The organism is Flavobacterium sp. ACN6 (assembly GCF_002304005.1).
In the GTDB taxonomy this organism is placed as follows: Bacteria; Bacteroidota; Bacteroidia; order Flavobacteriales; family Flavobacteriaceae; genus Flavobacterium.
The window spans coordinates 173,015-230,685 of the sequence record NZ_MRCQ01000008.1 but is presented as its reverse complement, the minus strand read 5'-3'; the positions used below and the strand labels follow the sequence as shown (position 1 = coordinate 230,685).

Below are 57,671 nucleotides of genomic sequence, written 5' to 3'. Positions count from 1 at the left end.
GAAAAGATTTAAAAGTGAGACTTTGGTTGCGAAGTAGATTAAAAATTTTCTTTAAATTATACTTGGAATTAAAATATTTAAATAATTTGGTATATGTGTTATGTGTAAAACCTTTCCTGACTCAATTGACAAAATATGAGATGGTTTTTCTGAATATCTAGAAGTGTCATATAAATCGACGTAATCAAAGTAGTTAAAAAAAGAATTTAAATTATTATATCCATCAAAATAACGTTTTTGTATTTCACTATCTGGAACAAAATGTCCTCCATTTTCTACGCGAATAGCAACTCTTTTTTTAGCTTCTTCAACTGAATCAAGGCATAAGAAAATCAAATGTAAATCATATCCATTTTTTTTAAATAATTCTGGCCAATGAAGAGGAGTGGAGTTGAAATTAGTTTCGTAACAAAAACTGCGCTTGTTGTCAATTGCTTTTTTAATCTGATTTTCCAGTTCATTAAAAGCCATTGAGTGAGCCATTCTGTCTCTTATATCTGAATCTATTAAAGAATTGTAAAATCTTAAAAATTCAATATCATAATCAAAAGGAATAAAGCTTTCAGGAGATAGGAGTTTGGAAAAGGTTGACTTTCCAGATCCATTACATCCTGCGATAACAACTAAAAGAGGTTTAGGCATTCTTAAACTGTGGGGCTATCGGCGGTTTTTTTTGATCTTTTCCTAAAGAAACATTTTTTTCATAGACAGCTATTTGTTTTTTAACAACAGGCATAGCTTTTTCCATTTGCTTTAAAGCAAACTGAATTCTTTCGGCAGTGTTTGAAATGTCTATCATAATGAAGCAAATTTACAAAAAATATAAACTCAAAATATAAACCAGTATTAAAACAAAATAAATACCACTCGAATTTGTATTTTCTCAGAAGTTTATCGATTATTTCTAGATCTTGTTTGTAATCTCGAGGGGCGAGAGATCACAATTGTTTGTCAGCAAAGATTGGTGATTTAGATTTTGGAGTTTTTTGTGTGATTTCTCCCTTCGGTCGAAATGACAAGAATACAGATGTTTTATGTGTATTTTTTAAATCCTGATAACATTTATCTAATTTGTACGCAAATATATTCGTAAACCAATTTCCCGTGGTTGAAACCACGGGCTATATTTGAATTTGAAATTTAAAAGATAACGTTTTACAGAAAGATATAAAATGAAGTTCCATTTTTCTAGATCTTGTTTATCATCTCGAGGGACGAGAGATCACAATTGTTTGTCAGCAAAGATTGGTGATTTAGATTTTGGAGTTTCTTGTGTGATTTCTCCCTTCGGTCGAAATGACAAGATTGGAGGCTTTTGCGGTTAAATAATATTGGAATTTGGAATTTTTTAAACTTTGAAATTTTTCCAAAAAAAAAAAGACGATCAATTTGATCGTCTTTTTTTTAAGCTCCCCCTCTTGGGCTCGAACCAACCCCGAAAGCTTTCGGGGCTCTGATTAACATTCGACTTTATATTTTATCAGAAGTTTATCGATTATTTCCGGATACTTAATTAAATTTTCAATATATGTTTTGCTCTTCATGTTTTTAATATGTTTCTCTATTGAAAGCGCCTGAGTTTTATTATCACATTTAAAGCTAAGGAACAAAGTCCAGTCCTTTGCATTTGCTGTAAATTTGTTTGAAGGCGAATTCTTGTGGAATTCTAACCTTACGTCAAAATCACTCGTATAGCCAATATAATAACGATTAAGTTTTTTGGAATGCAGAATATAAACAATATTATTCATGGTATTGAGACAAAAAAAATACCACTTACATCTGTAAGTGGTATTTATTAAGCTCCCCCTCTTGGGCTCGAACCAAGGACCCTCTGATTAACAGTCAGATGCTCTAACCAACTGAGCTAAGGAGGAATCACCTTAAAGGTAAATATGTTTGCTAAAAAAAGTTGCTCCCCCTCTTGGGCTCGAACCAAGGACCCTCTGATTAACAGTCAGATGCTCTAACCAACTGAGCTAAGGAGGAAGTTGTTGCTCTTTTTAGCGAGTGCAAATATAAAACTATTTTTAGTTTCTCAAAAACATTTTCACTCTTTTTTTGACTTTTTTTTACTTGCCTACAATGGCTTTGTAAATGTCGTTACCATTAGCAAATAGTAGTAGTGAAATAAGTAAAACAAAACCAACCATTTGCGCATTCTCTAGGAATTTATCGCTCGGTTTTTTACCGCTAATCATTTCGTACAATAAAAACATTACGTGTCCACCATCAAGTGCTGGTATTGGCAATAAATTCATAACTCCAAGCATAATTGACAACAAAGCAGTGATTGACCAGAATACTTCCCAGCTCCAAGAAGTAGGGAAAATATTGAAAATTGCTGCAAAACCACCAACTTGTTTGTATGCTTTAGTTTCTGGATTAAAAATCATTTTCAATTGTTTTCCGTAACCTACTAACTGATCTTTACCTTTTTCAAGACCAACCGGAATAGATTCGAAGAAACCATATTTTTTCGTACTGATCTTATAATATCCTAATTTCTCCAATGATTTCATATCTAAACCACCAGAAACAACACCTAATTTTCCATCGTTAGTAACTTTTAAAGTAATTGGAGTTTCTTTCAAATCACGTAAAACAACAGCAGGAATTTGTTTTCCTTTGTTAGTTTCTAAAACCGCTTTTGCTTCATCAAAATATTTAATTTTTTGTCCGTTAAGAGAAAGAATTAAATCTTTTGGTTTTAAATTTTGGTTTGGAGAATCTTCAGCCACTTGACTAATTGCAAAAGGTCTGCGAATATCAATAAGTAGCCCTTTTTCTGTTTTAGAAAGTTGGTCAACAAAATCTGTTGGCATAGTAATTGTTTGTCGTTGCCCATTTCTTTCTATCAAGACGTGTTTTGCCATGATCACATTCATGTTCATGTCGCTGTTGTAGTTTTCGACTAATTTTTCATCAATAGAAATAATTTTATCACCGGTTTTAAAACCAGCTTTAATCATTGCAGGATTTTCAATCAGAACACCATCTTTTAAGTCAGCATTTGCAATATATTTATCTCCATAAGCGAAAGCCATCCCTATATATATAATAAAAGCCAATATAAAATTTACGGTAACACCACCAAGCATAATAATTAAACGCTGCCAAGCTGGTTTAGTGCGAAATTCCCAAGGCTGAGGAGCTTGAGCCATTTGCTCTTTGTCCATACTTTCGTCAATCATTCCAGAAATTTTTACATAACCTCCAAGCGGCAACCACCCGATACCATATTCTGTTTCTCCGATTTTCTTTTTGAAAAGTGAATATTTAACATCAAAAAATAAGTAAAACTTTTCGACTCTTGTTTTAAACAATTTTGCAGGGATAAAATGCCCTAATTCATGAAGAATAATAAGTAAAGATAAACTCAATAGAAATTGAGAGAGTTTGATAACTATATCCATTTTTTGTTTTTAATTCGTATTTAACGCACAAAAGTAGCGTTTTCTATTTTAATATAAGAGTGCAAGATAGTGTTTAAGGTTTTAAATGTTTGTTAATAATTACATTAGTTTTTATTAAACAAAAAGTAAATCTCACTTATTGTATTAGTGCTTCATTGTGTGAAAATGTTACAAAATGTCCTATTCTGATATTTTTAAAACTTATTGAGGAGGTCTTTTTAAGATTTCAATTCTAATTTCATTTTTCAAGCTTAAAAGATTATTCTTAAATAGTTAACAAAACTATTTTGAATTTCTTAAAGACTTTTTTGTTTTATTAATTTTTTACAGTGAGAATATGAATTTTATTAGACAAATTGAAAGAATCAAAAAAATGCATAAGTTAATTTGCGGAGAAAAAACAGGCTCTCCTTTAACATTTGCCAAAAGGTTATGTTTGAGCCGAAGCCAGTTTTATAACGAGCTAGATCTTATAAAAGAACTCGATGCGCCAGTAAAATATTGTAAAAAGAGGGAGACCTTTTATTATGAAACTTCATTTGAATTAATATTAAATTTCTCTTTAAAAACTATTAAAGATGATGAATCTAAAGAAATTTTTGGAGGTTCTCACTTCCGTCCAATTTTATTAGACGGAACTCTGATAAGTTTGCTATAACGAAAACGTTCTCCAGAAAATGATTTTGTTGAATTTTATTAACCTTTAATATTTAAAATTATGGAATTAGAATTAATTAAATTAGAAGATTTAAATTTGGTAGAGCTTAATGTTCAGGAAACACAGGAAATTGAGGGTGGAATTATTCCATTAATAATTGCAGTTTCTTTATTATGGGGAACGCATAATGCGTATTAATTTATTAAAAACTTTAAGGAGCGAATTTACTATATAAGTAACTCGCTCCTTTTATAATAAAATATGATACAACTAATTCAAACTTTGGTGTTAATTCGTCTAAGAAAATTTCTTCCTCCCATGGACAAATTAACTTTGATATTATTTCTTTGCGGTTATTTATTATTTTTTTTCTGTTTGAATAAAAAATTTAATGTCTTAAGAAATTATTCACTTCTCTTTTCCTTAGATATTTTTTTTTATCATGTTAACAGGAAAGATATTGAACTATTAAAACTAAATAAGAAATGGAAGTTAGTATTATATGGAGAATATTTTGTTTATAGTTTTCCTTATTTGGTTTTGTTTTTTATGAATAAAGAATATTTATTTATTATAATATATCTTTTTTTAATAGCGGCTTACATTATTGCTGTTCCGGAATTTTACGGAAAAACAATCAAATATCCGTTTAAACTGTTTGATCCTTTTTGGAATATTTGTTGGCGCAAAAACAAATTAATTTTGTTTCTTCCTCTAACTATTTTTCTTGTGGTTGTTGGAGATTTATACAATAACGAAAATCTTATTATAGCTTCATTTTTTGTTGCTTCATTTTTGAGTGCATTACCTTCTTTTCAAAGAGAAGCTTACGAAAACATAAAGATGAGTTATTATTCAGGGAAGGGTTATCTTAATAAGCAATTCAAAACGGCAATCACAAATTCCCTAATAACAACTGTACCCTTAATTATTGCACTGATGGTATTTCAAAAATGGGAATTTCTCTGTTTTATACCTTTAATTTTTGCTATTCCAATACTCAATATCATATTCAAATATTCCTATTTCAACAATCAATTTTTACATCAAATTATGCTTGCCGTTTTTTTGGTTATGCTTCCGTTGGGAATATCTGTTGTTATTATTCCATTTTTGTATCTAAAATCAGTTAAAACTATTAAAGCGATTCAGAATGTTTCAAATTGACATAAAAAATAAATCTTATAGAAATAAAACAGTTTTAGAAAACATTTCGATTTCTATATCCGAAAACGGTATTTATGGAGTTGTAGGAAAAAATGGAGAAGGAAAAACTACAATATTTAGGTGCATAATGGGTTTAACTTCTTTTATTGGTTCTATTGCTCATGAAGCAGAAAATTCTTTTCATGGAAAAATAGCATGGTGTCCTACTGAACCCGTAATTTATGATGAATTGACGGCAAAAGAATTTGCCTTTTTTTACCAGGAATTATTAAATATTAAGAATAGTGATTTTCAAATGTTTGATGTTCCTCAGGATAAACTCATCAAAACTTTTTCGACAGGAATGAAAAAGAAAGCTTACATGAATGCTGTTTTTCAGAAAGAGTATAGCATCTATATTTTTGACGAACCTTTTAATGGACTTGATTTAGAGTCTAATTATGTACTGATGAATTATATCAGACAATTATCAAAAAAAAGTATTGTTTTTATTTCGTCTCATATTCTGGAAACTCTTTATAAAGATTGTGATAGTATATTTTTAATAAAAAATTCTAAAATACAGGAGTTTGGAAAATTTCAATATTCTATGATCGAAGAGGAGCTGTTCTTAAAATAATTTTCAAAAAAAAGATGATTTATACTTCCGTCCAATTTTATTAGACGGAACTCTGATAAGTTTGCTACAACGAAAACGTTCTCGAGAAAATGATTTTGTTGAATTTTATTAACCTTTAATATTTAAAATTATGCAATTAGAATTAGTGAATTTAGACGATTTAAATTTGGCAGAGCTTAATGCTCAAGAAATTAAAGAAGTAGAAGGGGGTTGGATTGTTCCTGTTTTAAGAGGATTGGCATATTTAGGTCTCATGGCAGTAGCTTATCATGATGCGAATTGTGAACAATGTAATAAATAATAATAAAGTTATCCTTGCCACAACTCTAATTGTGACAAGGATATAATCTTGTTCAGTAAGTCAACTAATCTAAATTTATATAATGAAACAAATTAGAATTATACTTTATGTGATTACCCTATTATATGTCGTAGCTGTATTTTTTTTTCATGTCAATTTTGAGCAAAAGAAAATAATTCTATTTATCCTGATCGCAGGCTTAATCATTTTTGATTTGATTATTCCAAATGTTAAAAAATATTTTAACAAAGTGAAGTAGATCTTTTAATTTAAGTATTGAATGAATAATAGAATCAAACGAATTAAGGGTGTCTGTAGATATGAAGAGCTGGTGTGCTCGGTTTCCTTTGCAAAAAAAAGTTTATAATTGTTTTTATAGTCCAAAGTATGAATTTAGATAATATTTTTGAATCTTATTTATACCACTATTCAATGAAGATAATAGCTTTAATTGTAAAATGAAGACTATTTGTGATATTAATTTTATTAATACAGCCTATGAAAAATCAATTAATGAGTGTTTCATTTGATAAAAATGAAATTTTGGCATATAATAAAAATGAAATAAATTTTAATCAAATCAATCAGACTGTTGAAACAGAATTAGTATCAATTGAAAAAATTAAAATTTCACAGGAGTTGTTAGAAATTAGAAATTGTAAAATAATAGAAAATGAAAGAAATCTCTATTGATTCTAAAAAAGTTCAAATTTTGGGAATGCTAATAAGTGTTCCGATTGTTTTGCTTTTCCTATTTGTTTTTTATTTAACATGGAATGAGATTTTTGCAGCGAATATGAAAGTAGTAAAGCAAACATTACAGTTTTTTGATAATAAAAAACTAAATGTACTTTTAATTTTATTGGTTCCTAATTTAATTATTTGCGTAGGTATACTTGTGCATGAAATTATACATGGGATTTTTATGGCGCTTTTTTCAAAAAAAGGATGGCAATCGGTAAAATTTGGTTTCATTAAGAAATATGTAATGCCTTTTGCAAATTGTATAGAACCGTTAGAATCCAAGAAGATGTTAGTTGTTGCACTTGCGCCATTTTTATTCTGGGATTATTGCCTTCAATCTATGGATTTCTTTATAATAATTTGACTTTTTTATTTATAGGCTTTTCCATGACTTTAGGTGCGGTTGGAGATTTTATCTATACTTATTTAATATTCAAAGTAGGTTTAAATCATAAATTATTAGATCATAACAGCAAAGTTGGTTTTATGATCATAGATTAAAATGAAATAAAGTGATCGAGCAAGAAAGAAGAATATCTATTCACCAAGGAAGTAAAGAAGAAGCAATTGTTTTGAAAATGTTATTGGAAAGTTTTTCAATTCAAGTTTTTGAAGATGCATCACTAATGTCTGTTTTTAATCCATGGTGAGTTTTAGTTGGAGATATAAATGCTATAAAACTAAAAGTAGCCGAAGAAGATTATGAAAAAGCAAAGGCAATAATTGATAACTACAATTCTGGAAAATACCATATTTAATTTATTGACAAGCACCTCAAATTAATTGATATGCAGTTTAGCTCAGACCCTATAAACACTCTCGAAAATCTTATTGCAAAAAACAAAACAAAAAGCTTTTCAATTTATTTGATAATTCTTCTTGCTGTTATCAATATTTTGGGATTATTGCCAGTAATTAAATTAGATATAAGCAGTCAGAGCCGTGGTATAATTCGTAGTAAAACAGATAATGTCCCAGTTTCAACAATTGTAAGTGGAAGAATAAATGAGATAGTTCTAAAAAATAATGCGTTTGTAAAAAAAGGAGATACACTTTTAAAAATTTCCAAAGAAAATCTGGAAAGCGATAAAAGAACACATGATACTTTGTCGAACTCTGTTTCTTTATTAATGAATGATATTTCAAATCTTTTACAAAATAAAACATCGCATTTGAGGACGAGTACAGCAAGAGAAGATTTTTTGAGATTTCAATCTGGAAGAAATGAACTGCAAAGTAAAATAGCACAAGCTCAAATAAATTATGACCGAAATAAGATTTTGTACGATAAAGATATTATTGCCAAGGCAGATTTCGAAAAAATTGATTATGAACTACGTTTGGCAAGGCACGAATTGCAAACTTTTGTAAGCCAGCAAAAATCAAATTGGGAAAATCAAAGGAGAGATTTAGATGATCGTTTAAAAGACTTAAATGGTACCGTTGCTAAAATAAACGTGGAATCAAATAATTATGTGGTCTTAGCACCCATTTCAGGTACAATAGAAAACTATTCGGGTATTCAAAAAGGTTCATTTATAAATGCTTCGCAGTCTCTTGCAACCATTTCTTCGGCAGACCATCTTATTATAGAAAGTAATGTTTCGCCAAACGATATTGGTCTGATAAAGAAAAACCAAAAAGTAAAATTTCAGTTAGACGCTTTCAATTACAATCAGTGGGGTTTATTAGAAGGAAGAGTAATTGATATTGACCACAATATAACCATGCAGGGCGAACAGGCTTTTTTTAAAGTACGATGTTCTTTAGATTCACAGACCTTACAATTAAAATCGGGTTATAAAACAAAAGTTTCAAAAGGCATGACCTTAACCACAAGATATATAATTACCCGCAGAAGTTTATTCGAATTGTTATTTGATAAAATTGATGATTGGCTAAACCCAAAACAAATATCAAATTAGAGAATAAATGGCATCAATTAAAATAAAACAACATGATATTAAAGATTGTGGTGTTGCTTGTCTGGCGTCTATTGGAAACCATTTTAAAGTTAATCTGCCTATAGCGAGAATACGTCAGTATGCCAACACAGACAAGCGAGGAACGAATGTTCTTGGAATAATTGAAGCTGCTGACAAAATGGGATTTACTGCTAAAGGGGTGAAAGGAGGTTTAGATTCTTTAGATAAAATTCCTCTTCCTGCTATTGCACATATTATTACAAAAGAACAACTGCTTCATTATGTCGTTATTTACAAAGTTGAAAAATCAACGATTACAGTTATGGATCCAGGCTTTGGTAAGATGGAAAAGTATGCTATTGAGGAGTTTCAAAAAACATGGTCAGGTGTTCTCATTCTTTTTGCACCAAATGATGATTTTAAAACATTAAATGAAAAAACGTCACCTATAAAACGGTTTTGGAATTTAATTAAACCTCACAAAACTATTTTACTTCAGGCTTTAGTTGGAGCTGTTTTATTTACAGTTTTAGGATTGGCAATGTCTATTTATATCCAAAAAATAACAGATTATGTTTTGGTCGATGGGAATAGAAATCTGCTTAATTTATTAAGTGTTTCTATGATCGCAATTATTCTTCTTCAAGTGTATATTGGGGCGAAGAAGAGTGTTTTTGTGATGAAAACAGGCCAGTTAATTGATGCTAAATTAATCTTAGGTTATTATAAACATTTGCTTCATCTGCCTCAACGATTTTTTGATACCATGCAGATTGGAGAAATCACATCAAGAATAAATGACGCTGTAAAGATTCGATCTTTTATAAATGAAACCGCAATCGAAATGATTGTAAATGTTTTTATTGTTGTCTTTTCATTTTCATTAATGTTTACTTATTATTGGAAATTGGCTTTGGTCATTATTCTGGTTATTCCGTTTTATGTTTTTGTTTATTTTCTGCTAAATAAATTCAACAAAAAGGTTGAAAGAAACATAATGGAGAATGCAGCAGAATTACAAACACAATTAGTTGAAAGCATTACGCATGTTAGAACTGTTAAAGAATTTGGGATTGAAGAGTTTTCAAATTTAAAAACCGAAAACAAATTTGTAAAACTATTATTCATAACATATAAATCTGGTCTAAATGGCATTTTTGCCACAACATCGACACAGTTTTTGGCATCTGTATTTACTGTAATCTTAATGTGGATTGGTTCAGGTTATGTAATCGACAGATCAATTACTCCTGGAGAATTGTTTTCCTTTTATGCCTTGATCGGTTATTTTACTTCGCCTGTTGCATCCTTGATTAATATGAATAAAACAGCGCAAAATGCTTTAATTGCAGCAGACAGGCTTTTTGAAATCATGGATTTAGAAAGAGAGGAAACAGAAAACAAGATTGAATTGACAAAAGAAAATATGGGAGATATAAAATTTGAAAATGTTTCTTTTCGGTATGGGTCTCGAGTGGAAGTTTTTAAAAATTTTAATGCCATATTCAAGAAAAACCAAACCACAGCTATTGTTGGTGAAAGCGGTAGCGGAAAAACAACTTTAATTTCGCTTTTGCAAAATCTTTACCCAATAAAAGAAGGTAAAATTAATATTGGAGATTTTGATCTTCGACATGTCCATTATAAGAGTTTAAGGAAAATTGTTGGTGTTATTCCCCAACAGCTTAATTTGTTTTCTGGAAACATTATAGAAAATATTGCTTTAGGAGATTCATTTCCCAATATCCAAAGAGTTTTGGATTTGTCCAAACAATTAGGAATTACAGATTTTGTAGAAAAACTGCCAAATGGTTTTGAAACACAAATTGGTGAAAATGGAGCAATGCTTTCTGGAGGGCAAAAGCAAAGAATAGCAATTGCTAGGGCGTTGTATAAAAATCCTGAAATTTTATTAATGGATGAAGCAACGGCGTCATTAGATACAAACTCAGAAAAAATTGTGAAAGATGTAATTGATAATTTTAAATTACAAGGAAAAACAATAATTGTCATTGCACATCGCTTAAGCACAATAGCCAACGCTGATACTATATTGGTAATGAAAAATGGTTCTATTGTGGAGTCAGGTAATCATTTTGATTTGTTGGATCAAAAATCGGAGTATTATAATTTATGGAATAAGCAGAATTTGATTTGAAGTAGTTCTTGAATAAGAGATTATTAAAATAAAATTCAGCTTAAAACTTCCGTCCAAGTTTATTGGACGGAAGTCTAATAAGTTTGCTATAACAAAATACTTCTCGAGAAATGATTTTTTGTTGGAATTTATTAATTAACCATTTAAATTTTAAAGTTATGAATTTAGAAGAATTGAATTTGGTTGAGTTAAAAGCTCATGAAATGGAAGAAATTGAAGCGGGTTTTTTATTAGAACTTATCGCGGGAATTCTTGTAGGAGCAATTGCGTATTTACTAACAACTTAAAAAAAGTGTTATGATAGACTTTGATAAAATAGGTGTTGTGGAAATGTCAAAAAAGCAACAAAAGGAAGTTTCAGGAGGATTTATGTGGGGATTATTCTTTTTAATAGCCTTAGGAACAAGGATGCTTTTAGATGCCTTAGATTAATCTTTTGAATGTTCAAATTTAAAAAAAAACTATCCAGCTTTAATTTATAGATAGATTTTATTAATGTGGGATAGTTTTAAATTTTTTATTTAAGAATCATCATGAAATATACTTTTAGTATCATTATTTTTTTTATAGCGACTGTAAATAAGGCTCAATCCAAATATTATAATTATAATCTTTATGATGGAAAGGACTATTTTTTCACAATGTCTCAAAGTGATGATCTTATGTTAAATTCTATTCGATATATTGGTGACGAGATTACCAATTCATCGTTAACAAAAAAAGATGAGAAAATATATTCAACCAGTTTGCTGATATTTACTTCTTTAATCGGACAAGCGATTACCCATGAAGCTGGGCATCAGTCAGTACTTTCAGAACTTGGAATAGGAAGTGTTAACAAACCCTTTTTAGACAAAAATTTCGTTGCTAAAGTGACAGGAGTTAGTAATGAAACGTTAATTAACCTGAGAGATAATTCCTTACCAAATTATATTAGATTGCATACGGCAGGGTTGGAGTCGGATTATGCTTATTTAAGAAAATCTGATATGTATTTTAATTTTAGTGAAGAAAGTTACAAAGTTCTTTATCCAGATTATTTAATGAGAAAATTAGGGACTCAATTGTATTATTTTACTTCTTTTTATAATTCAACTTCAAGAATTAAAGAAGCAGATTGTAAAGAACTTGATCTAGATGTTGTTGGAAATGATATCTATGGAATGATACGTCATTTACATAGGCCTGCAATGGAGTTTTACCGCTATACTGAAAGAAAGGATTTAACTTTTGAAGAAAAATCGTACGCGAAGAGAATCGGATATATTTCATTCATTAATTTTTTAAATCCTAATATTTGGAAGCTAGGAAATTATAGATTGTCAAAAGATGTAATTGGAAACTTTTCGATTAATTATTCTTTAGCTCCATTTGGATATTTTACAGAACAAAATGCATATTTACAAATTAAGGATAAATTCAAATTCAATCCTTATTTCCGCCAATATTTCAACAAAAGCCATACTTTTTTTGCAGGAGGACTTGCCTTACATAATTATACTTTTTATGATGAAAGGTATATATTGAATTCTTCTCTAGATTTTTGGCAACAACCGAAAAATTTGGAATTTAGAACAAAAGAAAGAGAATTTGGAGTTGGTTTAAAATCTGAATTTGCTATGAGATTTTCAAAAGCTAAAGATGAAAAGAAACCAACAGCTTATTTTAATATGGGAATGTCATATAAAACAAATGGTTTTATTCCTGAAGCACCTTCACTTTTAGAAGATTTTCAAATTCATTTGGGAATTATTCTATCTATAAAAAACCGAAATTAAATGTTTGTTAATTAATAAACATTTCGATTTCTCGTTTTAACAAGATACTGTAACTTTACTTTTTGAACACTGCCTTATTCAATGGGCAGTAAAAAATCACTAAAAGTTACACGTATATGGCAACGAAATTATTTTCTCCGCTTACTATAAAAAATATCACTCTAAAAAATAGAATTGTCATTTCTCCAATGTGCCAGTATTCTTCCGAAGATGGTTTTGCAAACGATTGGCATCTCGTTCATCTAGGAAGTAGAGCAACAGGCGGCGCGGGATTAATTATTCAGGAAGCAACAGCTGTTTCTCCGGAAGCCAGAATTTCTCCTTCTGATCTTGGGATTTGGAAAGATGAACATATCGAAAAGCTAAAACAAATCACTAAATTTATTGTTTCTCAAAATTCAATTCCCGGAATTCAACTGGCGCATGCTGGACGAAAAGCAAGTGTTTCGGCTCCCTGGCTCGGAAATAAAAAGTTAGATTTCGCTCAAGGCGGATGGCAGACAGTTTCTGCAAGTGCGATTCCGTATCACGATAACGAACCATTTCTTCCAGAAGCATTGGATAAAAACGGAATCCAAAAAGTGATTGCGGATTTTAAAGCAGCAACAAAAAGAGTGGTTGAGGCAGGATATCAGGTTCTAGAAATTCATGGAGCACACGGATATTTGCTGCATCAGTTTTTATCTCCATTAACAAATGTAAGAACAGATGAATACGGAGGAAGTTTTGAAAACCGAATTCGTTTTACACTTGAAATTGTAGAAGCAGTTCAAACCGAGTGGCCGTCAGATCTGCCTTTGTTCGTTAGAATCTCAGCAACTGACTGGGCAGAAAACGGATGGAATCCAGAAGAATCTGTAGAGCTTTCGAAAATCCTAAAAGAAAAAGGAGTAGATTTAATAGATGTCTCTTCAGGCGGATTGGTTTCACATCAAAAAATTACACTTGGTCCAGGATATCAAGTTCCTTTTGCAGAAAAAGTAAAAAAAGAAGCCAATATTTCAACTGGCGCCGTAGGTTTAATTACAGAAGCTAAACAAGCAGAAGAAATTTTAAGTAAAGGTCAAGCCGATTTAATTTTATTCGCCAGAGAATCATTAAGAAACCCGAATTTACCTTTGGATTTCGCTAAACTATTAGACAGCGATATTCAATGGCCAAAACAATACGAAAGAGCTAAGATTTAAAAATTTAGCCACAGATTACAAAGTTAAAATGATTTTCTATTGCCGCTAATTGCACAAATTTTCATAAATCGATGCGTTTAAAAACTTAAATAAATTAGTGGAAATTAGTGCAATTCGTGGCAAACAAAAAAAAACCTTTTAATCTGTGACAAAAAAAAAACAGAGCAACATGCAAAAAATAAAAACAGCATTATTATCATACGGAATGTCGGGAAAAGTTTTTCACGCTCCGTTTTTAGATATTCACCAAGGATTTGAATTATTGGGTTCTTGGGAAAGAAGCAAAAAATTAATTCAGGAAGACTATCCATACGTTAAAAGTTATGCGTCTATAGACGAATTATTAAGCGATGATGTTGATCTCGTAATCGTAAACACACCAGTTGGAACGCATTACGAATATGCTAAAAAAGTACTTTTGGCAGGTAAACATGCTGTTGTCGAAAAAGCTTTTACTACAACAGTTGCCGAGGCAAAAGAATTGGCAGCAATCGCAAAAGAAAAAGGATTAAAATTAGCCGTTTTTCAAAATAGAAGATGGGACAGCGATTTTAAAACCATTAAGAAAGTTATTGACGATGGTCTTTTGGGCGATTTGATTGAAGCAGAATTTCATTTTGACCGATATAATCCGTTGTTGAGTCCAAAAGCACATAAAGAAACGGCAAATGACGGCGCGGGAGTTCTAAAAGATTTGGGACCGCATTTAATAGATCAGGCAGTAAGTTTGTTTGGTTGTCCAAAATCTGTATTTGGCGATATTCGAGTAACCAGAGAAAATTCTGTTGTAGACGACTGGATCGATTTGACCTTGTTTTATTCTAATTTCAGAGTAAGATTAAAAGCAGGTTTTTTTGTGCGAGAAGCCAATCCAGCGTATACGATTCACGGAAAAAAAGGCTCTTTTTTAAAACCGCGAGGCGATGTTCAGGAAGACGATTTGAAAATTGGTAAAAAGCCAAATCTGGAAACTTGGGGAACTGAAGATGAAAACCTACAGGGACTATTACATACCGAAATTGACGGTAAAATAGTAAGAGAAAAAATCCCGACACTTCAAGGTAATTATTTCAGTTTTTTTGATGGCGTTTACGATTCGATTGCCAACAATCAAAAAGAGCCAGTTACAGCAGATGATGGTGTAAAAGTAATGCAGGTTATAGAAGCCGCCATTGCGAGTAATGCACAGCAAAAGGTGATAAGTATAGGATAAGATATTTGGTAAGAATGTTTCATTGGCAGATAATAATTTCCAGACACATTTACCTTCTGTAGGAACATAAAATAATAAAACATCGATAATTTTCTACCGATGAAAAATATTAATACTGACAAGAAACAAAAAAAAGGCTGGCTCAAAAAGTTAGAGGCAGCCTTTTCTTTTCAATTTAAAATTAGAGCTCCAGAGGAGTGAAATATTTATAGCCAATAAAATTCTCCGACGTAAAAAAGCTCTAGAAGAGCGATATGTTTTTTGTATTTCGTAGCATTTATATTTCGCCTCGCTGAGGTTTTTTTTATATCCGAAGATGGAATAGTCTATAAACATTTTGCCCCTATGGAATCATTTATATAAAAAATGGGAATTATATTTTTACTAAAGCTGAAAAGTTGTAATTTTAATAAGAAGATTTCAACTGAAAACTTTCGAATTTATAAACAATAACGTTGTAAATTGTGTGTAACACTAGGTTATATGCACATTAACACGCGTTTTTAGTATTTTTGAAAGATCTCATTCATTAAAAATTAAATATGCTGATAAATTTTAATCCATTAGCTCTTTTTCAGACCAAAGGTAAAATCAAGAAAGTATTTAGAGAAGCAAAAGCGTCTTATTTAAATCGAATTCGTTTTGCCGTTGGAATGTTTTATTTCGGAATGGGTTTAAGTTTTGCCACATGGGCGAGCAGGATTCCAGATATTAAAACGGCCTTACATTTAACCGAAGGCGATTTAGGTTCTATACTTTTTGCGCTTCCAGTTGGGCAGTTAATTATTATGCCCTTTTCGGGGAAAATGGTAACCAAATTCGGGAGCCATCGTATTTTAATTTTCTCTTTAATAATGTACGTTTTCTGCTTAGTTAATTTAGGCTTAGCAACAACAGCATTGCAATTATCCCTCGGTTTATTTTTGTTTGGATTATTTGGAAATCTAGCCAATATTGCAGTAAATACACAAGGCGTTTACACGGAAGTTTTGTTCAAAAAAACAATTATGTCTGCATTTCACGGAATGTGGAGTTTTGCTGGATTTACAGGAGCATTAGTTGGTTTAGGAATGCTTGCCTTAAAATTAAATCCGTTGCATCATTTTTTAATTGTGGGCGGAATCGTTTTACTTATGGTCGCTTTTAATTTTAAATTTTTGGTCAGAGCCAAAGAAAAAGTAAAAGCAAAACCAGAAGGTAAAAAAATGTTTGTAAAACCAGATACAGCATTACTTTGGCTGGGTGTAATCGGATTTTGCAGTATGGCCAGCGAAGGAGTTATGTTCGATTGGAGCGGTGTTTATTTTAAAGATATTGTAAAAGCGCCTGGAGCATTGGTGGTTTTAGGCTACACTTCGTTTATGATTATGATGGCCGGCGGACGATTTCTTGGCGATGGATTAATCAATAAATTTGGTCGCGAGCGTGTTATGCAGATTAGCGGAGTAATGATCTCGGCGGGACTTTTCACAGCAGTTTTTCTTCCTTATATAATTCCGTGCACCATTGCTTTTATGTTTGTTGGTTTGGGCGTTGCCACTATCGTTCCAACCGTTTATAGTATTGCAGGGAAAAATCCAACTGTACCAGCTGGAGAAGCCTTAACGATTGTTTCGAGTGTGAGTTTCTTAGGTTTCTTAATGGGGCCTCCGGTAATTGGACACATTGCACAGAGTTTTGGACTTCAATTTTCTTTTGCCTTCATCGGAATTTTTGGTGTTTTAATTGCCTTCATGGTTTCTAAAATTAGAACAACAATTTAATTCAACTGCCTTTTAGAAATAATTACTTTACGTCTGCTTTTCATTAAATCAAAATAAATTTGAGAGAATTTACTTATATTTAAATATTTTGTCTATTTTTGAATTTAAAGACTAACCGCTTAAAATTTAATTGTCTTTTTCCAAAAACCAATTTTATCTTTTGAATAAAGGATTGATTTCCGAAATAATTTTAAAAGTAAATTGGATTTGAATGGTAAAGAAGTACTTAACGTTTTTTATTTTAATGTCTTTTGGTTTTGCGTTTCCACAGCAGCAAGAAATAACGGTTTCAGGAATTGTTATTGATGCTCGAACGCAAAATCCGTTGGAAAATGTTGTTGCGACCATACAGAATACAGCTGTAATGCAGCTCACATCAAAAGCAGGGAAATTTGAACTTCATATATTTCCGCAAAAAGAGCAGTTACTTTTACTGAGAAGCCAAGGATACAAAGATTACCTTTTAAAAATCCAATCTTCATTAAAAGAAAACATTAATCTAGGAGTACTCCAACTAGAAGATACTTATTCAGATGAGGCTCCTGCGGCGTTAATCACATTGTCAGACAATGATTTTTCAGATGATAATAGTTCATCTGAAATGACTTCTGGCCTTTTGCAATCTTCTAGAGATGCTTTTATGCAGGCGGCCGCATTTAATTGGGGTCAGGCCCGATTTAGGATTCGCGGTTTAGACAGTGAAAACGGAACGATGATGCTTAACGGAATGACGATGAACAAAATCTACGACGGAAGACCGCAGTGGAACAATTGGGGCGGATTAAATAATGTACTTCGTAATCAGGAATTTTCAGTTGGAACGGCTGCTTCAAATTATACTTTTGGAGGCGTTTTAGGAACACAGCAGATTTTTACACGAGCTTCTTTATACAGAAAAGGAACTTCACTCACATTTTCAGGAAGTAATACAACCTATACTTGGCGCGCCATCGGGACTTATGCATCTGGAATGAATGCTTCTGGCTGGGCTTATGTGGTTTCAGCAGGAAAAAGGTGGGCAGATCAAGGTTATTTTGAAGGAACAAATTTTAACGCAGATTCTTTTTTTATTAGTGTTGAAAAGAAATTAAACAATAAAAATTCGCTCAATTTTACTGGATTTTACACGCCAAATTCTCGTGGGAAAAACTCTCCAAATACAAATGAAGTAACCAGTTTAATGGGCGAAAAATACAATTCGTACTGGGGATTTCAGAATGGAAAAAAGCGAAATGCAAGAATAAAAAATGTAGAAGAGCCATTGTTGATGTTGAATCATTATTTTAAAATTGATGACAAAACAAGTCTGAATTCGAGTGTAATGTATCAATTTGGAAAAGTGGGTAACAGTACGATCGATTATCAAAATGCAGACAGCCCAGATCCTGTTTATTACAAAAAAATGCCAAGTTATTTTAGTTCACTGTATGCGAAAGATCATGGTGAATTTTCAGGTGAATTTACTCCAGATTATGAAAATGCAGAAAACAGCAGGATAAATCTACTGGAGAATCCGCAATTAGATTGGAACGCGATGTATATGGCCAATCAAAAAATAAGTCAAAATGGATATGAACCAGCGCAAAGCCATTATATAGTATATGAAGACAGAACAGATGACAAAACTTTTGCTGTAAATTCAAATTTAAATAAACAGATTACTGCGAACATTTTTTTTGACGGAGGAGTGACATATCGGAATTTGAAATCACATAATTTTCAATATTTGCTAGATCTTTTAGGAGGGAAATATTTCGAAGATATTGATCCGTTTTACAAAGGAAATCTCGCTCAGTCTGACTTGCAGCATCCGAATCGACAAGTAAAAGAAGGAGATATTTATGGTTATAATTATAATTTTCTAGCCAATACAATTGATGCTTTTACGCAGTTTAGATTCTCTTATAATAAAACCGAATTTTATTTGGCACAATCGTACTCAATGTCCAATTATCAACGCGAAGGATTGTATCAAAACGGAATTTACGCCACGACTTCTTTAGGAAAAAGTGAAAAAGTAAGTTTTGAAAATTTCGGTTTCAAAGGCGGATTTACCTATAAAATATCGGGTAAACAATCGTTGTTTTTTAATGGTGCCCATTTAACAAGAGCACCCTCGCTTCGGAACACATTTTCAAATTCACGCTTAAATAATGCTGTAGTAAATGGAATTGAAAGTGAAAACATAAGCAGTGCCGAAGCCAGCTACGTTTTTCGTTCGCCTAAACTAAAACTGCGATTAACAGCTTATTATACTTTGATTAAAAATAGTTCTAAAACGTCCTTTTTTTATGCCGAAGGAATTTTTGATAATGGCGCTGGTTATGATGCGACAGACGCTTTTGTGAGTCAGACTTTAACGCAGTTAGACAAGAAAAATACAGGAGCAGAATTAAGTTTTGAATATCAAATTTCTCAAACATTAAAAACCACTTTCTCTGCCGCTTACGGCAATTACACCTACAACAGCAATCCAAATGTATTAATTACAAATGATGCAAACGCAGCAAAAGATGGTGCGCAGACTACATTTGATTTTGGTTCGGCTTATCTTAAAAATTACAAACAAGCTGGAATGCCTCAAAATGCTTTTTCATTAGGATTAGAATATAGAGATCCGAAATTTTGGTGGATTGGCGCTAATATCAATTATTTGACTGATAATTATATTGATGTTTCGCCTATTTCAAGAACATCACAATTCTACATCAATCCTGCAAATGGATTTCCTTTTCCTGAAGCAACATCTGAAAGAGGAAATGAATTATTAAAACAAGAAAAATTTGATCCTGCTGCCTTATTGAATATTAGTGGCGGAAAATCTTGGCGAATTAAAAAGAAATATGTCGGACTTTTTGCCAGCGTGAATAATGCCTTGGGGCTTTTATATAAAACAGGCGGTTTTGAACAAGCTCGAAATGCCAATTTTAGAGCTTTAAATCAAGATATTTCCAGCGGAACACCATCATTTGGACCAAAATATTATTACGGTTACGGAAGAACTTATTTTTTAAACCTCACAATTGGTTTGTAAATCAAAATTTATTTGTCATGAAAAACATTTTTTTAAATTCAATTTTTGGAATTTCACTATTATGTGTAAGCAGTTGCAGTACGGAAGCTGAAACTCCAAAATTAGAATGTACTCAGCCAGATTTTACTGTAAATAAAACGGTCGAAAAAGTATATGAATTATCTGGAAATGTCGCCAAACAATATGTTTACGATGACATTATAGAAGCTTATGTGGTTTCAAGTGATGAAGGCGGTAACTTTTTTAAAACGATTTCTTTACAGACCAAAGCTTCTGAAAAGATTCCTGCAATAGGTTTTAGTGTGCCAATCGACGCTTCAAATACTTACATCGATTACCGAGTAGGAAACAAAGTGTATGTAAAACTTAAAAATCAATTTACAGATTTGTATTATGGCGGTTTACGAATAGGAAGTCTGTATGTTAGTAATGCTGGAGATCCTACAATTGGGAGAATTTCTCAAAATGAATATAAAAATGTTCTAAATGCATCGTGTACCATTGTTGACGAAAATCAATTGGTGCAGTCACTTTCAGTAGAAGAAGCACTTGCTGAAAATAAGTTAAATACACTAATCGAACTTCGTGACGTTGAATTTACAGAAGCCGCTCTTGGAAGACATTATTTTGAAGAATCAAATAATGTGGGAGGGTCAACCAATTGGAATCTGCGTGATAAAACAGGCAATCAAATTATTTTCAGAACGAGCAGTTATGCAAAATTTGCAGATCATTTTGTTCCAGAAGGAAGTGGAACAGTTCGAGGAATTTTAACCAAATTTGGTACAGATTATCAATTGATGGTTCGATCTGAAAGTGATATTGTCATGAATGGAAAAAGGAATGTTCCGTTTTTTGCAGAAGATTTTCAAACGGTTAAAAATAACGTCAATTTTGCCTTGCCGGGCTGGAGCAATATTGTTGAAAAAGCAGCCAAATTATGGAAAAGTATGGTGTATGCTGGAAATGGCTATGCAGAATTTAATACAACAAGTACAACGGCAGCAGAAAATATTGCATGGCTGGTTTCTCCTAAAATAAATTTAACGGGTTATAAAAATGCAGTGCTTTCTTTTAGAAGCGCGCAGCATGATTTAAAAATGGATTCGCCATTAAATACTTTGGAAGTATATGTTTCAACTAATTTTGACGGTTCTAGTATTACTAAAGCAAAATGGACAAAATTGGAAGCTAAAGTTCCTTCGCTTTCAACACCTTCACGCGAGTTTATAAGTTCTGGAGGAATCGATCTTTCGGCGTATTCTGGAAATATTCATATTGCATTTAAGTACATAGGATCAGGAAAAGATAAAACTTTAAACGGTGCTTTTATGGTCGATGATATTAAGATATTTGGAGAAAAGTAAGACGAAATTTTTAAAACCGAAATTAAAGTGTTGGTTTTTAAGAGTTTGTTTAAAAGTTTGTAGTTTTTGTATTTCAAATTCTTAAAGTTTAATTGAATTTTGTATTTTGGTCATCCCAAATCAATACAAATACCTCATGAAAACCTACTTTATTGCCATCTTAATGATGGTTTTTCCATGTTTAATGCATAGTCAGGACGCTCCTGTAAAGTTAAAGCAGATTAATATTGTAAAGACAAATTACCAAAACTCTAAAGACGGTGAAATTGTAAATAAAACATTCGTTTTTAAAGATGGTAAAATCCAGAGTATAACAACTTCAGATGTTGTACAGCATTTTTTCTATAATAAAAATGCACTGCTGGATATGACAGTAAAAGACAAAGTAGGAAGCGACTGGAAAGAAGTGGTAAACTACTCTTATGATGCTGATAACAACATTACCAAATTTGTAAAAAAATATCAGGAAGGACCAAATTATATTACCAAAGTGGTTTCTTTTGTCTATGAAGGAGCAAGGGTAAAAGTAACAACAAAAAAGAGCACGAATCATCAAAATTTAGTAGATGATATAGAGTATCTTGTTGAAAACGGAATCATTGTAAGACGTACTTCTCGTGATAGAAATAAACAGATTATCGGAAAACTTGAATATGTTTATGTAAATGATAATGTTTCTAAACATAGGGGATTGGTTGGAGATAAAATTTCTAAAACCTATACTTACGATGATAAAAAATCGGTTGATCAATTGATTGTTCAAAGTCTTTTTGGAGATAATTATAAAGTAATTGTACCGATGATTTCTTATCATGAAGACGAATTTCCTTTTGAATCTATTTCATACAATAATGAAATGAATTTCAGTCCTTCGTCTACAGCTTTAGTGGCGGTAAGCAGAAAATATAAATACAACAAATTAAACTTCCCGATTTCTTGTTCTCAAATTGAAGAAAACGGAATTGTAAAAACAGAAAAAACGTTTATTTACGAGTAAACATTCAAATTTATAAACTATTTAAAAATGGAATTTTGTTGAGGTAAATCTTAACAGAATTCCATTTTTTTAGTTTCAATGCAAATTAAGATTTAGATATAAATTTAAAATCGAAATTGTGTAATTGATTGTAGCTTACAAATGATTAAATTTGCAACTTATTCAAGACTATGTTAGAAAAAGAAGTTATAAATTTTGAGAGAACAGTAATTGTTGGAATTGTTACTCAAAATCAAAGTGAAGAAAAACTAAATGAATATTTAGACGAATTGGAGTTTTTGACATTTACCGCTGGAGGTGAAGTTATTAAACGCTTTTCGCAGAAAATGGAGCGCCCAAATCCGAAGACTTTCGTAGGAACGGGAAAAATTGATGACATCAATCTCTATGTAAAGGAAAATAAAATATCTACAGTAATTTTTGATGATGAATTAACACCATCTCAGCAAAAGAATATTTCAAGAATTATCGATTGCAAAATTTTGGATCGAACAAACTTAATTCTGGATATTTTTGCACAGAGAGCTGAGACTTCATACGCAAGAACCCAGGTAGAATTGGCGCAATGTATTTATTTATTACCAAGACTTTCTGGTTTATGGACACACCTTGAACGTCAAAAAGGGGGTATTGGTATGCGTGGCCCTGGAGAAACAGAGATCGAAACCGATAGACGTATTGTACGCGACAGGATTTCATTATTGAAAGATAAAATCAAAACGATTGACAAACAAATGAGCATTCAGCGCAGCAATCGCGGTGCAATGGTTCGTGTGGCTTTGGTTGGATATACCAATGTTGGAAAATCGACTTTGATGAATGCAATTGGTAAAAGTGATGTTTTTGTAGAGAACAAATTGTTTGCAACTCTAGATACAACAGTTCGAAAAGTGGTGATCAAGAATCTGCCATTTTTGCTTTCTGACACGGTTGGTTTCATTCGAAAACTGCCAACTCAATTGGTTGATTCTTTTAAAAGTACATTAGATGAGGTTCGCGAAGCAGATTTACTTTTGCACGTTGTAGATATTTCTCATCCAGATTTTGAAGATCATATTGAATCTGTAAATAAGACCTTGCTTGAAATTAAAAGCAACGACAAGCCAACAATAATGGTTTTCAACAAAATCGATGCTTATCGTCATCTTACAATTGATGAAGATGATTTGATTACGGAAAGAACCCGTAAACATTATTCTCTCGACGAATGGAAACAAACTTGGATGAGTAATGTTGGAGAGGGAAAAGCATTATTTATTTCGGCTTCAAATAAAGAGAATTTTGAAGAATTTAGAGAAACGGTTTATGAAGCTGTTCGACAAATTCATATTACTCGTTTTCCTTATAATAAATTCTTGTATCCAGATTATAAGGATGCGATTGAGAAGGAAGAAGAAAACGATGAGGAATAACAGAAAATTTTACCGCAAAGAGCGCTAAGATTTTTATTATATTATTATAAAAGAAAAAGTTCGCAAAGCTAAATTAACATCCAGCTTTGCGAACTTTTATTTTATAAAATTTAGCTTTGAAAAAACTTTGCGCTCTTTGCGGTAAAATATTATGGTTTTATAGATTAAAATCCAAAATTAACTCCCAAACCAAATACCTGTCTGGTTTGAAGTCCTCTAAAGGCATTGTCATCATATATAGCTTGGAAAGCAAAATTTGCCGACAAGAATTTATTTATTTTCATGATGATGTTCAAAGAGTAATTGATATCAACATTTTGAGGATCTTCTAGATAATTAGAATATAAATTTAGTGTGTTTTCTGCTGTTACATTGGTCATGATTGCCAGTTTATAATAAACCGAAGCATAAAAACCTAGTTCATAACGCATGGTTTTGCCTTCGTCAACACCAAAATAAGCGCCGTCTACATAAGGCAAGCCTGTAAATCTATCAATTCCGCTTGTATAGGCATTGTCTACAAAAGTGAATTTTGATGTAAGAGGTGCAAAATTTATTTTAAGATTATCATCTTTTGTCCAATAAATACCAGGTCCAGTAGTAAGATATCCAGGAGACATAAATTTGGTTTGTTCCGTTCTAATTTCTTTTCCGTTGGGATCCTGACCGTAAATATAACCTGTTGTAAATTGGGTTCTGAAATTTAGGAAATAAGAATAGTACCATTGTCCAAAAGCTCTTTTTCCAACAATTGAATTAAACTCCAGACGGTCATCAGTCTTTTTTCCGAAATCGGTGTTTTTAGTTTGTAGAAGCCCGTAAGAAGCAAGGATTTTATTATCCCACGTTACATCGTCTTTTTTATAATTGAAGTCATAATTAATGCCTAAAGTTCCGGAGAAACTATCTTCGCCACCTGCGATCCAATTATTGAAGCTCGATTGGTTTAGCAAAAGAGATACAGTTCCCTTTGCTTTCCAGCCTTCTCCCTCAATTGTATCGTTTATTTTTTTTACCGCTTTTTCGGTATTCTGAATTAATTCTTTTTCTGAATTTTGTGCCTGAACAATAGCAAAGTTCGCTAAAATGCATAGTAATAACGCCAGCTTTCTCATGGTTGTTTAGTTTAAGTGTATTATCAAATATACTAAAAACCAATTAAAACTAGACGATAATCAGGTGCAATTGCAGGTTATTTCTTAGATTCCTTGTATAGAGGTACTGCAGAACACGCTTCGCCATACATAATGCTGCGGGCAAATGGCTGTAAATAATTCGTGGCTAAAATATAAGCACGCATAGGAACTGGTTTCTTAGAACAGCCTTTTACAATTACAGGTTTACTCTGGTATACAGAGTAATCAATTTTACTCAGGATTTCTTCGTATAAACTAGCATCCATATCCTCAATAGTTCCGTTGACTACTTTTTTTGCAAATGGAGCTAAATGAACGCTGACTAAAATTAATGCCCAAGCGGGAACTATAGCATCTGTACTGCAATTTACCGCCACATATTGATCTTGGTATTGTGACCAATCGTGATTTTTTAGGTGCTCTCTAAAGTCTTTTTCTTTCAATAAAAATCCTTCCAAAAGCCACTGCGAAATGTCAATCTGCACTCGCATTCCTTTTGGATAATAATCCTCTAAATCAAAAACTTCTAAAGCACTATTGGCAACTTTATTGATAATTTCTTCCATTTTTTTAGTCTGAAAGTCGAAGGTCTAAAGTCATAAAGTCTTGTACTTGAGACTTTATGACTTTGGACTTTATGACTTATTAAAGCATTCCTAATTCTAATTTTGCTTCTTCGCTCATTAAATCTTTACTCCAAGGCGGATCGAAAGTAATTTCTACTTCAACATCTTTGATGTGTTCGATTGTTTTTACTTTCTCTTCAACTTCTCTTGGTAAACTTTCCGCAACTGGACAGTTTGGAGATGTTAATGTCATTAAGATTTTTACTTCGTAATCAGTATTTACCATTACGTCATAAATTAATCCTAACTCATAAATATCAACAGGAATCTCAGGATCGTAAATACCTTTTAAAATTCTTACGATTGATTCTCCTAATTCGTTTGTGTCTATTTCTTGTTCCATTTTTATTTTTATTTTTCCACCATATAAGTTATGTAAGTTCATTTAAAATAGAGAGCTTATATAATATAGATGTTTTTTTTATGTTTTTAATCTTCTAGCCAGCGATACAGATCGTTGACATATGTTTTTTGACCTTCGTGATAAATATTTGTTACATTAAAGTTTATCATTAGTCCTATCGGTGACTTTAAAAGTTTCATATAAGACATGAGTTTTGCAATATGGATTGGTATAATTTGATCAACTGATTTTAGCTCCAAAACTAGACAGTTTTCAATAAATAAATCACATCTTAAATCGGACTCTAACATCAAACCTTTATATTCTACAGGGATTATTAATTCAGATTTGAAATTAATTCCTCTTAAAGATAATTCCTTAATCATACATTGATGATAGATACTTTCTAAAAGTCCCGTTCCAATACTTTTATGAACTTCAATTGCCGCTCCGTTAACCTGATAAATTAAATCAGTCAAATATTTCTTTGTTATCATATTGCTTTTTTTGCAATAATAACAATTAAAAAAAGAAAGAAAAAACTTATTATTCTTTGTTTAAAATATAAGTATAAAAAGAAAAGCTTAAATTTTCTTATATCACTTATATGGTTTAAATTTTTTTAATTTTTGTTCTTTGCGTCAAAGGCCAAAGCGTACATTTTGATGTTCTTTATCATCGAAACCAATCCATTGGCGCGTGTTGCTGATAAATGCTCTTTTAAACCTATTTCATCAATAAAATCTACATCAGCTTCTAGAATATCTTTTGCTTTTTGATTCGAGAAAGCACGAATTAAAATTGCAATAATTCCTTTTGTCAAAATCGCATCACTTTCAGCCGTGAAAACAATTTTATCGTCTTGCTGTTCGCCTTGTAACCAAACTTTTGACTGGCATCCTTTGATTAAATTCTCGTCGGTTTTATATTCCTCCTTAATTAAAGGAAGAGTTTTTCCTAATTCGATGATGTATTCATAACGCTGCATCCAGTCGTCGAACATTGAGAATTCATCTATTATTTCGTTTTGTATTTCTTTTATTGTCATAATTATTCTTTAGCAAAATCAACTAATAAATTTACTAGTTTTTCTATTTCCTTTGGAGGGAAACCATTATCGAAACCTTGAGTTTCGTATGTTTTTTGATTTTGTATTATTTTTAAATTTCCAATTGCGGCACCATCATAAGTACGCTTGTCTGTTGGTGCTTTTAAAGTAGAGAGGCTGTCTAAATTTACTTTTGAAAACGCATCAACAATTTTATTCCATTTTGCATCGTCGATATTACTTTTCACAGGTGAAGCATCACGTTTGCTAGTAACAGAAACCGATTTATTCTCTACTAGAATGCTTTTGAAATAGCCTCGTGAATGTGCAGAATATTCAATTTGAGTTGATGTCATATCTACTTTTTTTTGGCTGCAGCATCCTGTTGCAATAAAAAGGGTTAAGAGCAATAATGATAGTATTCTCATATGTTTTTCTTTTTTAGCTTAGCATTGTTTGTGCTTTTTTAACGGCATCGACCATTAAATCAATTTCTTCTTTAGTATTATAAAAAGAGAAAGAGGCACGAATTGTTCCCGGAATACAGAAGAAACTCATAATTGGCTGTGCACAATGATGTCCAGTTCTTACTGCAATTCCTAATTTATCTATAATCGAACCAATATCGTACGGATGAATTCCATCAATATTAAACGAAACCACAGAAGCTTTATTTTTTCCTGTTCCGTAGATTCTTAAACCCTCGATTTCTAATAAACGTTTTGTAGCGTAATCTAAAAGTTCGTTTTCGTATTCTTTAATATTTTCGAAACCAACGCTGTTTAAATAATCAATTGAAGTTCCTAAAACAATACCGCCGGCAATGTTTGGAGTTCCTGCTTCAAATTTATGAGGAAGATCAGCATAAGTTGTTTTCTCGAAAGTAACTTCCTTGATCATTTCGCCTCCACCTTGATAAGGAGGAAGTTTGTTCAGCCATTCTTCTTTTCCGTATAAAATCCCAGTTCCAGTTGGGCCACACATTTTATGCCCTGAAAAAGCATAAAAATCACAATCTAATTCCTGAACATCTGGTTTTAAATGCGGAACAGCCTGTGCACCGTCAATTAAAACTGCAGCGCCAAAAGCATGAGCTTTATCAATAATATATTTTATAGGATTAATTATTCCGAGTGCATTTGAAATATGATTAACCGTAACAACTTTTGTTTTTTCTGAAAGAAGAGCATCAAATTCTTCGATGATCAATTCTCCATTTTCATTGATTGGAATAACTTTTAAAGCGGCACCAGTTCTTTCGCATAACATCTGCCAAGGCACAATATTGCTATGATGTTCTAATGAAGAAACAATTACTTCGTCACCAGGTTTTAAAATAGAAGCAAAACCGTTGGTTACTAAGTTAATTCCGAATGTTGTTCCCGAAGTAAAAAGCACCTCGTGAGCAAATTTTGCATTTATATGTTCTTTGACTTTGCCGCGAGAAACCTCGTAAGCATCAGTTGCTAACTGGCTTAAAGTGTGAACGCCGCGGTGAATGTTGGCGTTTATTTCCTGATAGTACTTCACTTCCGCATCGATCACAATTTGTGGTTTTTGCGAAGTAGCTCCGTTGTCGAAATATACTAATGGTTTTCCGTTTACAGTTTGTGAAAGTATCGGAAAATCAGCTCTTATTTTTTGAATATCTAGCATGTCTTATTTAGAAAAAATCTATTTACAAAAGTACTAAAACTAAATTTGTTTATACAGCAATTCTATAATTTCCTTTGATGGCATCATTGTTACAAGGTGTAAATGCTGATTCCGTAAAAATCAATTCGATTTTCTGAATAATCCCAATCAGATTTATAATTTGAGTCTAAAATCGTGAACATAAATTATTTATATTGCATTAAAAATACTGACATCATCATGAAAAAATTTCTAAAAGTACTTTTGCTAGTAGTGGTTCTTGCTTTTTTATATTTCGGATTTACAACTTATCCCAAGCTTGATTTAATTTCTGGATTCTCGGCTAAAAGTGTTGCTTCTGGACATTTTATTGATAACCGTCCTTTAGACTTAATTCAGAAAACAGACAATGATATCAAAATGATAGATTTAGCTACAAACTCTATTGACGAAGCTGGAAAATTTGCGACTGCAGAAGTTTATGGTTTAAAGGAAAGAAAGGCGATTTATAGAGAAGGTTTGGGAGCAACTTTGATTAATGATGATTTTGATGTGTCAAAACCTTATTTACTTCCAAAGAGAACAAAGTTAGAAAATAACCTTCCTTTTCCTTACGGGAATAATGAACCAAAAGATACTTTATTTGCCAATGTAGATTATTCGAAACTTAAGAATGCGGTTGAAAATGCTTTTGATAAAAACGATGGAAAAGCAAAACGTACTCGGGCGGTTGTAGTTTTATACAAAGACAAATTGATAGCCGAAAAATACGATAAAGGTTTTAATAAAGACAGTAAGATTTTAGGTTGGTCGATGACAAAAAGTATCACAAGTTCGGCATTTGGCGTTCTGGCGAAACAAGGAAAAATTGATATTTATAAACCAGCTCCAATTGCGGAATGGAAAAATGATGAGCGTAAAATAATCACGATAAATGATTTGCTTCATATGAATTCTGGTTTAGAATGGGAAGAAAATTACAGCACGATTTGCGACGCCACAAAAATGCTTTTTCAGGCCGAAGATATGGGAAAAGTACAAATGGATAAACCGGCCCAATTTAAACCAAACACACATTGGAATTATTCTTCTGGAACAACCAATTTATTGTCTCTTATTTTAAGAAGACAATTTAAAACACAGCAAGAATATCTTGATTTTTGGTACAGCGCTATTATCGATAAAATCGGAATGAACTCGATGATTGTAGAACAGGATATGTCAGGAACTTTTGTAGGTTCGTCGTACGGATGGGCAACGCCAAGAGATTGGTCAAAATTTGGATTATTATATCTGAGAAAAGGAAATTGGAATGGCGAACAAATTCTTGACGAAAGCTGGATAAAATATACTTCAACTCCAACAAATACATCCGAAGGGAAATATGGCGCGCAGTTCTGGCTTAACGCCGGAGGAAAATTCCCTGATGTGCCTCGTGATATGTTTTATTGCAGTGGATATCAAGGTCAAATGGTGGCAATTATTCCGTCTTTGGATATGGTTATCGTGAGAATGGGAGTTAGAGAAGGTGATAAAAGTTTTGATTTTAATGGGTTTTTGAAAGATGTCATTTCTTCTGTAAAAAAATGAAATTTTACCGCAAAGACGCCAAGTAAAAAGCGCAAAGTTCGCAAAGCTTTATATTAAAACTTTGCGAACTTTGCGTAATTCTTTGCTCCCGATAGCTATCGGGATTGAGGTTAAACCTGCCTACAAATCAAATCCTAAATTCACACCCAATTTCATGGCAATGATTTTAGTAATTCTTTGTTTTAATTCTGGTATTTTAATGCTTTCGATAACGGCATTTGAGAATGCGTACATCAATAATGCTTTAGCTTCTTTTTTAGGAATACCACGAGATTGCATGTAGAACATGGCAGTTTCGTCTAATTGTCCAACGGTACAACCGTGAGAACATTTTACGTCATCTGCAAAAATCTCTAATTGTGGTTTTGCATTAATAGTTGCTTTGTCACTCAATAAAATATTATTGCTTTTTTGGAAAGCATTTGTTTTTTGAGCTTCTTTTTCTACTAAAACTTTTCCGTTGAAAACGCCTGTTGAGCGATCAGAAAAAATTCCTTTATAATCCTGAAAACTTTCGCAGTTTGGCGTTGCGTGGTTTACCAAAGTATAATGATCAACGTGTTGTTTATCGCTTAGAATCGTGATTCCGTTTAACGTACTTGTTAATCTTTCACCAAAGTGATAAAAGTTTAAGTTGTTACGCGTAAGATTTCCTCCAAATGAAAAAGTATGTACAGCAGCGTGACTTTCTTGTTGCTGCGAAACATAAGTATTGTCAACTAAATTAGCTTCGCTATTATCATTTTGAATTTTGTAATAATCGACAATCGCACGTTTTTGAGCAAAAATTTCAGTAACCGAATTGGTTAAAACCGGATTTTCATTCAAACTTTGGTGACGCTCGATAATTTGAACATGTGAATTTTCGCCCACAATAACCAAATTTCTTGGCTGAACCATTAAAGCAGCTTCATTTCCTGTAGAGAAATACATAATCTCAATTGGTTTGTCAGCAACTTTCTTCTGTGGAATATTGATAAAAGCTCCTTCACTTGCAAAAGCAGTATTTAATGAAGTCAAGCTGTCATCTTTACTTGCAATTTGATTGAAGTAGGTATCAATAACCATTTTATATTTTGGTTTGGTCAATGCCGAAGACATCAAACAAACATCGATTCCGTCATGTGTAGTAGAAGACAAATGAGAACTAAAAACGCCATCAATAAATACTAATTTATAAGTATCAATTTCGTGTAAAAAGTATTTTTTTACCTGATTAAATTCGATTGCATTTTCTTCTTTTGGAAAAACCGTAAAGTCATTTTTTAAGATGGCGTTTAACGATGTATATTTCCAAGCTTCTTCTTTTTTGGTTGGGAAACCTTTATTTTCGAAGTTTTTTAAGGCATTTGTGCGAATGTCATGCAAATCTGAATGTACATCGACACGCTCTTCAAAAGCCATAAAAGACGATACTAATTTTTCTTTTAAATCCATTGTTCTTGTTAGTCTTAAAGTCGAAAGTCGAAAGTCAAAAGACTTTAGATTGTCGACTATTTTTGTGAAAAAATCATAAACTTAGTTGAGTCTAAACAGACTTTACAACTTTTGACTTTATGACTTTTGACTCAAATATTTAATGAAACCGCTTAATAATTTCGATATTTCAGTTATCGATTCTAAAAGCATTTCAAATTCTTCTTTTATAATATATTCTAAATCAAACGCTAAATATAATTGAGATCTTACTTCTCCTGCCGATGCTTTGGCCACATATAAAAAATAAACAAACTCTTTATCTGTATTTCTCTCAAAACCTTCTGCTATATTTGATGATATAGAAAGTGATGCGCGTCTTATTTGTCTAACGAAATCAAAGTCTTTTTTGAAATTAGAATTTTCAGTAACTAAATATATTTTCTTATTGAAGATTCTGGATTTCTGCCACGAATTTATTTCCTCAAAAGATCTAAATTTGCTCATGCCCAACTTTTGACTTTATGACTTTAGACTTTCAGACTGTATTAATTCTCCGCTTTAATCCAGTCGTATCCTTTTTCTTCCAATTCGTAAGCCAATTCTTTTCCACCAGATTTTACGATTCTTCCGTTGTAAAGAACGTGAACGAAATCCGGAACGATATAATCTAACAAACGTTGGTAGTGAGTAATTACGATAATAGCGTTTTTGTCGCTTTTTAATTTGTTAACTCCGTTAGCCACAATTCTTAAAGCATCGATATCAAGACCAGAATCGGTTTCATCAAGGATTGCTAGTTTTGGTTCTAACATTGCCATTTGAAAAATCTCGTTTCTTTTTTTCTCTCCTCCAGAAAAACCTTCGTTTAATGAACGAGATAAAAATTTACGATCGATTTCTAACAATTCCGATTTCTCACGAATTACTTTTAGCATTTCGTTAGCCGGCATTTCTTCATGACCGTTTGCTTTACGAGTTTCGTTGATAGCCGTTTTCATGAAATTAGTAACGCTAACTCCAGGAATTTCTACAGGATATTGAAAAGAAAGGAAAACTCCTTTATGTGCTCTTTCTTCTGGAGCAAGATCAGCAAGGTCTTCTCCGTCAAGGATAACTTCACCATCTGTAACTTCATAATTTTCATTTCCTGCGATAACTGCAGAAAGTGTACTTTTTCCAGAACCGTTTGGTCCCATGATAGCGTGTACTTCGCCAGCTTTAACTTCTATATTAATTCCTTTTAGGATTTCTTTATCACCAATTGAGGCGTGAAGGTTTTTTATTGATAACATTGTTTTTTTATTTTATATAAATGTCAATTCTATTTTTGTTGTTTGGTTTAAGATGTTGGCATTAAAATGCGCGTGTCCTAAATATTCCATGCCTAAATAATCGGCTGATTTTTTGAACGGAATGTAAAAGCTTTCTTCAATTTCATCGTCGTGCGAATTTGAGATCACGCCAATTTTCTTTCCTCTAAGCTTTCTTCCGGTTTCTTTTTCAATTCGGATTAAATCCGAAAAACGATCAAAGAAAACCTTCAGGATTCCACTCATATTGTACCAATATACAGGCGTTGCAAAAATTAAAGTGTCATAATTTTCGATGATACCTTTTATTAAAGGAAAAAAATCATCTTCTCTGTTTTTGCTTTCGTAATCGTAATAGGAAATATTAAAATCACTCAAATTAATTACTTCTATTCCGTACTCTTTGGAAATTTCGTCTACAATTTTTGTTGTATTTCCGTTTTTTCTGGAAGAACCTAAAATGATGACTTTCTTATTTTCCATCTTCTATTATCCAACAGATCCTTCTAAAGAAATCTCTAATAATTTTTGAGCTTCAACAGCAAATTCCATTGGTAATTTGTTCAATACATCTTTACTGAAACCGTTTACAATTAAGGCAATCGCTTTTTCAGTCGGGATACCTCTTTGGTTGCAGTAAAACACCTGATCTTCTCCAATTTTACTTGTCGTTGCTTCGTGCTCGATTTTTGCTGATGGATTTTTACTTTCGATATAAGGGAAAGTATGCGCCCCGCAATTGTTCCCCATTAATAATGAATCACATTGCGAAAAGTTTCTTGCATTGTCAGCTCTTGGGCTAATTTGCACTAGTCCACGGTAACTGTTTTGTGATTTACCAGCCGAGATACCTTTAGAAATAATAGTCGATTTAGTGTTTTTACCTAAATGGATCATTTTAGTTCCCGTATCAGCTTGTTGGTAATTATTGGTAACGGCAATCGAATAAAATTCTCCTACCGAATTATCTCCTTTTAATATACAAGAAGGATATTTCCAGGTTACAGCAGAACCTGTTTCTACTTGTGTCCAAGAAATTTTAGCGTTTGTTTCGCATAAACCTCTTTTGGTTACGAAATTATAAACTCCACCTTTTCCTTCTTTGTTTCCTGGGAACCAGTTTTGAACAGTAGAATATTTAATTTCAGCATCATCCAAAGCGATTAGTTCAACTACAGCAGCGTGTAATTGATTTTCGTCACGGCTTGGAGCAGTACAACCTTCAAGATATGAAACGTAACTTCCCGCATCAGCAATAACCAAAGTTCTTTCGAATTGTCCGGTTCCTGCTTGATTGATTCTGAAGTAAGTTGAAAGTTCCATTGGACAGCGAACGCCTTTTGGAATATAACAGAAACTTCCGTCAGAGAAAACCGCTGAGTTTAATGCTGCGTAGAAGTTGTCTTTTTGAGGTACAACAGTTCCTAAATATTTTTTTACTAATTCAGGATGTTCTTTAATGGCTTCTGAAATTGGACAGAAAATAATTCCTTTTTCAGCCAAAGTTTTCTTGAAAGTTGTTGCTACAGAAACAGAATCGACAACAATATCCATAGCGACATTGTTCATCATTTTTTGTTCGTCAACAGAAATTCCAAGCTTTTTGTACATCTCTAAAAGTTCTGGATCAACATCGTCCAAAGTTTTAGTAGGATCTACTTGTTTTGGAGCAGAATAATAGGATATAGCTTGAAAGTCCGGTTTTTCGTAATGAACATTTGCCCATTCCGGTTCAATCATTTCTTTCCACGCACGAAAAGCCTCAATACGCCAATCGGTCATCCATTCTGGTTCTTCCTTTTTAAGAGAAATAGCTCTTACGATATCTTCGTTTAAGCCAATAGGGAAAGTCTCAGATTCTATATTGGTATAAAATCCGTACTCATATTCTTTTGTTTCCAGTTCGATTTTTAAATCGTCTTCGGTGTATTTGCTCATTATTTTAATGTTGTCTTAAAGTATTAAAGTCTAAAGTTTGAAAGTCAATTACAAGTCTTTAAGACTTTATGACTTTTGGCTTTTGACTATAAAGAGAATGATTCTCCGCAACCACAAGTTCTGCTTGCGTTAGGATTATTGAATACAAATCCTTTTCCGTTTAATCCGCCTGAAAATTCCAGAATTGTTCCGGCTAAATATAGGAATGATTTTTTTTCAACTGCAATCGTTATGTCGTTGTCTACAAATATTTTATCGTCGTCGCCTTTGGTTTTATCAAATTTTAAATCATATGACAAACCAGAGCATCCACCGCTTTTTACGCCCACACGTACGTAGTCGCTAGCGGCATCAAAACCATCATCTTTCATCAAGTCGATGATTTTCTTTTTGGCTGTATCAGAAACTTTTATCATTGTTTTATGGTATTTATTCTTCTTACATTAATAATTGACAATTAAAATAGTAATGAAATTATTACATTTTAAAGTGCTGTCTTTCAATGTTCAAATGAAATTGTCTGCAAAGATACGACTTAAAAACCTTTTTCCATAACGCTTCACATTATTATAACAAATGTTAAAATAGATATTAGTTATTTTGATAAAATGAACTTGAAAAAAGCAAAATAAAATCCGAATAAATCATTTTTTTGATTTTAAATTGAATATATCGCTTAGTTATGTTCAAAACAAGTATTTATACTTAATCCTAACTGCTGTTTAATTGGTATTTTTGCAAAAAATTGTGAGTAATTATGAAGAAACAACATAATAATAATTGGCTGAAAATCTTTTTTGCGGTATTCTTTGTTTTTGGAGTGGGTGCTGCGGTCTTGGTTTTTAGCAGTGAATCTGATACACACGAAAATGAAGTCAAAAAAGATAATGTGTCTAAAATTCCGTTTGTTAATAAGGAAAACAGCGAGCAGAAAAATATTTTAGACTCTTTAAATACACTAAAAGCGGCTTACGATATTGCTATTTTAGAAAAAACGGCACTTTCTCAAGAACTGGAATTGGAACGTAAGAATGTTGAGAATTTGATGGAAATTATAAAGGCTTCTCAAAATCCATCTGCAGCGCAGATTAAAATTTTTAGAAACCAACTTTCAGATTTGAATTCTTCATTAGAGGGAAAAGTGGCCGAAATTAAGAAACTGAAATCTCAGAATAAAAATTTATTGACAGAAATTGAAAGTCAGAATGTTGTAATGTATCAGCAAAAGGCACAAAATGATACTCTTATATCGAAACAAAAGCAATTAGAAACTACTTTAAAAGATGCATCAAAACTTTCTCTGAGTAATTTTAAGGTAATCGCACTTCGTGAAAAAAACTCTGGAACAGAATTAGAAACGACAAAGGCAAAAAACACTAAAAAGCTTAAAGCTATTTTTACTGTTAACGGAAATGCTGTTGCAAAAACAGGAAAAAGAATCTTTTATATTCAAGTATTAGATCAAAAAAATAATGTTTTGGGTGATAATAAATTGATTGAATTTGGAAATGACAAAGCTCTGGTTTACAGTTTTATTGTAAGCACAGATTTTCAAGGTAAGTCGGCAAATGTGTACGGAATTCTAAATGATCAATTTAAAAAAGGAACCTATTTTGTGAATTTCTTCGACAAACAGGAAATAATGGGAAGTACTTCGATCACACTGGAATAATGTTTTTTAGAAGTTTATTGTAGCAAAAGGAGTTTGTATTTCCTAGCTTTGTTCTTTTAGAAAATCAAACTCATGAAACTTTACCCAATCGAATCTGGAAATTTTAAATTAGACGGCGGTGCTATGTTTGGTGTTGTTCCGAAAACAATATGGAACAAAACAAATCCTGCCGATTCTAATAATTTAATTGATATTGCTGCGCGTTGTTTATTGATTGAAGACGGAAATCGGCTGATTTTAATTGATACCGGAATGGGTGATAAACAATCAGAAAAATTCTTTGGTTATTATTCACTTTGGGGATCACATTCTATCGATAAATCTCTTGCGAAATATGGTTTTAATAGAGACGATATTACGGATGTTTTTATGACGCATCTTCATTTTGATCATTGCGGCGGAAGTGTTCAATGGAATTCGGATAAAACAGGATATGAACCAGCATTTAAAAATGCAAAGTATTGGACAAACGAAAATCATTGGGAATGGGCGACAAAACCAAACCCGCGTGAAAAAGCTTCTTTTCTTTCAGAGAATATTTTACCAATGCAGGAAAGCGGACACTTGAATTTTATAAAACGTCCTGAAAGTGATTTTGGCTTTTCTGAAGAGATGAATTTTGGGATTTATTATGTTGACGGACATACCGAAAAACAAATGATTCCGCATATTCAATATAAGGATAAAACAATAGTTTTTTGTGCCGATTTATTAGCCACAGCCGGACATATTCCGCTGCCGTATGTTATGGGTTACGACACGCGACCTTTGCTGACAATGCCGGAAAAGTCAAAATTTTTGAATTTAGCAGCAGACCAAAATCATTATTTGTTTTTGGAACACGATGCACACAATCAAATTATAACGGTAGAACATACCGAAAAAGGAGTTCGATTAAAAGAGGTTTTTACCTGCGAAGAAATTCTTTAAAGTATAATTCTAAAGATAAAAAAATCCCGTTTTCAACATTCTGAAAACGGGATTTTTAATTTTTACTATGTAATTATTCTACAATTATTTTCTTTGCAGAAGCAGCGTCTCCATTAATTAAATACACATAATAAATTCCTCTTGGAAGACCAGATAAATTGATTGTATTATCTGTATTTGATGCATCCAAAATAAACGATTTTACCAGTTGTCCTAATGAATTGTACACTGTTGCTTTATCTAATGAAACATTACTAATGTAAACTTCACCTTTTGTTGGATTTGGATACATTGCAACTTTATTGAAAACATCATTATTAGTGCCTAAGGTACATTTAGAAGAGTAGCTTGCAGTAGATTCTTTAATATGTGACCAATTTGCATTAGAATAGTTTACATCATCTACCTGAATACAGCTTAGTTTAGCAGTCTTTAGGAAACTTGTAACATCAATAGGGCCCGCAGCATTTTTTCCTGTTTTTGATGGCAGAATAAAGTTTTTATTATTACCATTCTGAACGTTTAGTGTTGTTAAAGGATTATTTTCAACAAAAATAAGTTCTAAAAGAGGATTGTGAGAGAGATCCAAAGTAGTTAATTGATTATTACCTAAATTAAGATATTTTAAAAGCGGATTCTGACTAAGATCTATGTGACTAATTTTATTGTCATTAACATATAGCCATACCAATTCTGGATTTGAAGTAACATCAATCTCAGTAATATTAGTATATATACAATTTAATTGATTTAAATGAGGAAGATTAGATACGTTTAAAGTTGTTAAATTATTTTCTCCACAATAAATGCTTTCTAATTCAGGATTATTTGAAAAATCAAAACTTGTCAATAAATTGTTGTTTGCGCCTAAAATATGAAGTTTTTTGTTTTGTGATAAATCAAAAGTTGAAATTTGATTGTTACTGAATGATAAATTATATAATTCGGTGTTTTCAGTAACGTCTAAACTGGATAGTTGGTTGTAATCTAAAGCTAATTTTGTTAAAAGCTTATTGTTGCTTGTGTTAATGGCACTAATCGAATTATAACTACAATCGAGATAAGTCAAAGCGGTGAAATCTTCGATTCCACTTAAATCGCTTATGTTTAAACTTCCTAGGTCTAGAGAAGTGACTTTACTAACACTTTTGGTTTTAACTTTACCATTTTTACCATCTTTATCAATTTCTAAAGCAATTAAGCGATCTTCAAAATTAGGATCTGGGATTATGGTATACATGTTACAATCCTCACTATAGTGTGCCGTAGCATCTTTTAATACAGTCCAATTGTTGTTTGAATAATTTGCGTTGTCGACTTCAATACAGCTTAGGTCTGGATTTGAAGTAAAATTTGAATTTAAACTGAAATTGGCATTGTTTCCGTTTTTTAAGCTTAAACTTTCTAAAGGGTTAAAGTGACAGTCAACTAGATTTAATGCTTTATTTGAAGATAGATCTAACCCTATTAAGAAATTTCCTGAGCAATCAAGAGAGTTTAAGTTTGTAAAGCCTTGGATTCCAGATAAATCTTTTATGGAGCTATAAGAGACATTTAATGAAGTTACGCCCGAAATACTGCTATTTAAGACAGATCCGTTTTTACCATCAGTATCAATTAAAAGCGCAATCAATTTATCTTCAAAAGCAGGATCTGGTATTGCAGTAACTTGAGAACAGTCAAAAGTCGAATATGATGCTGTTGATTCTTTAAAAGTAAACCATTTTTCATTAGAATAAATAGCGTTGTCTACTATAATACAAGTAAGTGCCGGATTGGAAGTAAAATTGATAGAACTTATATGTGGATAAAGACTGGAGTTGTTTCCGTTTTTTAAATTCACACTCGTAAGAAATTTATTATCTGAACAATCTAATGAACTAAGAACACTGTTTTTAGAAACATCCAAACTTGTCAATAAGTTGGATTTACACCAAAGAGTACTTAATTTTTTATTATTTGACACATCAATATTTGTCAGTTCATTTAAACTACAAAAAAGATATTCTAAATTATTATTTTGTGATATGTCTAAAACTGTTAATTTATTACCAGTGATGCTTAAATTTGATAGCTCTAGATTATTTGAAATATCTAATGTTGTCAAATTATTAAACCCAGCATCAATGTATGTTAATGCAAAGTTTTGTGAAAGGTTTGCAGTAGTTACTTTGTTAGACATAAAATCTAAAGACTTAAGAGACTTGAAATCTTGTATACCAGTTAGATCGGTAATTCTATCATTACTGTTTCTAGAATTAACATCTAAAACTTCAACAGTATCAATATTTGAAGTTAATACTTTTCCATCTGGTGTTCCAGAATCAAAACCTAAAGCAATTAATTTATTTTCGAAATTGATATCTGGAATCAATGTGAATCTTTCACAAGAAGCTGCAAATGTAGCAGAAGCATCTTTTTTATCTGCCCAATCAGCATTAGCGTTTGATACATCGTCTACTATAATACAAGTTAGATCTGGATTTCCAACAAAATTTGAGAAAAATAGATCAAAATTATTGTTATTTCCATTATTTACATTAAGATAAGTTAGATTGTTATTATTACAAACTACTTCGTAAATTTTAGGATGTTTAGATATATCAATACTTGTAATCTTATTGTCTTGGCACGCTAACAGACTTAAATCTAAATTATGAGAAATATCCAAACTAGTTAATTCATTTTCGTAGCAAATTAATTGATCTAGTAAAGTATTGGTTGAAATATTTAAGCTTGTAATCTTGTTTATTTGAAAATTTAGATTGAGTAGTTTTTTATTGTTTTTGACATTTAAACTTGTTAACTGATTGTTTCCACAACGAAAATCATCTAATTCTAGATTTTTATCAATATTTATAGAAGTCAATTTATTTGCGCCACACCACAAATATTTTAGTGCAGTATTTTTGTCAACGTTCAAACTCGTTAATTGATTTCCTGAACAATTTAAATCTACTAAAAGCAGATTGTTTTCAATGTTTAAAGAAGTAATTTTATTAGCATTGATACTTAAACCAGTTAACAAAGTATTTGAGGATACATCTATAGTAGTTAATTGATTATTTGCGCAAACTAAAGAAGTTAATTTAGTATTATTAGAAACATCTAAATTAGTTAATTTATTCTTCATAGAATTTAAACTTTCTAATAATGTATTGGCATTAATGTCTAAACTAGTCAAAAGATTTTCGCTTACGTCTAGCGAAGTTAGTTTAGTGTTTTTAGAAAGATTAATAGTAACTATTTGATTTTTGTTTGCAGTTAAACTTGTTAACGCTGTAAAATCTTCGATTCCAGCTAAATTCGAAATAGAACTTCTAGAAACATCCAAAGTAGGTACAATTGCAATATCTGCTGTTAAAACTTTTCCATCAGCAACACCAGAATCAATTCCCAACGCGATTAATTTATTCTCAAAATTTACATCAGGAATAAGCGTGTAAACAGGGGCAGCATCGGTTAAATCTATAGCAGTAACATTATCAACCAAAATTTGAGTACCAGTTGTTCCGTTTACCCAAATGCTGATTTCTACATTTTGATTATCTGCTGCACTATAATCCAATTCAATTTTTCGCCATTCAGAATTTACAGATGATGTTTCTGTTTTTTTTGTGATGGGTGTTTTAAAAAAATCTGTTTTTGTTAAGCTTAATTCTATAGAAGTAATACTTCCTGAGACAAACTTATGATACATTGTAATACGGTAAGTTTTCCCTGATTGCGTTGCAAAAGGGGTGCTGTACATGTTATGCACTTTGCCAATGTTAATCTCCATTTTTGTACTTGATGATCCTTTTTGAGCATCAGTATCTTGATACAAAAGGCCGTTGGATATACGAAACCAATCTATTGGTTGTGAAAATTCAGTCCAAGCCTCAAAATCCCCATTTGGGACTAAATTGGTTTGCGCATAAATAGAAAAATTTGCTAGTAACAGCAGCAAGAGTAGTTTTGTTTTCATAGGCTAATATTTCAAAAATTTGTTGTGCAATAATAAGGTTTTTTTATTAGAAAAATCGTATAAAATATTTGTGAAAATCCCATTTTATATACTCATAAAATGGGATTTTTAATTATAATTATTCGACAATTATTTTTTTTGCTGAAGCAGTATTTCCATTTACTAAGTAAACATAATAGACACCTCTTGGTAAACCAGATAAATTTATGGTATTACTATTTTCGCTATTGCTGAAAACAAAGGATTTTACTAATTGTCCTAACGAATTATAAACGTTTGCTTTTTCTAAAACGATGTTGTTAATATGAACTTCGCCTTTTGTTGGATTCGGATAAATAACTGCTTTGTCAAAAACAGAATCCTCAATTCCTAATGTACATTTTGCCGAATAGCTGGTTGAAGATTCTTTAATAGTTGACCAATTTGCATTAGCATAATTTGCATCGTCTACCGTAATACAGCTCAAAGTTTTAAGACCTAAAAAAGTTGTGGTTAAATTAGAAGCTGTTTGTTTGCCTGTTGCAGAAGCAATGACAAAATTTTTATTATTTCCATTTTTAACATTTAAATCGGTCAGCGGATTTGCGACTACGTAAATTACTTTTAGATTTATATTCTTAGATAGATCTAATGCAGCAATTTGATTTAAAGATGCATTTAAAACTTCTAATAACGTATTTTGACTAAGATCTAAATGAGTAAGTTGATTGTTACTTACGTCTAAAGTTTTTAATTGTGTAAAATATTCAATGCCCGTTAGGTCCTTAATATTACTATTTGAAAGGTCTAAAGAAGTTATAGAAAGTACATTATTGGTTGTGATTTTTCCGTTTAAACCATCAGTATCGATTCCTAATTCAATTAATTTTTTTTCAAAATTTGGGTCTTTTAAGGCAATGTATCCAGATTCGCAACTTGTATTATAACTAGCTATTGCATCTTTTCGCCCCGCCCATTTGAGGTTTGAAAAGGTGGCATCGTCAACTTGAATGCAGGTTAAATTTGGATTATTACGAAAATCAACTTCAAAATTAGGAGAGCTGCCTAAGATTGTATTATTTCCATTCTTTACATTCAAACTTGATAATTGATTTGAAGAACAGCGAAGTGTCATTAGAGATGCATTTTTTGATGCATCGAGTAATGTTAATTGATTATTTTCACATTCTAAACTAACTAAAGAGGGATTATTAGAAATATCTAAAATTTTTAATTTATTATCAAAACAACTAAGATAAGTTAAAGCATTATTGCTGCTAACGTTTAATGTTTCGAGTTTGTTTGAATTACAATTGAAAGATTTTAAATTCGTATTTTTAGAAATATCCAGAAGAGACAAAGAATTATTGGCTACAGATAAAGATTCCAAAGAAGTAAAATCTGCTATTCCCGTTAAATCTGTTATATCTTTATTAATCATATTTAGACTTTTAACTACTGATACATCCGAGGTGACGACTTTTCCATTCAAGCCATCTTTATCAATTCCTAGCCTAATTAATTCTTTCTCAAAATTAGGATCTGGAATTAAGGTGTAAGCAATTGGACAATCTGTATTATATTGTGCATTTTGATCTTTTTTTACAGCCCAATTTGTATTGGCAAATGCCACTTCATCAACTTGAATACAAGTTAATTCTGGATTATTGCTAAAATTAGAACCTAAGCTGTAAAACTTTTTATTGTTTCCATTTTTAAGATTTAGACTTCTAAGTTTGTTTTTTTCACATCTTAAAGTATCAAGAACAATATTTTTTGATAAATCTAAAGTAGTCAGTTCATTGTAGTCGGCATTTAATCCTTTAAGAGAAGTAAAACCGCTTATTCCTGTTAGGTCTTTTATAGAGCTTGCATTAACATTTAAAGAAGTAATATTTGCGATGCTTTCATTCAATACTTTTCCATTTTTACCATCAACGTCAATTCCGAGATTGATTAATTTTTGTTCAAAATTTGGATCTGGAATAGCGGTATAGTAGCTATCGTCCATTTGCGAAGTGTATAATCCCATAATTTCTTCAGGAGTTAAAACACGATTCCAAATACCAACATCATCGATTGTTCCTTTAAACCATTCATTTCTATTATCAGGCATTCTTTCTCCTAATCTGAAAGTATTATTTGTAGTATTTAAACTTATAGATTTAGCATCTGCAAGTTTACCATTTACGTATAATGAAAGTTTATTTCCGTTGTAAGTAAGAGTAAAGAAATACCAATTATTGTTTGAATAGTCAAAATTATTGACATAAAAATCATCGTTCGTAAAATCTGGTCCTGTGATAGTTTCAAGATATCCTTTACTATAAATATAAAGAGATAGTCTTTGAGAATTTACTAAAGCACCATAATTGAAGATACAGGTCTCGATTTTTTTAGGATCTGCAAAAACATTATCTGTTTTAAACCATCCTGAAATTGTTCTTGAAGCATTTTTTTGAGGAATATTAGGTATAACAACATTTATAAAACTGTCAACACCATTAAAGCTATAGGCACTATTTTTATTTCCAAATCGATCAGATGTTAGTACTGCTGCCGCTACACTTGCATTTTAACGGTTTCCGCTAGTATCATTTGCATTTCCATTGAAAGGATAATAAGCCACTAAACCATTTGTTGGTATTTGATTACCTGCCCAAACTGTTTCGACAATTACATTAATTACTGCTCTAGGACTTTCACATCCAGACTCAGTTTGCGAAACATAATATTTACCAGTTTTCAAAGGAATTGATGAATTTAGAGGAGTGCCTCCTACTGGAGTGTCATACCATTTTAGACTGATTCCGCCTGCTCTTAAATTGGCTACGATCGCAGTATTATTAAAAGTTTGAGTTTCTGGAAGTGGCGTTGGTGGCGGTGAGTTACTTGCCGAAATACTTTCAACAATTAGAGCAGAACATCCTTTGCTGTCTTTTGTCATTACTTCATAATTTCCAGGAGATAAATTAGAAAACACGTTTGAGCTTTGATAAACACCAGTAGGTAAAATCGCGTATTGGTAAGGAGGTGTTCCTCCAGAAGCAGTAATAGTTAAGTTTCCATTGACTGTATTATTACAATTTGGATTGACAACCGCAGCTGTCGAAACCATAGGTGTTGGCTGTGTTATAGTAACGGTTTGTGTGGTTGATGCTGATTTTGCATCTTTTATAATGCAAGTGTAAGTTCCAGCAACTAAACCTGTAATTGAGGCATTCGTGTTTCCGTTAGACCATAGATAGGTATAAGGTGCAGTACCACCAGTAACAGCTGTTATAGATGCTGACCCATTATATTCGCTAAAACAACTTACAGGAATTAATTTTATAGTTACTGCTAAAGTTTCATTGCAATTTACAAGTACTGGAGAAAATCTATCAGTTGTAGTTCCGTCTCCTAATTGTGATGCAGAATTTCCTCCCCATGTATAAATAGTACCATCTGTAGTTATGGCTCCCCCATGATTATTACCGCAAATAGGCATTGCCCAATTATTTGATAGTCCTATTTGTACCGGAACAAAACTTTTATCTGTTGTGCCAATTCCTAGTTTTCCAGCGTTATTATATCCCCAGCTCCATATTGTTCCATCCGTTTTTGTGGCATGAGTGCTATCAAATCCTGCGGCAACGGTTTTCCAATTTAGCGCTGTTCCAATTTGTACAGGTATGATTCTAGTTGTACTAGTGCCATCTCCAATAGCTCCATTTCCATTATAACCCCAAGCCCACAAAGAACCATCATTTTTTATAGCCATTGAATGGTTAAAACCAGCAACAACAATTTTCCAGTTTGATGCAGTACTAATTCGGGTTGGAACAGTTTTGCTTATAGTAGTATTGTCTCCAAGTGTTCCATTTTTATTATCTCCCCAAGCCCACAAGGAACCATCTTTTTTTAAAGCAACGGTGTGGTTGTAACCAGTAGATATAATTTCCCAATCTTTATCAGAACCAATTTGTACAGGAACGTTTTTATCAACTATTGTTCCATCTCCCAATTGTCCAAATTCATTATAACCCCAAGCCCATAAAGTTCCATCATTTTTAATTGCAATGGTATGATGTGACCCTGCAGCAACAGTTTTCCAATTTTTATCAGAGCCTACTTGTTGTACGGCATTGTATGCTCCCATGGAACCTGAACCATTACCTATTTGTCCTAATTTGCCATACCCCCAAGTCCATAAACTTCCATCTGTTTTTATAACCATTGTATGTCCCCAACCGGCTGAAGCTATTTTCCAGTCATTGGCAGTTCCTATTCTTGTTGGAATATTTTTGCTTGCCGTAGAACCGATTCCTAACTGTCCGCTCGAATTGTTACCCCATCCCCATAAACTTCCATCTGGTTTTAGTGCAATATTATAGCTATTTCCGGCAGTTACTGTTTGCCAGCATTGAGCATTTATTTGTGAAAAAGAAAAGACTAAAATTAAAAGTAAAATTTTCCTCATAGACAAAATGTTTGAGTTTGTAATAAATTAAGGGCAAATGGAAACGGATAAAAAAGGAATTAAAATGCTGACACAAACGTAAGAAAATTATTCTATTTTACTTTGCTAAAACATTAAAATTATTTAACTAAAAAATCCCATTTTCAATATTCTGAAAATGGGATTTGAATTGCTGATTAATAATTATTCTACAATTATTTTTTTGGCAGAAGCAGCGTCTCCGTTGATTAAGTACACATAATAAACTCCTCTTGGTAAACCAGATAAATTTATAAGGTTATTCGTTTCTCCATTATTGAAAACAAATGTTTTTACTAATTGTCCTAATGAGTTATAGACAGTTGCTTTTTCTAAAGAAACATTGTTAATGTTAACTTCACCTTTTGTCGGATTCGGGTACAGTGTTGCTTTACTGAAAACAGAATCTTCAATTCCTAATGTACAGGTTGCCGAATATGTCGCTGCTGTATCTTTAAAGAACACACTGCTTGATGCCGCAAAAGAAGGATTGTCTACCTTGATACAACTTAAAGTTGAGTTTAAGGATAATAAAGCACCTGTAAAATTGATGTTATTGCCGTTATTCAAGTTTAAAATTTTCAACTGATTTTCCATAACATTAATATATTCTAACTTGCTGTTTTTAGAAATATCTAAAGCAGTCAGCTTATTTTTGTTTACTTGTAAAGTTGTAAGAGCGGTATTTGCTGAAACATCCAAAGTTGTTAAATCGTTTCCGTGTGTATATAGTTCAATTAAATTTGAATTTTTTGCAACATTCAAAGTAGTTAATAAGTTGAATTGACAATTTAAAAATTCAAGGGAAGTAAAGTCCTGTATTCCTGTCAAGTCTTTAATATCACTTAACTGTACATTTAAATCTTTTATAGATGCAATCGTCGAAGTCAATACTTTTCCATTTTTCCCGTCGATATCAATTTTTAATTGAATTAATTTATCTTCAAAATTCGAATCTGGAATCAAAGTATAACTACCGCAATTTTCTGTAAAGAAAGCAGTTTTATCGAGTTTTCCATTCCAATTATCATTAGAATATTGTGCATTATCTACTTGAATACAAGTTAAGGCAGGATTTTTAGTAAAGTTAACACTAAACCAATCCATGTTTATATTGAAGCCATTTTTTAAATTCAAAGAATTCAAATTATTGTTTGAAACATTTACGGCTGTTAATGCAGGGTTTTTAGAAAGATCTAATGATGTAATCGTATTGTAAGAACAATCAATCGTTGTTAACTTATCATTTTTGTCTGTTGCTAAGCTGGTAAGCTTGTTATTGTTGCAATTAACTTGTACTAAAGTTGAATTTAAAGTAAGGTTAAGTACAGCAATTTCATTGCTTGAACAGTTTAAAGTTGTTAGCGAATTAAAGTCCTCAAGTCCAGTTAAATCTGAAATATTGCTTTCAGAAATATTTAATGAAATGACAGAAGAAATACTTGCTGTTGCAACTTTTCCGTTTGGTCCATCCTTATCAATTCCTAAAGCAATTAACTTCGCTTCAAAATTAACATCAGGAATCAAAGTATAAACAGTACAATCTGCACTGTAAGATGCTGTTGTATCTTTTAAGGCTGACCAATTAGAATCAGAATAAGCAACATCATCAACCAAAATACAAGTTAAATTGGGATTATTTATAAAATTCGAAAAAGTTAAAATTAAATTTCTATTGTTTCCGTTTTTTAAATTCAAAGAAGTTAATTGATTGTTCTCACAAGCCAATTCTGTTATTTTCGGATTTTTAGAAATATCTATGCTTGTAATTTGATTTTCTAAACAATCTAATAATGATAATTCGGGATTGTTCTCTACGTTTAATTCTTTCAATTGATTTCCATGACACATTAATTCTGCTAACAAAATGTTTTGAGAAACATCTAAACTTGTAATTTGATTGTAATGACAATAAAGATTATTTAAAGAACTATTTGATTTAACATCTAGTGCCGTGAGTTTGTTATTACCGCAATTTAGTATTGTCAATGCTGTATTTGCCGAAACATTTAATGAAGTTAATGTATTACTGCCGACATTAAGATTTTCTAACATTGTTGATGCCGAAACCTCTAGAGATGTTAGTTTGTTATTTCCTATACTTAAAGTAGTAAGTGATTTGTTAGCGTTTGTATTGAATGTCGTTAATTGGTTTTTATAAGCCTGTAGGTTTTCTAATACTGCATTTTTCGACAAATCAAGATTTGTTAAGGTATTAGCTGAACAATTTAAATAAGTTAATGAAGTAAAATCTTGAATTCCTGTCAAGTCCGCAATTAAACTGTTAGAAACATCCAATGAAGTCACGCCTTCAATACTTGTAGTAGCAACTTTTCCGTTTTCACCGTCTTTATCAATTCCTAACGAGATTAATTTTTTCTCAAAATTAAGATCTGGAATTAAAGTATAAACTGTACAATCAATATTAAAAGAAGCCGAAGGGTCTTTTACGGTTGACCAATTTGTATTAGCATATTCTACATCGTCTATCAATATACATTTTAAACTCAAGTTTGAAAATAGTTTCAAATATGTTTTATCTATCAAATTGTTAGTGCCATTCTTTAAATTTAAACTTTCTAATTTATTAATTGAACAGTCTAAAAGAACTAAAAGCTTATTGCTGGAAACATCAAGGTTTTTTATCTTATTTTCTCCACAAGAAAGAGTTGCTAAAGAAACGTTTTTTGAAACATTTAATTCTGTCAATTCGTTTCTTCCACAAGTAAATTCAGTTAAAGCTAAATTTTGAGAAACATCCAAATTTTGCAGTTTATTTCTTTGGCACCATAAAGTAGTTAAATTGGTATTTAAGCTAACAGCCAGACTTGTCAATAAATTGTCTGTAGCATATATTCTAATTAAAGCTGGATTGGCATGAAAATTTAATGCAGCAATTGAGTTGTTGCTTACAGTAACAGATTCTAAAAAGGTATTATTTGAAGTATCTAATGTTGTTAACTTATTTTTACCCAAATTTAAAGTCTTCAAATTAACATTTGAGGAAACATCTACAGTCGCTAATGTATTTTCTGAAGCATTTAAAATTGTTAGTGCGGCAAAATCCTGAATACCTGTTAAGTCAGAAATATTACTTTTTGAAACGTTCAGCATTGTTAATGAAGCAATGTTTGGCGTCGCAACTTTTCCATTTTCACCGTCTGTATCAATTCCTAATGCAATTAATTTTTTTTCGAAATTTAAATCTGGAATCAGCGTATAGTCAATACATTCTGTATTAAAAGCTGCAGTTGCGTCTTTAAGGTGGCTCCAGTTTAATTCAGAGTATGCAACATCATCAACTGCTATACAAGTTAAGTTAGGACAATTGGTAAATGTATTTGAAGTATATAGCCCAACTACAAAATTTTTATTATTCCCATTTCTGAAATTTACTTTTTCTAATTTAGGAGAATTCGAAAATGTTAGACTCGTAAGAACAGGATTTTTAGAAACGTCCAATTTTTTCAATGTGGTATAATATACATTTAGATAATTCAAATTTGGCAGATTTGATACATCTAAAGAAGTCAACGGATTTCCACTACAATCTAACTGCGTAAGTTTTGCACTTGGAAAATTAATCGTAGTTAATCTATTTATAGAACATTCAATTCTATTCAACTCTGTGCATCCTGAAAGATTTAAAGAGCTAATTTGGTTATATGAACAGTTTAATGTTGTTAGTTTTGTGTTTTTAGAAAGGTCTAAAGAAGTTAATTTACCATTTCCTCCGCTTGCGGGATGTCCGCTATTTCCTCCACAGGACAAAACAACAAGATTAGTATTTTTAGAAAGATCTAAAGACTGAATAGGATTTAATTTGCAATTAAAATCTCTCAAAGCAGTAAAATCCTCAATACCTGTCAAATCCTTAATTTCACTATTAGAAACATTTAAAGTAGTAACAGATGCAATATTTTGAGTCAATACTTTTCCGTTTAATCCATCGTTATCAAAACCTAATTCAATTAATTTTTCTTCAAATTTTGAGTCTGGTATAAGTGTATAAACATTACAGTCAACATTAAATATAGTATTCTGATCTAGCGATGCACTCCAAGTCTTTGTTACAGCAACATCTGCTACTTTAATGCAATTTAACCCCGTATTTTCAAATGCCGTTAAGGTATTTAAAATTGTATTATTAGAAAGATCTAGTTGGGTCAATTGATTTTTTGAGACATTTAATTCAGTCAAAGCAACAAATCCTTCAATACCAGAAAGGTCTTTTATTGCACTATTAGAAACATTTAAAGTCGTAAGTGTATTTATATTTGAATTCAAAACCAATCCATTTAACCCATCTGTATCGATACCAAGATCAATTAATTTATTTTCAAAAACTGGATCTGAGATAGAAGTATATTGATTACAATCTGTACTGAACGTTACTCCTGAATCTACATTTGAATTCCATTTTGAAGCAGAATATACCGCATCATCAACCTGAACACAAGTTAAAGAAGGGTTTGATAATAAATGGACACTAGTCAATAAGCTGTTTTTTCCAGATTTCAGATTTACGTTCAAAAGATTATTTGAACCTGCAGACACACTAGCTAAAACTAAATTTTTTGATAAATCTAATGTAGTAATTTTGTTTCCGGAACAGGTTAAATTATTTAGCACTAAGTTTTTGGAAACATCTAAAGAAGTTATTTTATTAGAACTGCAATCCAAATTTTTAATTACAACGTTGTTTGAGATATTTAAGCTCGATAATTTATTATAAGAACAATTTAGTTTTACAAGAGAACGGTTTTGAGAAAGATCTAAATTGGTTAATAAATTGCTTGAGCAAACTAAATCAGTTAAGTTAACATTATTAGAAAGATCAATATTTGTTATCTGATTTCCACTAAAATCAAGATCCGCCAAACCTGTATTATTCGATACATCTAGAGTTGTAAATTTACTATAAAAGATTGCCAGCCTTCTTAAATCTTTATTGGTCGAAAGATCAATGTCTGAAATTGGATTGCCACCAATTACAAGTTCTTGCAATTTGATATTTTTAGTTACATCTAATGTTGTAATATCATTGTTCATACAATTGAAGTAATAAAGCAAAGTGTTCTCAGAAACATCTAAAGTTTGTAATAAATTGTTTGCACAGTCCAAATCAAACAATTGTTTATTTTGTGAGAGATTTAAACTTGTCAGAGAATTATCTCTACAAATAAATGTCTGCAAAGATATAAAACCTTCGATTCCAGTTAAATCTGAAATACCGCTAGCTCTAACGTCTAACCCTTTTACCTGCGAGATGGATGCTGTAAGAACCTGTCCGTCTTCAGCACCTGAATCGATTCCCAGTTCAATTAATTTTCTTTCAAAATTAATGTCCGGAATCGCGGTGTATTGAGCATAAATAGAAAAATTTGCCAGTAACAGCAACAAGAGTAGTTTTGTTTTCATAGATTGAGTTTATGATTAGGTCGCGCAAGTGTATGTATATTAATTGAATATTCCTTACGTGAAACCGTAAAGAGTATATTATTTGGTTAAACAAAAATGACTGGAATTAGTATTAGTTATTTATATGCATATTAAAAAGTTTTATTTGTAATCTTTGTTTTACTTTTTAATTATTATTTGTAAATATATTTTTATATATTGGCAAGTAATAAGCGGATGCCGAAAAGCTAACGAGTAGGTGAAAAATAAAAAACTATTATTATGAATTTAGATGATTTTATTAAAAATGCTGATGAGTTAGGTGTTGTAGCACTTGAATCTGATCAATTGAAAGAAATTAATGGTGGAATAGGTGGGCCGGCTCCTAGAAAATATGACGTCGATCCTTTAGATTGGATTGAATACAATATACATTCTGAAGGTTGTTACTCATGTTGATTAATTTCTAACATTGAAAATCCGCTATAAAATGGCGGATTTTTTTATTGTATTTATTCAGCTAGAAAATTGAAAAAGTAAATTTTTGCGGATGAATTTCTTTACTAGTTAAATAATTAAGACTTAAAAACAACAGTATTTTCATAACACATTGTTAACAGTTAGCATTTTGTAACAAAAAAGCATAATTTAGACCCATCTTTTAACTTTAGATATAATTATAGATACATGAGTCATATAAAACCTCTTAAATTATCTGCGTTTGCATTACTTGTTTTAGCAGGTTGCAGCGCTAGTTTGCAAGCGCAAAAATCAGTGCAAAAACAACCAATTGTTGCCCCTTTGGCAGTGGTAAAAAAAGCACCAGTTAGTGAAAATGAATTAAAAAGATGGAGTCACCTGGATTTGGTAAAAGATTCTATCCCGGGAATGAGTGTTGATAGAGCTTTGACTGAATTACTGCAAGGTAAAAAAGGTCAGAAAGTAATTGTTGGTATTGTAGATTCTGGTGTTGATATCGAACACGAAGACCTAAAAGGAATGATTTGGACAAATACTAAAGAAATTCCAGGAAACGGAATCGATGACGATAAAAACGGATTTATCGATGACGTTAACGGATGGAATTTCCTAGGAAATGCTGTTCACGAAAACCTTGAAATGACACGTGTTGTTAAAAAAGGGGATGACGGTTCTGCAGAATATAAAGCAGCTTTAGCACAATATACAGAGAAATATCAAGAAGCTTTAAAAGATAAAGAACTAGCAGATCGTTTAATGGCTTTTCACAATACGATTAAAAAATCGCTTAATAAAACGGATTATAAATTAGAAGATTTAAGTACAATTACTTCTGCAGATCCAAATGTTTTGGAAAGTAAAAGGGCTATGACTATGATTTTTACAAATGCTGGACCAACTTTTAACCCAGAATCTGAATTAACAGAATATAGCGAACAAGTTTACGATCAGTTAAATTACAATTTAAATAAAGAATTTGACGGAAGAAAAATCGTAGGAGATAATCCAGAAGATATTAAAGACAATCATTACGGAAATAATATTGTTTTTGGTCCAGATAAAGAAAAAGCACTTCACGGAACTCACGTTGCGGGAATCATTGCACAAATTCGCGGTAATAATTTAGGAGGAGACGGAGTTGCTTCGCCAAACGTTGAAATTCTAACAGTTAGAGCGGTGCCAGACGGAGATGAGTACGATAAAGATATCGCACTTGCAATTCGTTATGCGGTAGATAATGGGGCAAAAGTAATTAACGGAAGTTTTGGAAAAAGCTTTTCTCCACACAAACAGTGGGTTTACGATGCTATTAAATATGCAGCTAAAAAAGACGTTTTAATTGTACACGCAGCAGGAAACGACGGATATAATATCGATGAAACAAAAAACATCAATTATCCAAACGATTCTGAAGATAACGTAAAAGAATTTGCTGATAACGTGATCACAATTGGAGCAATTAATAAAGAATATGGAGAAACGGTTATTGCACCTTTTTCTAACTTCGGAAAAATTAATGTAGACGTTTTTGCTCCTGGAGAAGAAATTTACGCAACAGTTCCAAACAACAAATACAAATATTTACAAGGAACTTCAATGGCGTCTCCAAATGCGGCGGGTGTTGCAGCGTTAATTCGTTCTTACTATCCAAAGTTAAAGGCCGCTCAGGTGAAAAAGATTTTAATGGATTCTGGAGTTGCACTGCCTGCAAAAGTTGTTTTGGGTAAAAGTGAAAATCCAAATGAAAAACCAGTTGCCGTTTCTGCTGCAGAATCATCAAAAACAGCAAAAATGGTAAATGCTTACAACGCGTTATTAATGGCTGAGAAAATGTCTAAAAAATAAAGCTTAATACACTATTAATCAAATGGAAGAGTTCGCGCTCTTCCATTTTCTATTACATATAAACATGCGAAAAATTATTTTACTCTCTTTCTTGAGCTTTGGTTTAAATACAGCTTTTGCCCAAAACGCCCCATATTGGCAGCAGCACGCCGATTACAAAATGGAGGTTTCAATGGATGTGAAAAACTATCAGTATAAAGGAAAACAAGAATTGGTTTATACCAATAATTCTTCTGATACTTTAAGAAAAGTATTCTATCATTTGTTTCCAAACGCTTTTCAGCCAGGAAGCGAAATGGATGCACGCCTTCATTTTATTAAAGATCCAGACGGAAGAATGGTAACTAAAACAAAAGGTGCAGATGGAAAAGATATCAAGCAAAGCCGAATTGAAACTTTAAAACCAAATGAAATTGGATTTTTAAAAATTACAAACTTCAAACAAGATGGTGCAGCTGCGCAGACAAGAGTTTCAGGAACTATTTTAGAAGTGACTTTGGCTAAGCCGATTTTACCAAATTCTAAAACTACTTTTACATTAGATTTTGACGGACAAGTTCCAGTGCAAATTCGTCGTTCTGGAAGAAACAATTCTGAAGGAATAGAACTTTCAATGTCACAATGGTATCCAAAATTAGCCGAATTTGATTTCGAAGGATGGCACGCAGATCCATACATTGCCAGAGAATTTCACGGAGTTTGGGGTAATTTTGATGTGAAAATTACAATAGACAAAGACTATACAATTGGTGGTTCTGGATATTTGCAAGACAAAAATTCAATTGGACATGGTTATGAAGATGAAGGTGTAACGGTTACCTATCCTAAAAAAGCAAAAACGCTTACATGGCATTTTATTGCGCCAAATGTTCACGATTTTACGTGGGCAGCAGACAAAGAATACGCGCATGATATTGTAAAAGGTCCAAACGATGTTGACTTGCATTTCTTTTACAAAAACAATCCAAAAGTTACAGCAAACTGGAAACAGCTAGAACCATTAATGGTAAAAGTAATGGATTATTACAACCAAAGAGTTGGTGCTTATCCGTACAAACAATACTCGTTTATTCAAGGAGGCGACGGCGGAATGGAATATGCAATGTGTACTTTAATGTTAGGAAACGGAACTCTTGAAGGAATTCTTGGAACTGCAACGCATGAATTAGGACATTCTTGGTTCCAGCACATTTTAGCTTCAAACGAATCAAAACATCCTTGGATGGATGAAGGTTTTACAACTTACATTGAAGACAGTGCTTTGAACGAATTGAAAGGCGATAAAAAAGAAGTAAATCCATTTAAAGGAAATTATGCTGCTTATTACAATTTGGTAAACTCTGGAAAAGAGCAGCCACAAAGCACGCACGGAGATCGTTATGACGAAAATCGTCCGTACAGCATTTCATCTTATATAAAAGGAAGTCTTTTCCTTTCGCAATTAGAATATGTAATTGGAAAAGAAAACGTTGATGCAACTTTAAAAAGATATTTTAACGATTTTAAATTCAAACATCCAACTCCAAATGATATCAAAAGAACAGCAGAAAGAGTTTCTGGAGCTGAGTTAGACTGGTATTTAATAGATTGGACTCAAACACTAAATACAATCGATTACGGAATTAAAGATGTTGCAGACAATTCTGGAAAAACAACCGTAACGCTGGAGAGAATTGGAAGAATGCCAATGCCAATCGATTTAAAAGTGGATTACACAGACGGAACTTCTGAAACATTCTACATTCCTTTAAGAATGATGAATTTCATTAAACCGAATCCAAATCCAAATCAAAAAAGAACGGTTTTAGAAGACTGGGCTTGGGCGCAGCAAAACTATATTTTTACAATCGATAAAAACAAAACAGCAGTCAAAAAAATCACTATCGATCCAAGCGGATTAATGGCTGATGTTAAAGCTGCAAATAATGTTTTTGAAGTGAAGTAATCTCAAAGAATATTTATCAAAAAAGCCCTTAAATTTAGTTTTAAGGGCTTTTTTTATTTCAAGTTTATTAAAAAAATGTTGAGATTATACTGTTTTTATATCAACAGCAATCTCAGTATGCGTTTTCTTAAAAGGAACAAATTCCCTGTAACTCGCAGATCTCCATAACCATTCAATTGGTCCGTAATTGTATTTTGAAAGCCACCATTTGCTTATAAATAATTGAATTATAAATATAAATATGGCCAGTAAAAAGTAAAACCAGTAGGGCATTGAGTCGGCTATTCCAAAACCAATTCCAGAGAAAAGAAATGCTGCCAGAATATTTTGGCTCATATAATTGGTCAGCGTCATTTTGCCTCCAGCACTAAAATAACTGAAAATAGTTTTTAGTTTTCCATTAGTATATAACAGCGAAATTCCCGTTGCAATAAAAAACATTGTGCACAAAACCAGCCAATAAAGCGGATGAAAGAATTTTAAAAAACCAGCTTTGTTTTGTACGGCAATAAAAAATCCGATTCCGATAAATACAGAGCATACAAAACTTATAAAACAAACATATTTTAAAAGCTTTTTCAATTCTGTTAAACGGTTAAAAAAGTTTAATTTTTGAAGCAGAAATCCAAAAAGCATACAGCCCAGCATTACATAATGAGCAGTAATGGCGTAACCCGGAATAATAATTTGTTCGTAAAAAGAAGCCAGTAAATTAAATCTGAAAAATTCAATCCAGTTGCCAGAATGATATAATTTTAGATACTCAGGATTTGTAGCAATTACAATATGCTCAATCTTAAATGTGTTGACATAAGCCATTAAAAAAGGAATGGTCAGAAAAATAAAAGCACAAATAATGCTTAATGTTCGTGTGGAACTTTTATAAAAAAGCAGTAATACAAGTCCTAAAAAAGCATAATCTTTTAAAATATCGCCAAGCCAAAACGACGAATTGATAAAAGCTAATACAAAAAGCAAAAGCATTCGCCAGGCAAAAAAGGTAACAGGATTTTTACCTTTAGATGCCACGTTGTTAATTAAGATAGCAAATCCGTAGCCAAATAATAACGTTAATAATGTCCAGGATTTTGCTGAGAAAAGATAGCGGTTAACGATTTGAAGTATTTCTGAAAAAGTATCGAATTTAATTTCTCTTTCTACTCCAATGTATAAAAAATCTTGATAATTGCCAATGGCTACTCCTAAAATAGCCCAGCCCCGAAGTATGTCGACAATTGCAGTTCTTTTGCTTTGTTCGACAGGATGATAAGAATTTGTCATTTGATTAATGTTTTCGTTGTGATTTTGATTGATGATTTTTGAATAAACTTGAAAATAAGTAAACGCCATCAAATGTAAAGAAATTATGGAATCAACAATTCTTATCTGAAAATTAAATATAAAAAAACGTGTCATCCTAAAAGTATCTTTTTTAGAATAACACGCCAAGGTATATTTTACTGTTTTAGATTTAGCTCAAATGCTCAATCATATCTTTTGTCATCGATTCCAAATCAAATTTATGATTCCAGCTCCAGTCTTCCCTTGCAGATGAATCGTCAATACTTGCCGGCCAGCTGTCCGCAATTTTCTGACGGAAATCTGGATTGTAAGTAATTTCAAAATCTGGAATATGTTTCTTAATCTCATTTGCAATTTCTGTCGGAGTAAAACTCATTGCCGCTAAATTATACGAAGAATGTATTTTTATTTGATCTTCTGGTGCCTGCATAATTTTAATCGTTGCATCGATCGCATCATCCATATACATCATTGGCATTTTGGTTTCAGATGATAAGAAGCATTCGTATTTTTTATCAGCAATAGCCTTATAGAAAATATCAACAGCATAATCTGTAGTCCCGCCGCCCGGAGGAGTAGACCAGCTGATTAAACCTGGATAACGAATACTGCGAACATCAACGCCGTAAATATTATGGTAATATTCGCACCATCTTTCGCCCGCTTGTTTACTAATTCCGTAAACTGTAGAAGGTTCCATAACGGTATATTGCGGTGTATTTTCTTTTGGAGTTGTTGGTCCAAAAACAGCAATACTTGAAGGCCAGAAAATCTTCTTAATTTTTTTTGCTTTCGCTAAATTTAAAACATGAAAAAGAGAATTCATATTCAAGTCCCAAGCAAAAGCAGGATTTTTTTCAGCTGTAGCAGACAAAAGTGCAGCCATC

At 32.0% G+C, this 57,671-nt stretch carries 50 protein-coding genes and 2 tRNA genes (2 of these 52 running past the window's edge); 27 read left to right on the top strand and 25 right to left on the bottom strand.

The window, feature by feature from the left end; genetic code table 11:
• Window positions 1-37, top strand: partial view of a hypothetical protein gene (locus BSF42_RS14290; protein WP_095953754.1) — the 3' portion only. It extends 641 nt beyond the left edge of the window; 37 of the gene's 678 nt are visible here — the last part of the coding sequence; the start codon falls outside the window, past its left edge; the stop codon is at window positions 35-37.
• Window positions 38-51: 14 nt separating this feature from the next.
• Here BSF42_RS14290 and BSF42_RS14285 read toward each other — a convergent pair whose 3' ends face one another.
• From BSF42_RS14285 to rseP, 6 genes are all read right to left on the bottom strand, one after another.
• On the bottom strand, window positions 52-642 hold the full coding sequence (locus BSF42_RS14285; RefSeq protein WP_095953753.1) for a zeta toxin family protein: 591 nt from the start codon (window positions 640-642) through the stop codon (window positions 52-54).
• Window positions 635-799 (bottom strand): hypothetical protein, encoded by a 165-nt coding sequence (locus BSF42_RS22465; protein ID WP_172426694.1) that lies wholly within the window; start codon window positions 797-799, stop codon window positions 635-637. Before BSF42_RS22465 ends, BSF42_RS14285 begins: the two co-directional genes overlap by 8 nt.
• A gap of 658 nt (window positions 800-1,457) precedes the next feature.
• Complete coding sequence (locus BSF42_RS14280) at window positions 1,458-1,751, bottom strand: GIY-YIG nuclease family protein (RefSeq protein ID WP_095953752.1); 294 nt, start codon at window positions 1,749-1,751, stop codon at window positions 1,458-1,460.
• Between the two features lie 52 nt (window positions 1,752-1,803).
• Window positions 1,804-1,877 (bottom strand) — tRNA-Asn (locus tag BSF42_RS14275).
• 38 nt (window positions 1,878-1,915) lie between these two features.
• Window positions 1,916-1,989: transfer RNA gene (locus BSF42_RS14270), tRNA-Asn, on the bottom strand.
• Between the two features lie 83 nt (window positions 1,990-2,072).
• Window positions 2,073-3,416, bottom strand: coding sequence for an RIP metalloprotease RseP (rseP, locus tag BSF42_RS14265; RefSeq protein WP_095953751.1), 1,344 nt, complete (start codon window positions 3,414-3,416; stop codon window positions 2,073-2,075).
• 373 nt (window positions 3,417-3,789) lie between these two features.
• Between rseP and BSF42_RS14260 the strand changes: the two genes are divergently transcribed.
• The 20 genes from BSF42_RS14260 to hflX all read left to right on the top strand — a co-directional run bounded on the left by BSF42_RS14260 (window position 3,790) and on the right by hflX (window position 23,739).
• The gene (locus BSF42_RS14260) at window positions 3,790-4,074 is read left to right on the top strand and encodes a hypothetical protein (RefSeq protein WP_095953809.1); all 285 of its coding nucleotides are present in this window, start codon (window positions 3,790-3,792) and stop codon (window positions 4,072-4,074) included.
• Window positions 4,075-4,134: 60 nt separating this feature from the next.
• A complete protein-coding gene (locus BSF42_RS22345) occupies window positions 4,135-4,272 on the top strand; it encodes a class IIb bacteriocin, lactobin A/cerein 7B family (protein WP_253251068.1) in 138 nt (45 codons plus the stop codon).
• 63 nt (window positions 4,273-4,335) lie between these two features.
• Window positions 4,336-5,241, top strand: a complete 906-nt coding sequence (locus BSF42_RS14255; RefSeq protein ID WP_141248457.1) for a hypothetical protein — start codon at window positions 4,336-4,338, stop codon at window positions 5,239-5,241.
• Window positions 5,228-5,860 (top strand): ABC transporter ATP-binding protein, encoded by a 633-nt coding sequence (locus BSF42_RS14250; RefSeq protein ID WP_095953749.1) that lies wholly within the window; start codon window positions 5,228-5,230, stop codon window positions 5,858-5,860. The genes BSF42_RS14255 and BSF42_RS14250 overlap by 14 nt, the downstream gene beginning before the upstream one ends.
• Before the next feature lie 130 nt (window positions 5,861-5,990).
• The gene (locus tag BSF42_RS22340; protein WP_253251067.1) at window positions 5,991-6,161 is read left to right on the top strand and encodes a class IIb bacteriocin, lactobin A/cerein 7B family; all 171 of its coding nucleotides are present in this window, start codon (window positions 5,991-5,993) and stop codon (window positions 6,159-6,161) included.
• A gap of 498 nt (window positions 6,162-6,659) precedes the next feature.
• Window positions 6,660-6,854, top strand: a complete 195-nt coding sequence (locus BSF42_RS14245) for a hypothetical protein (RefSeq protein WP_095953748.1) — start codon at window positions 6,660-6,662, stop codon at window positions 6,852-6,854.
• Window positions 6,835-7,269, top strand: a complete 435-nt coding sequence (locus BSF42_RS14240) for a DUF3267 domain-containing protein (protein WP_095953747.1) — start codon at window positions 6,835-6,837, stop codon at window positions 7,267-7,269. Before BSF42_RS14245 ends, BSF42_RS14240 begins: the two co-directional genes overlap by 20 nt.
• A 148-nt stretch (window positions 7,270-7,417) precedes the next feature.
• Complete coding sequence (locus tag BSF42_RS22460) at window positions 7,418-7,555, top strand: hypothetical protein (protein ID WP_172426693.1); 138 nt, start codon at window positions 7,418-7,420, stop codon at window positions 7,553-7,555.
• A 138-nt stretch (window positions 7,556-7,693) separates the two neighbouring features.
• The gene (locus BSF42_RS14235) at window positions 7,694-8,830 is read left to right on the top strand and encodes an HlyD family secretion protein (protein WP_095953746.1); all 1,137 of its coding nucleotides are present in this window, start codon (window positions 7,694-7,696) and stop codon (window positions 8,828-8,830) included.
• A gap of 7 nt (window positions 8,831-8,837) precedes the next feature.
• Complete coding sequence (locus BSF42_RS14230; RefSeq protein WP_095953745.1) at window positions 8,838-10,988, top strand: peptidase domain-containing ABC transporter; 2,151 nt, start codon at window positions 8,838-8,840, stop codon at window positions 10,986-10,988.
• A gap of 158 nt (window positions 10,989-11,146) precedes the next feature.
• Window positions 11,147-11,275 (top strand): bacteriocin, encoded by a 129-nt coding sequence (locus BSF42_RS14225; RefSeq protein ID WP_095953808.1) that lies wholly within the window; start codon window positions 11,147-11,149, stop codon window positions 11,273-11,275.
• Between the two features lie 10 nt (window positions 11,276-11,285).
• A complete protein-coding gene (locus BSF42_RS22765; RefSeq protein ID WP_256385379.1) occupies window positions 11,286-11,420 on the top strand; it encodes a hypothetical protein in 135 nt (44 codons plus the stop codon).
• Window positions 11,421-11,521: 101 nt separating this feature from the next.
• A complete protein-coding gene (locus BSF42_RS14220) occupies window positions 11,522-12,766 on the top strand; it encodes a hypothetical protein (RefSeq protein WP_095953744.1) in 1,245 nt (414 codons plus the stop codon).
• Window positions 12,767-12,882: 116 nt separating this feature from the next.
• Complete coding sequence (locus BSF42_RS14215) at window positions 12,883-13,953, top strand: NADH:flavin oxidoreductase/NADH oxidase (protein WP_095953743.1); 1,071 nt, start codon at window positions 12,883-12,885, stop codon at window positions 13,951-13,953.
• Window positions 13,954-14,122: 169 nt separating this feature from the next.
• Window positions 14,123-15,166: a Gfo/Idh/MocA family oxidoreductase gene (locus BSF42_RS14210; protein ID WP_095953742.1), complete on the top strand. Its 1,044-nt coding sequence runs from the start codon at window positions 14,123-14,125 to the stop codon at window positions 15,164-15,166.
• Between the two features lie 542 nt (window positions 15,167-15,708).
• Window positions 15,709-16,929 (top strand): MFS transporter, encoded by a 1,221-nt coding sequence (locus BSF42_RS14205; protein WP_095953741.1) that lies wholly within the window; start codon window positions 15,709-15,711, stop codon window positions 16,927-16,929.
• A 211-nt stretch (window positions 16,930-17,140) separates the two neighbouring features.
• Window positions 17,141-19,963 carry a carboxypeptidase-like regulatory domain-containing protein gene (locus tag BSF42_RS14200; protein ID WP_095953740.1) on the top strand — a complete coding sequence of 941 codons (2,823 nt, stop codon included), beginning with the start codon at window positions 17,141-17,143 and terminating at the stop codon, window positions 19,961-19,963.
• A 17-nt stretch (window positions 19,964-19,980) separates the two neighbouring features.
• Window positions 19,981-21,330, top strand: a complete 1,350-nt coding sequence (locus BSF42_RS14195; RefSeq protein WP_095953739.1) for a DUF5689 domain-containing protein — start codon at window positions 19,981-19,983, stop codon at window positions 21,328-21,330.
• 136 nt (window positions 21,331-21,466) lie between these two features.
• On the top strand, window positions 21,467-22,327 hold the full coding sequence (locus BSF42_RS14190) for a hypothetical protein (RefSeq protein WP_095953738.1): 861 nt from the start codon (window positions 21,467-21,469) through the stop codon (window positions 22,325-22,327).
• Between the two features lie 170 nt (window positions 22,328-22,497).
• Window positions 22,498-23,739 carry a GTPase HflX gene (gene hflX, locus BSF42_RS14185; RefSeq protein WP_095953737.1) on the top strand — a complete coding sequence of 414 codons (1,242 nt, stop codon included), beginning with the start codon at window positions 22,498-22,500 and terminating at the stop codon, window positions 23,737-23,739.
• Window positions 23,740-23,903: 164 nt separating this feature from the next.
• Here hflX and BSF42_RS14180 read toward each other — a convergent pair whose 3' ends face one another.
• The 7 genes from BSF42_RS14180 to BSF42_RS14150 all read right to left on the bottom strand — a co-directional run bounded on the left by BSF42_RS14180 (window position 23,904) and on the right by BSF42_RS14150 (window position 28,548).
• Window positions 23,904-24,854: a DUF3078 domain-containing protein gene (locus BSF42_RS14180; RefSeq protein WP_095953736.1), complete on the bottom strand. Its 951-nt coding sequence runs from the start codon at window positions 24,852-24,854 to the stop codon at window positions 23,904-23,906.
• Window positions 24,855-24,931: 77 nt separating this feature from the next.
• Window positions 24,932-25,441, bottom strand: a complete 510-nt coding sequence (locus BSF42_RS14175) for a DUF2480 family protein (RefSeq protein ID WP_095953735.1) — start codon at window positions 25,439-25,441, stop codon at window positions 24,932-24,934.
• 79 nt (window positions 25,442-25,520) lie between these two features.
• Window positions 25,521-25,844, bottom strand: a complete 324-nt coding sequence (locus BSF42_RS14170) for an SUF system Fe-S cluster assembly protein (protein WP_025570977.1) — start codon at window positions 25,842-25,844, stop codon at window positions 25,521-25,523.
• An 86-nt stretch (window positions 25,845-25,930) separates the two neighbouring features.
• A complete protein-coding gene (locus tag BSF42_RS14165) occupies window positions 25,931-26,341 on the bottom strand; it encodes a GxxExxY protein (RefSeq protein WP_095953734.1) in 411 nt (136 codons plus the stop codon).
• 125 nt (window positions 26,342-26,466) lie between these two features.
• Complete coding sequence (locus tag BSF42_RS14160; RefSeq protein ID WP_095953733.1) at window positions 26,467-26,892, bottom strand: SufE family protein; 426 nt, start codon at window positions 26,890-26,892, stop codon at window positions 26,467-26,469.
• Window positions 26,893-26,894: 2 nt separating this feature from the next.
• Window positions 26,895-27,320, bottom strand: a complete 426-nt coding sequence (locus BSF42_RS14155; protein WP_095953732.1) for a hypothetical protein — start codon at window positions 27,318-27,320, stop codon at window positions 26,895-26,897.
• A gap of 13 nt (window positions 27,321-27,333) precedes the next feature.
• Complete coding sequence (locus tag BSF42_RS14150; RefSeq protein WP_095953731.1) at window positions 27,334-28,548, bottom strand: aminotransferase class V-fold PLP-dependent enzyme; 1,215 nt, start codon at window positions 28,546-28,548, stop codon at window positions 27,334-27,336.
• Between the two features lie 219 nt (window positions 28,549-28,767).
• Between BSF42_RS14150 and BSF42_RS14145 the strand changes: the two genes are divergently transcribed.
• Window positions 28,768-30,117: a serine hydrolase gene (locus BSF42_RS14145; protein WP_095953730.1), complete on the top strand. Its 1,350-nt coding sequence runs from the start codon at window positions 28,768-28,770 to the stop codon at window positions 30,115-30,117.
• 120 nt (window positions 30,118-30,237) lie between these two features.
• Here BSF42_RS14145 and sufD read toward each other — a convergent pair whose 3' ends face one another.
• The 6 genes from sufD to BSF42_RS14115 form a co-directional block, all read right to left on the bottom strand.
• Window positions 30,238-31,554 (bottom strand): Fe-S cluster assembly protein SufD, encoded by a 1,317-nt coding sequence (gene sufD / locus BSF42_RS14140; RefSeq protein ID WP_095953729.1) that lies wholly within the window; start codon window positions 31,552-31,554, stop codon window positions 30,238-30,240.
• 117 nt (window positions 31,555-31,671) lie between these two features.
• Window positions 31,672-32,040, bottom strand: coding sequence for a four helix bundle protein (locus tag BSF42_RS14135; RefSeq protein ID WP_074662453.1), 369 nt, complete (start codon window positions 32,038-32,040; stop codon window positions 31,672-31,674).
• A 41-nt stretch (window positions 32,041-32,081) separates the two neighbouring features.
• The gene (sufC, locus tag BSF42_RS14130) at window positions 32,082-32,828 is read right to left on the bottom strand and encodes a Fe-S cluster assembly ATPase SufC (protein WP_095953728.1); all 747 of its coding nucleotides are present in this window, start codon (window positions 32,826-32,828) and stop codon (window positions 32,082-32,084) included.
• 12 nt (window positions 32,829-32,840) lie between these two features.
• Complete coding sequence (locus BSF42_RS14125) at window positions 32,841-33,329, bottom strand: flavodoxin family protein (RefSeq protein WP_095953727.1); 489 nt, start codon at window positions 33,327-33,329, stop codon at window positions 32,841-32,843.
• Window positions 33,330-33,335: 6 nt separating this feature from the next.
• Window positions 33,336-34,784 (bottom strand): Fe-S cluster assembly protein SufB, encoded by a 1,449-nt coding sequence (gene sufB / locus BSF42_RS14120; RefSeq protein ID WP_095953726.1) that lies wholly within the window; start codon window positions 34,782-34,784, stop codon window positions 33,336-33,338.
• 86 nt (window positions 34,785-34,870) lie between these two features.
• A complete protein-coding gene (locus BSF42_RS14115; RefSeq protein ID WP_055097560.1) occupies window positions 34,871-35,200 on the bottom strand; it encodes an iron-sulfur cluster assembly accessory protein in 330 nt (109 codons plus the stop codon).
• Window positions 35,201-35,541: 341 nt separating this feature from the next.
• Here BSF42_RS14115 and BSF42_RS14110 point away from each other — a divergent pair, with 341 nt between their 5' ends.
• Together BSF42_RS14110 and BSF42_RS14105 are read left to right on the top strand one after the other, a co-directional pair.
• Window positions 35,542-36,456: a hypothetical protein gene (locus tag BSF42_RS14110; RefSeq protein ID WP_095953725.1), complete on the top strand. Its 915-nt coding sequence runs from the start codon at window positions 35,542-35,544 to the stop codon at window positions 36,454-36,456.
• Window positions 36,457-36,528: 72 nt separating this feature from the next.
• Entirely contained in the window at window positions 36,529-37,386 is an 858-nt protein-coding gene (locus BSF42_RS14105; protein ID WP_095953724.1) for an MBL fold metallo-hydrolase, read from the top strand.
• A gap of 73 nt (window positions 37,387-37,459) precedes the next feature.
• Here the strand turns inward: BSF42_RS14105 and BSF42_RS14100 are convergent, their stop codons facing one another.
• The 4 genes from BSF42_RS14100 to BSF42_RS14090 all read right to left on the bottom strand — a co-directional run bounded on the left by BSF42_RS14100 (window position 37,460) and on the right by BSF42_RS14090 (window position 51,233).
• Window positions 37,460-41,353 (bottom strand): T9SS type A sorting domain-containing protein, encoded by a 3,894-nt coding sequence (locus BSF42_RS14100; protein WP_095953723.1) that lies wholly within the window; start codon window positions 41,351-41,353, stop codon window positions 37,460-37,462.
• 118 nt (window positions 41,354-41,471) lie between these two features.
• On the bottom strand, window positions 41,472-43,808 hold the full coding sequence (locus BSF42_RS22705) for a LamG-like jellyroll fold domain-containing protein (protein ID WP_256385382.1): 2,337 nt from the start codon (window positions 43,806-43,808) through the stop codon (window positions 41,472-41,474).
• Window positions 43,809-43,907: 99 nt separating this feature from the next.
• Entirely contained in the window at window positions 43,908-45,794 is a 1,887-nt protein-coding gene (locus BSF42_RS22700; protein ID WP_253251066.1) for a hypothetical protein, read from the bottom strand.
• A gap of 183 nt (window positions 45,795-45,977) precedes the next feature.
• Window positions 45,978-51,233, bottom strand: a complete 5,256-nt coding sequence (locus tag BSF42_RS14090; RefSeq protein ID WP_095953722.1) for a T9SS type A sorting domain-containing protein — start codon at window positions 51,231-51,233, stop codon at window positions 45,978-45,980.
• Between the two features lie 261 nt (window positions 51,234-51,494).
• Here BSF42_RS14090 and BSF42_RS22455 point away from each other — a divergent pair, with 261 nt between their 5' ends.
• From BSF42_RS22455 to BSF42_RS14080, 3 genes are all read left to right on the top strand, one after another.
• Complete coding sequence (locus tag BSF42_RS22455) at window positions 51,495-51,671, top strand: hypothetical protein (protein WP_172426692.1); 177 nt, start codon at window positions 51,495-51,497, stop codon at window positions 51,669-51,671.
• Window positions 51,672-51,899: 228 nt separating this feature from the next.
• A complete protein-coding gene (locus tag BSF42_RS14085; RefSeq protein ID WP_095953721.1) occupies window positions 51,900-53,537 on the top strand; it encodes a S8 family peptidase in 1,638 nt (545 codons plus the stop codon).
• A 64-nt stretch (window positions 53,538-53,601) separates the two neighbouring features.
• Entirely contained in the window at window positions 53,602-55,482 is a 1,881-nt protein-coding gene (locus tag BSF42_RS14080) for a M1 family metallopeptidase (protein WP_095953720.1), read from the top strand.
• Window positions 55,483-55,566: 84 nt separating this feature from the next.
• Here BSF42_RS14080 and BSF42_RS14075 read toward each other — a convergent pair whose 3' ends face one another.
• Together BSF42_RS14075 and BSF42_RS14070 are read right to left on the bottom strand one after the other, a co-directional pair.
• Window positions 55,567-56,763, bottom strand: a complete 1,197-nt coding sequence (locus BSF42_RS14075; protein ID WP_095953807.1) for a DUF418 domain-containing protein — start codon at window positions 56,761-56,763, stop codon at window positions 55,567-55,569.
• Window positions 56,764-56,953: 190 nt separating this feature from the next.
• Window positions 56,954-57,671 carry the 3' portion of an L-threonine 3-dehydrogenase gene (locus BSF42_RS14070; protein WP_095953719.1) on the bottom strand. Its footprint extends 221 nt past the window's final position, so 718 of the gene's 939 nt are visible here — the last part of the coding sequence; its start codon lies beyond the right edge, outside the window — the gene reads right to left on this strand; it ends in the stop codon at window positions 56,954-56,956.

What these genes read in the sequence shown, in the direction of transcription:
- BSF42_RS14165 (WP_095953734.1), bottom strand. Translation starts at nt 26,341, where the DNA reads ATGATAACAAAGAAATATTTGACTGATTTAATTTATCAGGTTAACGGA.
- sufC (WP_095953728.1), bottom strand. Translation starts at nt 32,828, where the DNA reads ATGTTATCAATAAAAAACCTTCACGCCTCAATTGGTGATAAAGAAATC.
- BSF42_RS14260 (WP_095953809.1), top strand. Translation starts at nt 3,790, where the DNA reads ATGCATAAGTTAATTTGCGGAGAAAAAACAGGCTCTCCTTTAACATTT.
- BSF42_RS14280 (WP_095953752.1), bottom strand. Translation starts at nt 1,751, where the DNA reads ATGAATAATATTGTTTATATTCTGCATTCCAAAAAACTTAATCGTTAT.
- BSF42_RS14085 (WP_095953721.1), top strand. Translation starts at nt 51,900, where the DNA reads ATGAGTCATATAAAACCTCTTAAATTATCTGCGTTTGCATTACTTGTT.
- BSF42_RS14075 (WP_095953807.1), bottom strand. Translation starts at nt 56,763, where the DNA reads ATGACAAATTCTTATCATCCTGTCGAACAAAGCAAAAGAACTGCAATT.
- BSF42_RS14090 (WP_095953722.1), bottom strand. Translation starts at nt 51,233, where the DNA reads ATGAAAACAAAACTACTCTTGTTGCTGTTACTGGCAAATTTTTCTATT.
- BSF42_RS22345 (WP_253251068.1), top strand. Translation starts at nt 4,135, where the DNA reads ATGGAATTAGAATTAATTAAATTAGAAGATTTAAATTTGGTAGAGCTT.
- BSF42_RS14285 (WP_095953753.1), bottom strand. Translation starts at nt 642, where the DNA reads ATGCCTAAACCTCTTTTAGTTGTTATCGCAGGATGTAATGGATCTGGA.
- BSF42_RS14195 (WP_095953739.1), top strand. Translation starts at nt 19,981, where the DNA reads ATGAAAAACATTTTTTTAAATTCAATTTTTGGAATTTCACTATTATGT.
- BSF42_RS14215 (WP_095953743.1), top strand. Translation starts at nt 12,883, where the DNA reads ATGGCAACGAAATTATTTTCTCCGCTTACTATAAAAAATATCACTCTA.
- BSF42_RS14190 (WP_095953738.1), top strand. Translation starts at nt 21,467, where the DNA reads ATGAAAACCTACTTTATTGCCATCTTAATGATGGTTTTTCCATGTTTA.
- BSF42_RS14255 (WP_141248457.1), top strand. Translation starts at nt 4,336, where the DNA reads ATGATACAACTAATTCAAACTTTGGTGTTAATTCGTCTAAGAAAATTT.
- rseP (WP_095953751.1), bottom strand. Translation starts at nt 3,416, where the DNA reads ATGGATATAGTTATCAAACTCTCTCAATTTCTATTGAGTTTATCTTTA.
- BSF42_RS14105 (WP_095953724.1), top strand. Translation starts at nt 36,529, where the DNA reads ATGAAACTTTACCCAATCGAATCTGGAAATTTTAAATTAGACGGCGGT.
- BSF42_RS14200 (WP_095953740.1), top strand. Translation starts at nt 17,141, where the DNA reads ATGGTAAAGAAGTACTTAACGTTTTTTATTTTAATGTCTTTTGGTTTT.
- BSF42_RS14125 (WP_095953727.1), bottom strand. Translation starts at nt 33,329, where the DNA reads ATGGAAAATAAGAAAGTCATCATTTTAGGTTCTTCCAGAAAAAACGGA.
- BSF42_RS14175 (WP_095953735.1), bottom strand. Translation starts at nt 25,441, where the DNA reads ATGGAAGAAATTATCAATAAAGTTGCCAATAGTGCTTTAGAAGTTTTT.
- BSF42_RS22465 (WP_172426694.1), bottom strand. Translation starts at nt 799, where the DNA reads ATGATAGACATTTCAAACACTGCCGAAAGAATTCAGTTTGCTTTAAAG.
- BSF42_RS22700 (WP_253251066.1), bottom strand. Translation starts at nt 45,794, where the DNA reads ATGAGGAAAATTTTACTTTTAATTTTAGTCTTTTCTTTTTCACAAATA.
- BSF42_RS14235 (WP_095953746.1), top strand. Translation starts at nt 7,694, where the DNA reads ATGCAGTTTAGCTCAGACCCTATAAACACTCTCGAAAATCTTATTGCA.
- BSF42_RS14170 (WP_025570977.1), bottom strand. Translation starts at nt 25,844, where the DNA reads ATGGAACAAGAAATAGACACAAACGAATTAGGAGAATCAATCGTAAGA.
- BSF42_RS14135 (WP_074662453.1), bottom strand. Translation starts at nt 32,040, where the DNA reads ATGAGCAAATTTAGATCTTTTGAGGAAATAAATTCGTGGCAGAAATCC.
- BSF42_RS14245 (WP_095953748.1), top strand. Translation starts at nt 6,660, where the DNA reads ATGAAAAATCAATTAATGAGTGTTTCATTTGATAAAAATGAAATTTTG.
- BSF42_RS14150 (WP_095953731.1), bottom strand. Translation starts at nt 28,548, where the DNA reads ATGCTAGATATTCAAAAAATAAGAGCTGATTTTCCGATACTTTCACAA.
- BSF42_RS22340 (WP_253251067.1), top strand. Translation starts at nt 5,991, where the DNA reads ATGCAATTAGAATTAGTGAATTTAGACGATTTAAATTTGGCAGAGCTT.
- BSF42_RS22455 (WP_172426692.1), top strand. Translation starts at nt 51,495, where the DNA reads ATGAATTTAGATGATTTTATTAAAAATGCTGATGAGTTAGGTGTTGTA.
- BSF42_RS14210 (WP_095953742.1), top strand. Translation starts at nt 14,123, where the DNA reads ATGCAAAAAATAAAAACAGCATTATTATCATACGGAATGTCGGGAAAA.
- BSF42_RS14250 (WP_095953749.1), top strand. Translation starts at nt 5,228, where the DNA reads ATGTTTCAAATTGACATAAAAAATAAATCTTATAGAAATAAAACAGTT.
- BSF42_RS14100 (WP_095953723.1), bottom strand. Translation starts at nt 41,353, where the DNA reads ATGAAAACAAAACTACTCTTGCTGCTGTTACTAGCAAATTTTTCTATT.
- BSF42_RS14205 (WP_095953741.1), top strand. Translation starts at nt 15,709, where the DNA reads ATGCTGATAAATTTTAATCCATTAGCTCTTTTTCAGACCAAAGGTAAA.
- BSF42_RS14240 (WP_095953747.1), top strand. Translation starts at nt 6,835, where the DNA reads ATGAAAGAAATCTCTATTGATTCTAAAAAAGTTCAAATTTTGGGAATG.
- BSF42_RS14110 (WP_095953725.1), top strand. Translation starts at nt 35,542, where the DNA reads ATGAAGAAACAACATAATAATAATTGGCTGAAAATCTTTTTTGCGGTA.
- BSF42_RS14115 (WP_055097560.1), bottom strand. Translation starts at nt 35,200, where the DNA reads ATGATAAAAGTTTCTGATACAGCCAAAAAGAAAATCATCGACTTGATG.
- hflX (WP_095953737.1), top strand. Translation starts at nt 22,498, where the DNA reads ATGTTAGAAAAAGAAGTTATAAATTTTGAGAGAACAGTAATTGTTGGA.
- BSF42_RS14220 (WP_095953744.1), top strand. Translation starts at nt 11,522, where the DNA reads ATGAAATATACTTTTAGTATCATTATTTTTTTTATAGCGACTGTAAAT.
- BSF42_RS14230 (WP_095953745.1), top strand. Translation starts at nt 8,838, where the DNA reads ATGGCATCAATTAAAATAAAACAACATGATATTAAAGATTGTGGTGTT.
- BSF42_RS22765 (WP_256385379.1), top strand. Translation starts at nt 11,286, where the DNA reads ATGATAGACTTTGATAAAATAGGTGTTGTGGAAATGTCAAAAAAGCAA.
- BSF42_RS14225 (WP_095953808.1), top strand. Translation starts at nt 11,147, where the DNA reads ATGAATTTAGAAGAATTGAATTTGGTTGAGTTAAAAGCTCATGAAATG.
- BSF42_RS14155 (WP_095953732.1), bottom strand. Translation starts at nt 27,320, where the DNA reads ATGAGAATACTATCATTATTGCTCTTAACCCTTTTTATTGCAACAGGA.
- BSF42_RS14160 (WP_095953733.1), bottom strand. Translation starts at nt 26,892, where the DNA reads ATGACAATAAAAGAAATACAAAACGAAATAATAGATGAATTCTCAATG.
- BSF42_RS14145 (WP_095953730.1), top strand. Translation starts at nt 28,768, where the DNA reads ATGAAAAAATTTCTAAAAGTACTTTTGCTAGTAGTGGTTCTTGCTTTT.
- sufD (WP_095953729.1), bottom strand. Translation starts at nt 31,554, where the DNA reads ATGGATTTAAAAGAAAAATTAGTATCGTCTTTTATGGCTTTTGAAGAG.
- sufB (WP_095953726.1), bottom strand. Translation starts at nt 34,784, where the DNA reads ATGAGCAAATACACCGAAGACGATTTAAAAATCGAACTGGAAACAAAA.
- BSF42_RS14080 (WP_095953720.1), top strand. Translation starts at nt 53,602, where the DNA reads ATGCGAAAAATTATTTTACTCTCTTTCTTGAGCTTTGGTTTAAATACA.
- BSF42_RS14180 (WP_095953736.1), bottom strand. Translation starts at nt 24,854, where the DNA reads ATGAGAAAGCTGGCGTTATTACTATGCATTTTAGCGAACTTTGCTATT.